The 40,907-nt window shown below is 62.3% G+C and carries 42 protein-coding genes (1 of these 42 only partly in view); 17 read left to right on the forward strand and 25 right to left on the reverse strand.

Annotated features, from left to right (window positions below; translation table 11 throughout):
• Positions 1-261, reverse strand: partial view of an Lrp/AsnC family transcriptional regulator gene (locus tag ABX74_RS21860; protein WP_003939810.1) — the 5' portion only. Its footprint begins 252 nt before the window's first position; the window shows 261 of its 513 coding nt (coding positions 1-261); it begins with the start codon at positions 259-261; its stop codon lies off the left edge, out of view.
• Positions 262-456: 195 nt separating this feature from the next.
• On the opposite strand from ABX74_RS21860, the gene hppD reads away from it, so the two are divergent.
• On the forward strand, positions 457-1,662 hold the full coding sequence (gene hppD, locus ABX74_RS21865) for a 4-hydroxyphenylpyruvate dioxygenase (protein WP_042952926.1): 1,206 nt from the start codon (positions 457-459) through the stop codon (positions 1,660-1,662).
• A gap of 6 nt (positions 1,663-1,668) precedes the next feature.
• Here the strand turns inward: hppD and ABX74_RS21870 are convergent, their stop codons facing one another.
• The 5 genes from ABX74_RS21870 to ABX74_RS21890 all read right to left on the reverse strand — a co-directional run bounded on the left by ABX74_RS21870 (position 1,669) and on the right by ABX74_RS21890 (position 6,622).
• On the reverse strand, positions 1,669-2,319 hold the full coding sequence (locus ABX74_RS21870) for an NUDIX domain-containing protein (RefSeq protein WP_020909123.1): 651 nt from the start codon (positions 2,317-2,319) through the stop codon (positions 1,669-1,671).
• Entirely contained in the window at positions 2,316-3,605 is a 1,290-nt protein-coding gene (locus tag ABX74_RS21875; protein ID WP_047889690.1) for an adenylosuccinate synthetase, read from the reverse strand. Before ABX74_RS21875 ends, ABX74_RS21870 begins: the two co-directional genes overlap by 4 nt.
• Before the next feature lie 9 nt (positions 3,606-3,614).
• A complete protein-coding gene (locus tag ABX74_RS21880; RefSeq protein WP_047889709.1) occupies positions 3,615-4,601 on the reverse strand; it encodes a hypothetical protein in 987 nt (328 codons plus the stop codon).
• A gap of 5 nt (positions 4,602-4,606) precedes the next feature.
• A complete protein-coding gene (locus ABX74_RS21885; protein WP_047889691.1) occupies positions 4,607-5,638 on the reverse strand; it encodes a hypothetical protein in 1,032 nt (343 codons plus the stop codon).
• 84 nt (positions 5,639-5,722) lie between these two features.
• Positions 5,723-6,622: a LysR family transcriptional regulator gene (locus tag ABX74_RS21890; protein WP_019745291.1), complete on the reverse strand. Its 900-nt coding sequence runs from the start codon at positions 6,620-6,622 to the stop codon at positions 5,723-5,725.
• 188 nt (positions 6,623-6,810) lie between these two features.
• On the opposite strand from ABX74_RS21890, the gene ABX74_RS21895 reads away from it, so the two are divergent.
• A complete protein-coding gene (locus tag ABX74_RS21895; protein WP_021345538.1) occupies positions 6,811-7,449 on the forward strand; it encodes a hypothetical protein in 639 nt (212 codons plus the stop codon).
• On the forward strand, positions 7,446-8,222 hold the full coding sequence (locus tag ABX74_RS21900) for an SDR family NAD(P)-dependent oxidoreductase (protein WP_046379285.1): 777 nt from the start codon (positions 7,446-7,448) through the stop codon (positions 8,220-8,222). The genes ABX74_RS21895 and ABX74_RS21900 overlap by 4 nt, the downstream gene beginning before the upstream one ends.
• Positions 8,223-8,237: 15 nt before the next feature.
• Here ABX74_RS21900 and ABX74_RS21905 read toward each other — a convergent pair whose 3' ends face one another.
• Positions 8,238-8,999, reverse strand: coding sequence for an SDR family NAD(P)-dependent oxidoreductase (locus ABX74_RS21905; RefSeq protein ID WP_019745295.1), 762 nt, complete (start codon positions 8,997-8,999; stop codon positions 8,238-8,240).
• A 198-nt stretch (positions 9,000-9,197) separates the two neighbouring features.
• On the opposite strand from ABX74_RS21905, the gene ABX74_RS21910 reads away from it, so the two are divergent.
• A complete protein-coding gene (locus tag ABX74_RS21910; protein ID WP_003940546.1) occupies positions 9,198-9,974 on the forward strand; it encodes an SDR family oxidoreductase in 777 nt (258 codons plus the stop codon).
• Between the two features lie 111 nt (positions 9,975-10,085).
• On the opposite strand, the gene ABX74_RS21915 is transcribed toward ABX74_RS21910, so the two are convergent.
• The 6 genes from ABX74_RS21915 to ABX74_RS21940 are packed head-to-tail and all read right to left on the reverse strand — an operon-like array spanning position 10,086 to position 15,750.
• Positions 10,086-10,907, reverse strand: coding sequence for a MaoC/PaaZ C-terminal domain-containing protein (locus tag ABX74_RS21915; protein ID WP_029537016.1), 822 nt, complete (start codon positions 10,905-10,907; stop codon positions 10,086-10,088).
• A 14-nt stretch (positions 10,908-10,921) separates the two neighbouring features.
• A complete protein-coding gene (locus ABX74_RS21920; protein WP_019745298.1) occupies positions 10,922-12,100 on the reverse strand; it encodes a lipid-transfer protein in 1,179 nt (392 codons plus the stop codon).
• Positions 12,100-12,528 (reverse strand): MaoC family dehydratase, encoded by a 429-nt coding sequence (locus ABX74_RS21925; RefSeq protein WP_003940399.1) that lies wholly within the window; start codon positions 12,526-12,528, stop codon positions 12,100-12,102. The genes ABX74_RS21920 and ABX74_RS21925 overlap by 1 nt, the downstream gene beginning before the upstream one ends.
• On the reverse strand, positions 12,525-13,640 hold the full coding sequence (locus ABX74_RS21930; protein ID WP_019745299.1) for an acyl-CoA dehydrogenase family protein: 1,116 nt from the start codon (positions 13,638-13,640) through the stop codon (positions 12,525-12,527). The genes ABX74_RS21925 and ABX74_RS21930 overlap by 4 nt, the downstream gene beginning before the upstream one ends.
• Positions 13,640-14,587, reverse strand: coding sequence for a bifunctional MaoC family dehydratase N-terminal/OB-fold nucleic acid binding domain-containing protein (locus tag ABX74_RS21935; RefSeq protein ID WP_019745300.1), 948 nt, complete (start codon positions 14,585-14,587; stop codon positions 13,640-13,642). The genes ABX74_RS21930 and ABX74_RS21935 overlap by 1 nt, the downstream gene beginning before the upstream one ends.
• On the reverse strand, positions 14,584-15,750 hold the full coding sequence (locus ABX74_RS21940) for an acyl-CoA dehydrogenase family protein (protein ID WP_020970792.1): 1,167 nt from the start codon (positions 15,748-15,750) through the stop codon (positions 14,584-14,586). Before ABX74_RS21940 ends, ABX74_RS21935 begins: the two co-directional genes overlap by 4 nt.
• A gap of 130 nt (positions 15,751-15,880) precedes the next feature.
• Between ABX74_RS21940 and ABX74_RS21945 the strand changes: the two genes are divergently transcribed.
• The 4 genes from ABX74_RS21945 to ABX74_RS21960 all read left to right on the forward strand — a co-directional run bounded on the left by ABX74_RS21945 (position 15,881) and on the right by ABX74_RS21960 (position 18,991).
• Entirely contained in the window at positions 15,881-16,339 is a 459-nt protein-coding gene (locus tag ABX74_RS21945) for a nuclear transport factor 2 family protein (RefSeq protein ID WP_019745302.1), read from the forward strand.
• 115 nt (positions 16,340-16,454) lie between these two features.
• Positions 16,455-17,312, forward strand: a complete 858-nt coding sequence (locus tag ABX74_RS21950) for a MetQ/NlpA family ABC transporter substrate-binding protein (protein ID WP_029256255.1) — start codon at positions 16,455-16,457, stop codon at positions 17,310-17,312.
• 12 nt (positions 17,313-17,324) lie between these two features.
• Positions 17,325-18,326: a methionine ABC transporter ATP-binding protein gene (locus ABX74_RS21955; protein ID WP_020909138.1), complete on the forward strand. Its 1,002-nt coding sequence runs from the start codon at positions 17,325-17,327 to the stop codon at positions 18,324-18,326.
• The gene (locus ABX74_RS21960) at positions 18,323-18,991 is read left to right on the forward strand and encodes a methionine ABC transporter permease (protein ID WP_007732650.1); all 669 of its coding nucleotides are present in this window, start codon (positions 18,323-18,325) and stop codon (positions 18,989-18,991) included. Before ABX74_RS21955 ends, ABX74_RS21960 begins: the two co-directional genes overlap by 4 nt.
• A 4-nt stretch (positions 18,992-18,995) precedes the next feature.
• On the opposite strand, the gene ABX74_RS21965 is transcribed toward ABX74_RS21960, so the two are convergent.
• Entirely contained in the window at positions 18,996-20,216 is a 1,221-nt protein-coding gene (locus tag ABX74_RS21965) for a fatty acid desaturase family protein (RefSeq protein WP_003939858.1), read from the reverse strand.
• 133 nt (positions 20,217-20,349) lie between these two features.
• Between ABX74_RS21965 and ABX74_RS21970 the strand changes: the two genes are divergently transcribed.
• Both ABX74_RS21970 and ABX74_RS21975 read left to right on the forward strand, forming a co-directional pair.
• Entirely contained in the window at positions 20,350-21,555 is a 1,206-nt protein-coding gene (locus ABX74_RS21970) for an enhanced intracellular survival protein Eis (RefSeq protein ID WP_029537021.1), read from the forward strand.
• 65 nt (positions 21,556-21,620) lie between these two features.
• The gene (locus tag ABX74_RS21975) at positions 21,621-22,184 is read left to right on the forward strand and encodes a GtrA family protein (RefSeq protein WP_029256256.1); all 564 of its coding nucleotides are present in this window, start codon (positions 21,621-21,623) and stop codon (positions 22,182-22,184) included.
• A gap of 37 nt (positions 22,185-22,221) precedes the next feature.
• On the opposite strand, the gene ABX74_RS21980 is transcribed toward ABX74_RS21975, so the two are convergent.
• Entirely contained in the window at positions 22,222-22,461 is a 240-nt protein-coding gene (locus ABX74_RS21980) for a LuxR C-terminal-related transcriptional regulator (RefSeq protein ID WP_020909141.1), read from the reverse strand.
• A gap of 210 nt (positions 22,462-22,671) precedes the next feature.
• Between ABX74_RS21980 and ABX74_RS21985 the strand changes: the two genes are divergently transcribed.
• Entirely contained in the window at positions 22,672-23,934 is a 1,263-nt protein-coding gene (locus tag ABX74_RS21985; RefSeq protein ID WP_047889692.1) for a TetR/AcrR family transcriptional regulator, read from the forward strand.
• A 12-nt stretch (positions 23,935-23,946) separates the two neighbouring features.
• Here ABX74_RS21985 and ABX74_RS21990 read toward each other — a convergent pair whose 3' ends face one another.
• From ABX74_RS21990 to ABX74_RS22000, 3 genes are read right to left on the reverse strand one after another with little or no spacing between them, the layout of a single operon-like run.
• Positions 23,947-24,828 carry an LLM class F420-dependent oxidoreductase gene (locus ABX74_RS21990; protein ID WP_046379290.1) on the reverse strand — a complete coding sequence of 294 codons (882 nt, stop codon included), beginning with the start codon at positions 24,826-24,828 and terminating at the stop codon, positions 23,947-23,949.
• The gene (locus ABX74_RS21995; RefSeq protein WP_020909144.1) at positions 24,825-25,655 is read right to left on the reverse strand and encodes an SDR family NAD(P)-dependent oxidoreductase; all 831 of its coding nucleotides are present in this window, start codon (positions 25,653-25,655) and stop codon (positions 24,825-24,827) included. The genes ABX74_RS21990 and ABX74_RS21995 overlap by 4 nt, the downstream gene beginning before the upstream one ends.
• Positions 25,652-27,283 (reverse strand): AMP-binding protein, encoded by a 1,632-nt coding sequence (locus tag ABX74_RS22000; protein WP_370627632.1) that lies wholly within the window; start codon positions 27,281-27,283, stop codon positions 25,652-25,654. Before ABX74_RS22000 ends, ABX74_RS21995 begins: the two co-directional genes overlap by 4 nt.
• Before the next feature lie 254 nt (positions 27,284-27,537).
• Here ABX74_RS22000 and ABX74_RS22005 point away from each other — a divergent pair, with 254 nt between their 5' ends.
• The 5 genes from ABX74_RS22005 to ABX74_RS22025 all read left to right on the forward strand — a co-directional run bounded on the left by ABX74_RS22005 (position 27,538) and on the right by ABX74_RS22025 (position 32,665).
• Complete coding sequence (locus ABX74_RS22005; RefSeq protein WP_003940339.1) at positions 27,538-29,199, forward strand: class I adenylate-forming enzyme family protein; 1,662 nt, start codon at positions 27,538-27,540, stop codon at positions 29,197-29,199.
• On the forward strand, positions 29,196-29,666 hold the full coding sequence (locus tag ABX74_RS22010) for a nuclear transport factor 2 family protein (protein ID WP_047889694.1): 471 nt from the start codon (positions 29,196-29,198) through the stop codon (positions 29,664-29,666). The genes ABX74_RS22005 and ABX74_RS22010 overlap by 4 nt, the downstream gene beginning before the upstream one ends.
• A gap of 10 nt (positions 29,667-29,676) precedes the next feature.
• Positions 29,677-30,573 (forward strand): TIGR03619 family F420-dependent LLM class oxidoreductase, encoded by an 897-nt coding sequence (locus ABX74_RS22015; RefSeq protein ID WP_047889695.1) that lies wholly within the window; start codon positions 29,677-29,679, stop codon positions 30,571-30,573.
• 1 nt (position 30,574) lies between these two features.
• Positions 30,575-31,090, forward strand: coding sequence for a nuclear transport factor 2 family protein (locus ABX74_RS22020; RefSeq protein ID WP_042952939.1), 516 nt, complete (start codon positions 30,575-30,577; stop codon positions 31,088-31,090).
• 78 nt (positions 31,091-31,168) lie between these two features.
• On the forward strand, positions 31,169-32,665 hold the full coding sequence (locus ABX74_RS22025; protein ID WP_047889696.1) for a DUF222 domain-containing protein: 1,497 nt from the start codon (positions 31,169-31,171) through the stop codon (positions 32,663-32,665).
• Between the two features lie 40 nt (positions 32,666-32,705).
• Here ABX74_RS22025 and ABX74_RS22030 read toward each other — a convergent pair whose 3' ends face one another.
• Positions 32,706-32,888: a hypothetical protein gene (locus ABX74_RS22030; RefSeq protein ID WP_020909150.1), complete on the reverse strand. Its 183-nt coding sequence runs from the start codon at positions 32,886-32,888 to the stop codon at positions 32,706-32,708.
• 135 nt (positions 32,889-33,023) lie between these two features.
• Here ABX74_RS22030 and ABX74_RS22035 point away from each other — a divergent pair, with 135 nt between their 5' ends.
• Positions 33,024-33,848, forward strand: coding sequence for a mycofactocin-coupled SDR family oxidoreductase (locus tag ABX74_RS22035; RefSeq protein ID WP_047889697.1), 825 nt, complete (start codon positions 33,024-33,026; stop codon positions 33,846-33,848).
• Positions 33,849-33,879: 31 nt separating this feature from the next.
• Here ABX74_RS22035 and ABX74_RS22040 read toward each other — a convergent pair whose 3' ends face one another.
• From ABX74_RS22040 to ABX74_RS22065, 6 genes are read right to left on the reverse strand one after another with little or no spacing between them, the layout of a single operon-like run.
• The gene (locus ABX74_RS22040) at positions 33,880-34,668 is read right to left on the reverse strand and encodes an SDR family NAD(P)-dependent oxidoreductase (protein WP_029256266.1); all 789 of its coding nucleotides are present in this window, start codon (positions 34,666-34,668) and stop codon (positions 33,880-33,882) included.
• A gap of 23 nt (positions 34,669-34,691) precedes the next feature.
• On the reverse strand, positions 34,692-35,342 hold the full coding sequence (locus ABX74_RS22045) for a PaaI family thioesterase (protein WP_021331979.1): 651 nt from the start codon (positions 35,340-35,342) through the stop codon (positions 34,692-34,694).
• Positions 35,342-36,211, reverse strand: coding sequence for a MaoC/PaaZ C-terminal domain-containing protein (locus ABX74_RS22050; RefSeq protein ID WP_021331978.1), 870 nt, complete (start codon positions 36,209-36,211; stop codon positions 35,342-35,344). The genes ABX74_RS22045 and ABX74_RS22050 overlap by 1 nt, the downstream gene beginning before the upstream one ends.
• Positions 36,211-37,413 carry a lipid-transfer protein gene (locus ABX74_RS22055; RefSeq protein ID WP_047889698.1) on the reverse strand — a complete coding sequence of 401 codons (1,203 nt, stop codon included), beginning with the start codon at positions 37,411-37,413 and terminating at the stop codon, positions 36,211-36,213. The genes ABX74_RS22050 and ABX74_RS22055 overlap by 1 nt, the downstream gene beginning before the upstream one ends.
• A gap of 7 nt (positions 37,414-37,420) precedes the next feature.
• Positions 37,421-39,601, reverse strand: coding sequence for an acyl-CoA dehydrogenase (locus ABX74_RS22060; RefSeq protein ID WP_047889699.1), 2,181 nt, complete (start codon positions 39,599-39,601; stop codon positions 37,421-37,423).
• A 34-nt stretch (positions 39,602-39,635) separates the two neighbouring features.
• On the reverse strand, positions 39,636-40,799 hold the full coding sequence (locus tag ABX74_RS22065) for a steroid 3-ketoacyl-CoA thiolase (RefSeq protein WP_047889710.1): 1,164 nt from the start codon (positions 40,797-40,799) through the stop codon (positions 39,636-39,638).
• Positions 40,800-40,907 lie beyond the last annotated feature (108 nt).

Here is a 40,907-nt window from a genome sequence, read left to right on the forward strand (position 1 = left end):
TGCCTCGAGTTCCGCTGTGACGGTGTCGAGCGCCCCCTGGGCGATCTGCAAAGTCACGAATGCTTGTACTCCGAAACCCGCTGCAGCCAAATTGATGTGCGGCGCGTATCCGGCGATGACGCCCGCATCTTCCATCCTTTTCAATCTCGCCTGCACTGTCGCCCGCGCCACCTTGACCTGACGCGAAAGCTCCAACGCACCGGCCCTCGGGTGCTTGTTCATCGCGTCCAACAGAGCCAGATCCACTGCGTCGAGATTCACGTCTGCTCCACTCGTCGTTCAACTATGCAAATTGACTACAAAACAGTGCCACCATCTTCGCATTCCGGCGCTGTGTCTACTTTCAACTACCTCCGTTGACTACCCAACCTCTGAAGGACTTATCTGTTTGTACTGGCAGTGCCGAACATAACTCGAGCACCGCGCTGTGTACATCGCACTCAGAGGGGACTCATCATGACCGTCGAACAGACTCTCACCGACGACGAACAGCTGGCCGGCCTGGATCTGGAGCAATTGCGCCAGTTGGTCGGCTTGGTCGAGTACGACAGCGATCACGATCCCTTCCCCGTGAGCGGTTGGGACGGCCTCGAATGGATCGTCGGAAATGCCACGCAGACTTCACATTTCTTCCAGTCCGCGTTCGGCATGGAATTGGTGGCCTATTCAGGCCCGTCGACGGGAAACCGCGACCACCACGCGTTTGTACTCAAAAGCGGGGCCGTGCGGTTTGTCGTCAAGGGCGCTGTGGATCCGGCAAGTCCGCTGATCGAACATCACAGCCGTCACGGCGACGGTATCCGGGACATCGCGCTCAGCGTCCCTGACGTGGACAAGTGCATCGCACACGCCATCACCCAAGGCGCGACGGTGTTGAGCGAACCGCACGACATCACCGACGAGCACGGCACCGTTCGCCTGGCCAGCATCGCGACGTACGGCGAGACTCGGCACACCCTCGTCGACCGTTCCCGCTACAACGGCCCTTACCTTCCCGGATACGTTGAACGGACGTCGTCGTACCGCAAGCGTGACGGCGCGCCCAAGCGAATCTTCCAGGCCCTCGACCACGTCGTAGGCAATGTCGAACTCGGCAAGATGGACCAGTGGGTCGACTTCTACAACCGGGTCATGGGATTCACCAACATGGCCGAGTTCGTGGGCGGCGACATAGCCACCGACTACTCCGCGCTGATGAGCAAGGTCGTCTCGAGCGGCAATCACCGAGTCAAGTTCCCACTCAACGAACCTGCCATCGCGAAGAAGCGGTCACAGATCGACGAGTACCTCGAGTTCTACCAAGGTCCCGGCGCTCAGCATCTCGCACTTGCGACCAACGACATCCTCGGAGCAGTCGACGCTCTGGTCGACGAAGGAATCGAGTTTCTCTCTACTCCTGCTTCGTATTACGAGGATCCCGAACTGCGCGCGCGTATCGGAGAGGTTCGAGTTCCGATCGAGGAATTGCAGAAGCGAGGCATCCTCGTCGACCGCGACGAAGACGGCTATCTTCTTCAGATCTTCACCAAGCCGATCGGAGATCGTCCCACCGTGTTCTTCGAGATCATCGAACGCCACGGCTCACTGGGATTCGGACTGGGAAACTTCAAAGCCCTGTTCGAAGCGATCGAGCGTGAGCAGGCCGCGCGGGGCAACTTCTGAGGTAGGTCAGCTGTTTTCGGTCCACGCCCAGACCACCGCGGGTCGCCCGGTGGCACTGACCCGGACTCGTTCGTCCGTACGTTCCAGCCCTGGCAACGCTTTGAGCGTCCGGTTCAAATTGCCCGGGTCCGGACGCACACCGGAAAGCTCCTCCGCCACGGCCAGCGCGTACGACGCCGGAAACGACGGACCCAGTAATGCCCGCGTGAATGCCTGATCTCGCCACAACAGGGTGTCAGCAAGGATCGGGCGGGTATCGGCGACTATCCGATTGTGGTCGAACGCAAGGTCCCCCGGGTTGTCCCAGCTCACCCATTCGGCCGAACCCGGCACCTCGTCCGACGAGATCACTGCCCACATGGTCACCGAGAGCGTCGGACCGCGGGGGTCTCGATTGGGTTCGTCGAACACGGTCAATTGACCGCTGACGAGGATCTTCTCGTCGGGAATTCCGAGCTTGGTGGTCACGGCTCGCCTGGCGGCGTCCTGCAACCGCTCACCGGCGCCCAGCAGTACACCGGGCAGCGCCAACTGCCCGGTGTACGGCTCCGCTTGCCGCGGAGTGACGGCAAATCGCAACATCCCGGGTTCCGGATTGCCGAACCGGAGCGCGATGACATCGATCGAGACAAGTGACTGGTCCACACCGTCCATCATGCAGGCACTGGGCATCGCACCTGACGATCGACCCGGTCGGCACCGTTCGCGGTCAGCACTACCGGCGCACCCATTTCCTCGCTCAGATACCGGGCGAAATCCTCCGGGTCGGCCGGAAGTTCCTTCGGCACGACCCCTACGGCTTTCAGGGAATCTGTCAGCGCCTGCTGGTGATCGAGATCCTTCCACTCTCCGACGGGAACGAACGGCAATCCTTCGTACGCGTGCACCCCGTGGATCGGGATGCCTGCAGCCCGCGCGCGATCCATCGCGTCGAGATGAGTAAGCGCTAAGCCGTCGACGCCACCGCTCACCTCGATTGCGTAGTGCAACAACAACTCGTCGAGGTGGCCCGTCCGGAATCCGCCTTGATACTCACCCGTCCCGTTGTGCAGCTCGGGCAACACCTTCGCCAGCTCCGGATCCTCCGTCGGGAACGGCCCAGCTCCGTGTCGTGTCATGTAGGTGCGGGTGACGCCGAGTACGTAACTGTCCCGGCCCAACTCGTCGATCATCGCTCGCGCGTTGGACGGCTCGACCGTCGACCACGTGGTGTGTGGGTGAAACCCCCGCCACTCGTCGAGAAGGACACCTTGTGCCCCCTCGAACACCAGACGACCACCGGCACCCAACGCGCCCAGCGCATCCGGGTCGGAGATGTCCACGACGGCACCGAATTCGGCGTACATGTCGACCATGTCGTCGATCGGCGGAAACCCGTGGCGACTCTCCGCGATCAACGGTCCGTAGAATGTGGCCAACGCCGACAACTTACGACGCAAGGAATCAGGTCGCCGGCAGTCTCCCACCGTAGGCGCACTCGCAACTTCGAGCGCATACGCCGCGGTCTCACCGATCCCCTTGCCACACGAGCCGTGTCGGTTACCGCCGCGAGCATCCTCGCGGGCCCTGTTGGCGGCCACGTGGATCGGTGTCGTCAACAATGCGCGCGCGTCGATCCGTATCAGATCGAACGGATTTCGAACTCCGAGCGCTTCCAGTGCACGCGCTTCCCGTGCGAGCGCGATGGGTTCGACCAACACGAATCTCGAGAGAAACGTCGGGACGCCGGACAGCGTTCCCGAGCCGAACTGCGAAAACGTGTGGTGGCGCTCGCCGACCGTCACGTTGTGCGCTGCCTGTGCCCCACCGTTGAAGCGGACCACTGCGGCCACATTCAGATCGGCTCGATCGGAGCAAAGCCAATCGACGGTTGCCCCCTTCCCTGCATCTCCGAACCCGAGGTCTACGACGACGATATCGCGGTCTTCGAACGGCTCCATCATGTTCTCCTTCTAGGCGAAATCGACATCGTCCGTGCCGGTTCCGAGATCGCGAGGCAACCCGGCCACCGTCGCGGTGCTGCGCCCTGGAATCAGGGCGAGAGCCTTTCCGACAGTCTCGGCTTCAGCTCTTGAACCGATGTCGCGGAGATCCGCCAGTCCGTCACGCAGGTCGATGCGGTCCTCGCCGATTCCGACCGTCAGCGCGATCAGTTCGCACACCGCGGCGGGATCGTCGAGTTTGACGAAGCGTTCACCGAGCAACGTCTTCCAGTGATCCGCGATTTCCGGATCGTTGAAGTACGACGACTGATCCGGCAGAACGAAGTAGACGTTCCATCTTTCTTCGAGTTCACGGTAGATCGACGGCACCGACACGTCCTGACGTACCTTGTCCCCGATCACCGAACGGATGTGACGAGCCGAGAGCCGCGGCTTGTTCAGCTCGTCGCCGATGATGAAGAGGTAGCCTTTCCTTCCGCGCTTCTCCCAGGCATCCGTACTGGTGTGACGTGCCACGAAATATGCGGCCAATTCATAGCTTTCCGACTTCTGACCACCACCGTTGCCCTCGAGGAAGATCGTCCGAAGCTGCTCGTCCATCGCGTTACCCGACTCGAACTGGCCGACTTGTAGTGGCACCTGATCGGAATCGGCGTCGCCGATACCACCGAACAGAATCTGCGGATCATCCGCATATCCCTTGCGTTGCAGCAGCCCGTGCAGCTTTCCGAGCTTGTCCTGCATGATTCGAGGAACAGCGCCCATCGAGCCGGTGACATCGAAAAGCACTGCTATCGGGAGAGAATCGGGGTGCCCGTCCGAGTCTCGGCATTCACGCTTGTCGACGCCGAAGGGGTCGAGGGTCGGGTCCGCTTTCCAACTGCTTCGCGGACGCGACCGAAGCGAATCGGTGTAACCGAAATCGTCGACACCGCGTGCGGCACGAAAAGTCTTGCCCGCCAAATAGGTGTTGTCGTCCCAGTATCCGTAGCCCATGACAATCACTGTCCTTTCGTGGATGGAACGGCGAACGGACGAAATGTCCGCTGGCCATAGAGAAGATCGAGGAGTTCGTCGAACTCGCCAAGTAGGTCGACCGCGTCGGGACGCAATCTCGGGTTGTCCTGCATGCAGCCGTCGGCAAACGCCGTCATCCGTTCGTGGGTCTGCTCGCCCAGCATTCGGAGCATCAATTGATGAGCCATGTAGACGTCCCAGGCCGGAGACGCTCCTTCGCCGAGTTCCGGTGGGTACGAATCACGATCGGAACCGATCGTCGCCACCGGGCGGCTGCCCGTACGGGTGGCAAAGGACCAGCCGGCCAGCACCACCCCGTGCCGATCAGGCTCGATCAGCACGTTCTCCGCGGTAATCGCGGTGTGCACCCAACCAGTCGCATGCGCTGCTGCCAGAGCCCGAAGTAGCCGTCGGTGCATCCACGCCCAGTCCCGTGGATCGAGGCCACCTGGATACGCCTCACGGACGTCGGCGAGACTCACAAAACCTTCGGTCAGATCGTCCAACACATCGATCTGACGTCTCGTGCCGCTGCCCACATGGGTGATTCGATCGATCAATCGCGGGAAGTACGAGACTGCCCAACCGGCTTCGCACGAATTCTCGATGTCCGTCAACACATTCCGTTCGGCCTCGATCATCGAGTTCGCCCGAGGGTTTCGCGGAATCTTCAGTACGACACCGGCATCGGACCGGTACAGGTTAGCGACCGAGCCGCGCGCTACCAGTCCACCCAACGTGTACTCGCCCCGCTCGCCGACATAAACGGGTCGAGAATCTGCCGGTTCGAACTCCGCTGCCCAACTGCGGTAAAGCTCGTTCAACCGAGATGTTGCGGCCGAGTATCGCACCCGATCTTCGGGCTTCGCCCGGTCCGGATGGATGGCGGAGGCGAGCCGATGAAAACGACGCTTTGCAGCGCGACGGGTGTCGAGATCGCTGGAGTCTCCCCCGAACACATCGGCCGAAACTCGTGCCGCCTCGACGATTTCAAGTGCCGTGCTGATCGTTTTCATGGTTTTAGTCTAACTGACTAAAACGAAGACGGCAAGAATGCGTATTTAATCCGAGTACATGCGCATCACATCAGGACACGGCAATCACCTGCCGGCACCGAGGGCCGCAACAGCTTTGCGTAGCTCGATCACTGCCGGACTGCTGTCGCCCTCGCGGGTACACAGATCAATCGAACACTGCTCGATGTCGGAAATGCGCACGAAACTGATATCCGAGCGGGTGTAGTACTCGGCAATGGTTGCTGCCGTTATCACCACCGCCCGACCGTTGGCGACAACCTCGAGCGCTTCGTCCATCGTGCGGACCGAGGGACCGTACCGGACGGGTACACCACTCGGGCGCGGGTCCACCGACCACCATTTCACCCATTCGGGTGGTGCGCCGTCACTCGAAACCTGCACAGTCCCATCTATTTCAGAAATCTCGATGCTCGCGCGACCCGCCAGTTGGTGCCCTCGAGGCAGAGCCACCACCCGCGGTTCGACGCCTATCCGTTCGAGCACCACACCGTCGAGCACCGGCAGTGGCGGTCGCACGAATGCCGCGTCGACGGTCGCGCTCGCCACCGCCGAAACCTGTTGGGACCAATCCAACTGGACGAGCTCCACCTCCGCATGCAACGAATCGATCACCGCACGCCCCAAACTCCCGGCAGCCCCGTTGATGAATCCGATCCGCAACCGCCTGGCCCGCCGACGCTCGAGTGCGTCGAGACCGTTCATCGCGCGAACGGCAAACTCGAGAGCGGGCCGCGCATCCGCGACGAACACCTCACCCGCGGCGGTGAGCACCACCGGATGCGAACTGCGATCGACCAACTCGACTCCCACCTGCTCCTCGAGTCGACGAATCTGCTGACTGAGGGCGGGCGCGGTGACGAACAGCCGGTCTGCCGCTCGCCCGAAGTGCCCTTCCGCCACGACGACGAGCAACGAGGACACCAAACGCAGATTCAGATCTTCGCCTCTTCTCGCCTTCTTCATTACCGTCCATTCGGTTGTTTTCGGCCCGCCGCTCGACTTAAAGTGACGACCATCACGGTATCTGAACAGCGGAGTTAAGCAAACTGGCAATTCTCGAACGAAGATCTACATGTACAGCGAATGCCTCGCCAGGTCACAGTTGTCGCAGATCCGGACAGCCCGCCGAATCTGCGAAACCAGGAGATGTGATGAGCAAGTACGAGCACGAATTCGTCCACATGATGGATGGCGTCGAAAAGCAATTGGAAACCATCGACAATCCGCGGCACCAGAAGATCCTCCGTAACTACCGACGCCACGCCTTGCTCGAGGTCTCCGGTCGCTACAAGGAAATCCTCTCGCCGGACATGACCGTCGAAGAACCCGTCTACCGGTTGTTCGAAGACGGTCAGTCGATTGTCCTCGACGGCATGGACGCCGTCACCAACTTCTACCAGTCACTCGCCGAGACGGACACCCTTGTCATGTGGACCGGGAAGTCCGACTTCGCGGTATCGGACAGCGGGTTCTCGGGTGAGACACTCTTCAGTCAATTCGTTCCTGGATCGATCCTCGGAGACGGGGTGTTCGGCGCGGTGCACGAATCGGGCGGATCCACGTCCGCAGCCCCTGAACAGTCGTCGGGCATCGACTCCGACGGTTGGTATCTCGTGCGTCGGACCTTGGCATTCGTCTGGCCGTACGACGAGCAGGGTCGACTCATCGGTGAGCACGTCTACGAAGATTCTGCTTCGAAAGTCGTCACCAAGGTGGATCCGAGCGAGGTCATCACGGCAGCGCGCGCAGCCGAACTGCTTGCCCCACTGCTCGAAACGCACCTGCCGTGAGCGCGCCCGTAGCCATTGTCACCGGCGCAGCGGCCGGGTTGGGCGCCGCTATTGCCGAGCGGCTTGCCGAGGACTTCGGCACCCTGCTTCTACTCGACATCGAAGAGGCTGCACTCGCCGACACCGCAGCACGCCTGGAAAGCCTTGGCGTAGCAGTCCACACGGCACGATGCGACGTTCGACGTGAAGGCGACGTCAAGAACGCGTTCGACGTGGCTGCGTCGGTCGGAAGTCCGACTGCGCTCGTCAACGGTGCCGGCATCGGCGTCTTCACGCCGTTCCTCGAGATCACCGAAGACCAGTGGGACAACACCTTTGCAGTGAACACCAAGGGCAGCTTCCTGATGTGCCGCGAATTCGTCAGTAGAACCGAAGGTCCGGCAGCGATCGTCAACATTGCGTCGATCGGTGCCCGCTTGGGCGGTGACATGCTCGCGCACTACGGGCCGTCGAAGGCCGCCGTGATCGAGATGAGTCACAGCGTCGCCCGGATCGGCGCGACTCGAGGGCTCCGTTCGAACACGGTCATGCCCGGGCTGATCCTCACCGACATGTGGCTGCGAACCATCAAGGAACTGCGTCGGCGCGATGCTGCACTAGCGGGCGTTTCCGATGCTGATGTCTTCGATTCTTTTGTTGCCCAAATGGTTCCGATGGGTCGAGCCCAGACGCCCGGAGACATCGCCGAGATGGTCGCGTTCTTGCTCAGCGACAAGGCTCGCAACGTCACCGGGCAGACGATTGCCGTCGACGGCGGCGCCGTGATGACCTGATCGGGTCGATGGCGGTCAGCCCCAGCGCGACTGACCGCCGTCGAGCGGGATCGTGGCACCCGTCAGGTAACCGGCGTCTTCACTGACGAGGAAGACGACGGCACGACCGATGTCGGTCTCGGGATCTCCGACGCGTCCCAGCGGGATACCCGCGACAAAAGCCGCCGCCTCTTCCGGATTCTTGTCCATCCACCACTGCAACGCGGGGGTCTTGGCGTGCGGGGCGACGTTGAGAACGCGGATGTTGTCCTTGCCCCATTCGCAGGCGGCAGCGCGGGTCAACGAGCGCATGCCTTCCTTGATGGAACCGTAAGCGCCGTAGTTACTCGCATCCCAGCGCACGGCTGCCGAGGTGACCATGTTGATGATGACGCCACCGCCACGACTGTTCATGTGCGGGTACGACGCCTGCATCATGCGCAGGGTGGCGAGTGGGCCCGTCGCGAAAGAACGCTCGAAGTCTTCGTCCAGCACGCTCAAGAGCGGGCCGGGCTTGCAGTCGTTGGCGTTGTTGACCAGGATGTCGATTCCGCCGAACAGTTCGACGGTTCGGTCCACGGCCGCCGTGATGTCGTCCTTCTTGCTGACGTCACAAACCACGGCCTCACCGCGCGCACCGATGTCAGCGAGTAGTCCGCAGGTGGTGTGCAACTTGGATTCGGTGCGACCGGCAACGGCGATCACGGCGCCCTCTTTGGCAAAGGCCAGGGCAATCCCCTGCCCGATTCCCTGACCCGCACCCGTGATGAGTGCAACTTTGCCTTCGAGCTTGCCCATGTGACTACTCCAATGTCTGTCGACGCAGAGGTCCCTTTGCGGGAAGGACCGGTCGATTCTGGTGACTGCCGCCGTTTGTCGTCTACACTCGACCTACAAAACAACCAAGCACTTGCTTGACCCTAAGGTGTGCGACCACGTCGCGTCAATCACATTGGGCGGCAATTCAGCTCGGCACCGCACCAGGAAGGCTCCACCGTGACACTGCCCAACCCCGTCGATTTCAGCGGACGCTCGGTGATCGTCACCGGCGGCACCAAAGGCATCGGCTACGTCATCGCCGAAACCTTCCTCGCCGCGGGTGCGAACGTGCTGGTCTGTGGCCGTAACGAGCCCGAAAACCTACCCACCGCCGACGGCCGTAGCGCAGCCTTTCGCGCCACGGACGTCCGCGATCCCGCCGACGCCGCAGCCCTCGTCCAGGATGCCGTCGAGCGCTTCGGCCGTCTGGACGTCCTGGTCAACAACGCCGGCGGCTCCCCCGATGCCGATGCTGCGACGGTGTCACCCCGCTTCGTCGAGAAGATCGTGGCCCTGAACCTGTTGGCACCCTTCAACGTTGCCCAGGCCGCCAACGCAGTGATGCAGACTCAGGACGACGGCGGTGCCATCATCAACATCGGCAGTGTCTCGGCAATCGATCCGCAGCCCGGAACCGCGGCGTACAGCGCAGCCAAGGCCGGCCTCCTCGTTCTGACCAAGGCATTGGCCCTCGAATGGGCGCCGAAGGTCCGGATCAACCACATCACCACCGGCCTGATCCGTACCGAGGCTGCCGCCGAGGTCTACGGCGCCGACGGCGGCGCGGCGGTCACCAGGACCATTCCGATGGAGCGCATGGCCGTCCCGGCCGATATCGCCAACTCCTGCCTGTTCCTGGCAAGCCCGCTCTCCTCGTACGTCAACGGCGCCGACATCGCCGTTCACGGCGGCGGTGAATACCCGGCTCGCTACATGGCGACCCATCAGGACTGAATACAAGCACAGAGCAGCCCCTGAGCGAATTCGCTCAGGGGCTGTTTCTTCGTGCGAACAACTGCGGGGCGCGACAAGGGGTCAAGCACCCCGCAGTTGAGTCTGGAGGGACTAGTGAGCGGAGAAGCTCACTCGTGCACCGGAAATCGCTACCTGATCACCCTTGGTGACCTGGAAGGCCAGGTCGTCGGGAGTTCCCCACGCAACGATGGACGGCGACTCACCCGGATGGATCGCCGCAGCGAATCGACCTTCGAGACTGACAAGATCAGCCGGATGCACTCCGGCGACCCGAGCAAGCTCGAGTGTGCTGGCTGCCAACGTGCACAGCCCGTGCATGATCGGACGCGGCTGGTTGATCCGCGCCGCAGCCTCGGGATCGATGTGAATGTGGTGCTTGTCGCCCAGGAGCCGGTACATCGCCGTCTGGTTCTCCGCTGTGGTCAGCACACCGGTCAGCGAAGGCTCACCGGTCGGCTCCGCCGGACGTGAGGGTCCACGTTCTCCGCCGAATCCGCCGGCACCGGGAGCAAAAAGTGACCAGGTCGCGACGAAGTATTCGCATTCCACCTTCACTTCGAACACCGCTGCTGCGCCCTTGTCCCACACCTCGCCGACCGAAGCCTTCAACGTCACCTCACCGCTACGCGGAAGCGGAGCAAGCACTTTCAACTCTTGCGAGCCGTGCAGTGCCGTCGAGGTGTCGAAGGCGCCCGCTGACCCCAGAGCGTCGGGAGCCCACTGTGCCAGCGTCAGAGCAAAAGTCGGCAGTACCCGAAGCTGATCCTCGAAGACGAGGTCCAGTTCGGTTGCCTTGGCGCCCACGGCGAGTGCGTACAAGATCGCGTCGCGCTCGGTGTACGCCACGGTGCGGGTGCCGAGATCGGCTCCGCGCCAATCGCCGGCGGTCTTCGCAGCTTCCGAAGTTGTCACTGTCATTTCCTCTCTTAAACAGCGCCTAGAACGAGACCGCTGGTGGGCACTGCCGTTCCGGCTGTGACCAAGACGTTTTCGACGCCATCGGGCTGATTGGTCGACGTTCCTCGGACCAGTCGCACACCTTCGGCAATTCCGTTGACGCCGTGCAGGTATGCCTCGCCGACCTGACCACCGTGAGTGTTGGACGGCAAGCGTCCACCGATCTCGAGGTTGCCTTCGCGAATGAAGTCCTTGGCTTCGCCTGGCTTGCAGAAGCCCAGTTCTTCGAGCTGCGGAAGCACCAACGGGGTGAAGTGGTCGTACAGAATCGCGGCGTTGATGTCATCAGGGGTCAGGCCGCTCTGGCCGTACAACTGACGAGCAACCAGGCCCATCTCCGGGATACCCGAGATGTCAGGACGGTAGTAGCTGGTCATCATGTGCTGATCCTTGCTACTGCCCTGAGCGGCGCCCTTGATGATGACGGGCTTGTTGGCCAGATCCTTTGCGCGCTCGGCAGAGACGATGACCAATGCCTGGCCGCCGTCGGTTTCCTGGCAGCAGTCGAGCAGATGCAGAGGCTCGGCGATCCAGCGCGAGTTCTGATGGTCCTCGAGTGTGATCGGACGCTCGTAGAACCAGGCAGCCGGGTTGTTGGCGGCATGCTTGCGCGCCACCACTGCAACTCGTCCGAAGTCCTCACTCGTCGCACCGTACTGGTGCATGTAGCGGCGGGCGAACATGGCGACCCACTGAGCGGGAGTCGACAATCCCTGCGGAGTCATCCACGCATATGCCGCGCGATCCGCGGTGCTGTCCATGGGGCGATCGTGCTGGCCAAGGCCGTAGCGCACACCGGAGCGCTCGTTGAAGGCGCGGTAACAAACCACGACGTCGGCAACACCCGTCGCAACTGCCATAGCGGCCTGCTGCACGGTGGCACACGCGGCGCCGCCACCGTAGTGAATGCGCGAGAAGAACTTCAGCTCGCCGAGGCCACAGTTGCGAGCCACAATGGCTTCGCCGTTCGTCTCCGACGTGTAGGTGGACAGACCGTCGACCTCGGACGGGTCGATACCGGCGTCAGCGAGTGCCGCGACGATGGCCTCACACGCCAACTGCAGTTCGGTGCGGCCGGAGTTCTTGGAGAACTCGGTGGATCCGATGCCTACGATGGCGGCGGTTCCCGAGAGTGGGCTGATCGCCATCAGGGCCTCTCCTCTTCCTTGAAAGCGACTGCGACGGTGCCGGATGCATGATTGCCGAGGCTGTTTGCACCCTGCACCTTGACCACGACCACTCCGTCTTCCTTGGACACGACCTCACCGGTCATCGTCATGGTGTCACCCGGGTAGTTGGGCGCCCCGAGACGAATGGCGATGCGGCGCAGGGTCGATGCAGATCCGGCCCAGTCCGTGACGTATCGACCGACAAGACCGTTGCTCGTGAGGATGTTCATGAAGACATCCTTGGAGCCGCGCTCCTGGGCCAGGCTCGGATCGTGGTGCACGTCCTGGAAATCGCGGGTGGCGATTGCGGTGGCGACGATCAACGTACGGGTCAACGGGATCGCCAACTCGGGCAATGCCTCTCCGACAACGACGTCTGCGTAACTACGACCGGCAAGAACGGTCATGCGAGCACCTCCACACCGGATGCGAGCTGCGCACCCAGACGCGCGAGATCGGAGCTGGAACCGCCGAGGGTGGCAGCAATCTGCTTGCCCCACAAGAGGTGACGGTGAACCGGGTAGTCGGTGTCGACGCCCATACCGCCGTGAACATGCGTGGTGCGATGCACGACGCGCTGTCCGCCGTCGGTTGCCCACCACTTGGCGACGAGTACCGAGGTGCCGAGATCCAGTCCCTCGGAGATACGCCAGGCGGCCTGCCACAGTGTCACCCTCATCGCTTCGAGATCGATGTAGCAGTCAGCGAGTTGATGATTGACGGCCTGGAAGGTCGCCAGCGGACGGCCGAACTGCTTGCGGCCGTTCAGGTACGTGACAGCCTGCGCGACTGCACCCGAGCCGACACCCCATTGAATTGCGGCCAACGCCAGTTCAACTCGGTCGATCAGCCACGGAACCGTCTTACCATCGGCCGCACCGATCAGCTGCGCGGGGGCACCGGCAAAGGTGACGTTGGCACAGATCTCCCAGTTGGTGGACTGCGTCTGCTCGAGCGTCACTCCTTCGGCGCTCAGGTCCACCAGCAGCAGTGCCGTACCGGTGGAAGCGGTTGCCGAAACGAGAGCAAGGTTCGCGACGTGAGTCATCGGCACTACTGCCTTCTCACCCGTCACGGTCCAGTTGCCGTCGGCGTCCTGCTCGGCCGTGGTCAGCGGGTCGCCGCCCGTGTACGGCCCGAATTCCTCGAGCCCGACGGTCAGGAATCGACTGCCGTCGGCAACACTCGGAAGGAGCTCGGCACGAAGGGAATCGGAACCGAACTCGTTGACAGCCAATGCCGCAAGGGTCGTTTCCCAGATCGGCACGGCCGCAACGTGACGGCCCTGCTCCTCCAGCAGTGCGTACAGCTCGGACAAGCCGAGTCCGCCGCCGCCGAACTCCTCGGGCAGTGCGATACCGAGCAGGCCGGTACTCGCGAGTTCTCGCCACAGTTCGCGGTCGACACGCTCGGCGGAGAGTTCGATCTCCTTGGTGCGCTCGATCGTTGCCTTGCTGGTGAAGACCTCGTCGGCCAGTGAGCGAATCGCGTCCTGCTCTTCGCTGAAATTGAAGTCCATCAGTGCTCCTCGCGTACGGCCGGCCGGAACGCGGGAAGCGTCAGATCCGGGTCGGCGTCGATCCAGTCAAGTTCCACGGGCATGTCGACCACGACATCTTCGGGCGCGATACCCACCATGTTGGCGATCAATCGGGTTCCCTCTTCGAGTTCGATTACCGCAACGATGAGCGGGTAGTCGAACGCGTCGATCTTGGGGTGATGATTGACCACGAAGCTGTACACCGTGCCACGCCCCGACGCGTCGATCGTGTCCCACTCGAGTGACTGGCACTCGCCGCACATCGGGCCGGTGGGATGACGCAACGTCTTGCAGGACGTGCAGCGCTGGATCACCAGACGGTGCTCTTTGGCCGCTTCGAACCAGAAAGCGTTGTCCGCGTTGAGAGCCGGACGCGGACGCAGTGCGCGCGGAGCCTCCGGAGCCTTGGCTTCCTGCGGCTTGAACCGCAGTGTCCGCCACCGCTGCGTGCCGACAACTTCGTCGTCGCCGTTGCGGTACGTCTTGAGCGTCGTCACGAAGTGTCCGACGCCGAGTCCGGTCTTCTTTTCAGGGGAAATCGACTCGATGACCTCGGTGTAGTTCACGCGATCGCCTGGGCGCAGTTCGGCGAAGAACTCCTGATCGGAATCGGTGGCGACGACGGAACTGTAGCCCGCAGCGTCGAGGGTGGCGATCAGATCGGTCCACACCTGTGACGGGTCGTTGCCCGCCATCTTGTCGGTGAACGTCCGCATGATCCAGACCTGGAGCATCTGAGCGGGAGCGACGACGCCGTCACGGCCGGTGGCGCGGGCAGCTTCGTCATCGAGGTAGACGGGGTTGGTATCGCCCATGGTCTCGGCCCAATGCCGGATCATGGGGATGTTGACCTCGTCGGGTCCCCAGGTGGTGGGAACAAGCGTCTGGCCGACAAAAGCGTCGAGTTGCGCCGAAATGTCGCTCACTTGACCCTCTTTTCGCGAACGAGTCCCAAGCCGATGGTGCCGACCATGTCACGCAGAACTTCGTTGACGCCGCCGCCGAAGGTATTGACAACACCCTGACGGGAGATCTGCTCGATCTGACCGGCAAGCAAAGCGCCCGGAGACTCGGGGCGGATGCGTCCGGCGGAGCCGAGAATTCCGAGCAGGGTGCGGTAGACGTCGACGTGAGTCTCGGTCCCGTACGTCTTGGTAGCGCCGGCGTCGGCTCCGGAGAGCGTGTCCTGTGCGACGGCTGCCGTCATCTTCCAGTTCAGCAGTCGCATGGCCTCGAGCTTGGCGTGTGTACGAGCGAAGTCCTGCTGCACCCACGGGATGTTGATGGCGCCGTTTTCCTTGGCCCAGTCCAGAACCAGGTTCCACAGACCGTACGTGCGACCACCGATGGCCGCCAAGCCGATTCGTTCGTGATTGAGCTGAGCGGTGATGAGCTGCCAGCCGCCGTTGACCTCGCCGACAACGTCCTTCGACGGAACACGAATGCCGGAGTAGTACGTGGACGTCACCATCAAACCGCCGACGGTGTTGATCGGTGACCACTCGAAGCCTGCGTCCTCCGTGGGGACGATCAGGATCGAGATGCCCTTGTGCTTGGGGGCGTCCGCGTCGGTGCGGCAGGCCAGCCACACGTAGTCGGCGGTGTTTGCGCCACTGGTGAAGATCTTGTTGCCGTCGACGATCCACTCGTCACCGTCGAGAACCGCACGAGTCTTGAGTGATGCGAGGTCGGTGCCGGCCTCGGGCTCGGTGTAGCCGATGGCGAAGACGATGTCGCCGGCAAGAATGCCGGGCAGGAATCGTTCCTTCTGCTCTTCGGTGCCGTACTTCATCAACGTCGGTCCGACGGTATTGACCGTCACGAAGGGGAACGGCAGTCCCGCGCGCTGAACCTCGTCGAAGAACACGAACTGTTCTTCGATGGAGCGGCCCTGTCCACCGAATTCCTTGGGCCAACCGATGCCGAGCCAGCCGTCCTTACCCAGCAACTTCACGATCTCGCGGAAGTACTCGCCGCCCACACCTTGCTCGCCGGCCGCGCGACGCTTCTCTTCCGGCAGCAGCGCCGCGAAGTACGCGCGCAACTCCTTGCGGAGCTCCTGCTGCTCGGGCGATTCCCTCAGATCCATCGCTGTTTCTCCTATGGCATTCATGGCTGGCAACTCTTGGTCTGGACGCTAACCAGATGCCCAGGTGGGCGCTGTGAATGTCTCGTTGAGCGGGAAGCCGAAACATGAGCGGCGTCACATAGGGTGAGATATGCGCATGGACTCCTCGGATCGCGTCGCTCTCACCGACTTGGCCGCCAGGTATGCACAGGCCGTCGACCGCCGAAACACCACCGCGCTTGCGGCTCTCTTCACTGACGACGTGGCATTCGTCTTGCCGCCGGCATTGAACGGAACGGATGCGCCGACGGAGATACGTGGGAACACCGTCGTCAGCAGTTCGGTGGTCGATGCCGTCTCACATCTGCACTCGACCCGGCACATCGTCGAGCAGCAGATCCTCGACCTCGACAGCCCCACCACCGCGCACGGTGAGGCCTACTGCTCCGCTCACCACATCTATCCGCGGGGCGAGGGCCACCGGGACAACCGGATCGAGATTCGTTATCAGGACAGCTTCGAAAAGGTCGACGGCACCTGGCTGTTCTCGCGTCGCGAATTGGTAGTCGATTTTGCCGAGGACGTTCCGGTCATCCTGCTCGGACAATAGGTACAGGAAAAAATCGCGGTGATTCTGTATCTCCTCACGGGAGGTTTACCGGGCTAGCGTTCAGCAACTGTCACGCCATCTCGGCGTGACGTTCGGCTATGTCTTGGAGATTCACATGTCACGCTCGCGCACCAGAAGATTCCTCGCTGCCTTCGCAGTGGCCGCCGTCGCAGTCGGAACCGTCGCAGCGTGCTCGAGCGACAACTCTTCCGATGAGAACGCGCCCCTTCGCATCGTCGCTTCTTCGGTTCCGCACGCCGAGATCTTGAAGTTCGTCGAAGAAAAGGGCCTGCTCGGCGACACCAAGATCGAGGTCAGCGAGATCACCGGCGACCTCGACGCCAACGAGGTGCTCGAAGCGGGCGACACCGACGCCAACTTCTTCCAGCACGTGCCGTACCAGGAATCGTGGTCGAAGGAAAAGGGTGTCGACGACCTGGTCGCCGTGGCGAAGGTCCACGTCGAGCCCCTCGGTGCATATTCCAAGAAGGTCACCAACCTGGCCGACCTGCGCCAGGGCGCAACGGTCGCTTTGTCCAACAACGTGACGAACTTCGCCCGTGGGCTGTACCTGCTGCAGCAGGCCGGTTTGATCAAGCTCGATCAGCAGTTGGGCGCCCCCGGCACCGACATCACGCAGATCAGCGAGAAGAACATCATCGACAACCCCAAGGGACTCACGTTCACCCAGGTCGATCCCCCGCAGCTTCCGCGCACTCTCGACGACGGAAATGTCGATCTCGCAATCATCAACGGCAACTACGCAATCGAAGGCGGCCTCAATCCCGCCAAGGACGCACTGGTGCTCGAGAAGGCCGAGGGCAACCCGTACGCCAACGTCCTCACGGTTCGTACCTCCCTCGAAAACGATGCGCGAGTGCAGAAGTTGGCCGAGGCATTGACGTCCACCGACGTCGCGACGTTCATCGAGCAGACCTACCAGGGCTCGGTCATTCCGGCCAGCGCTACCTGATCGAGACCCGTCATGGTCTTCTCGATCGAATCGGTCTCCAAGGAATACCGCAGCGGCACAAAAGTTCTGCATGCACTCGATTCCGTGTCCCTGAAAATCGAAGACGGCGAGATCTTCGGCATCATCGGCAAGAGCGGCGCCGGCAAATCGACTCTGCTGCGCTGCCTCAACCTGCTCGAACGCCCGACCAGTGGCCGGATTCTGTTGGGCGACACCGATCTGACCGCGTTGAGCCCTGCGCAGTTGCGCGACACACGCAAGCGGATCGGTGTCGTGTTCCAGCATTTCAACTTGCTGCACTCCCGCTCGGTCGCCGCCAACATCGCCTTTCCTCTCGAAGTGGCGGGGTACTCGCGGGCAGATCGCCGTGCCCGCGTCGACGAGCTGATCGAGTTGGTCGGCCTGGAAGACCGACGTGACGCCTTCCCTTCGCAACTGTCCGGCGGACAGAAACAACGGGTCGGGATCGCGAGGGCCTTGGCGGCTTCTCCCGATGTCCTCCTGTGCGACGAAGCCACGAGCGCCCTCGACTCGGATACGACCGATTCGATCCTCGACCTGCTCGCCGACCTCAATCGACGTCTGGGTGTGACCATTGTTCTGATCACCCACGAGCTCAACGTGGTTCGACGGATCTGTCACCGCGCCGCCCTGATCGACCAGGGACGCATCGTCGACGAGGGAACGCTCACCGAACTGGTTGCGGACCCGGACTCACCCCTCGGCGAGGCGCTACTGCCGGCCGGAACGGTGCGAACGTCCCCGACCGGAATTCCGGCACTCCTCACCTTTGTCGATTCGCTGTCGACCTCGCCTGTGATTTCCCAACTCTCGCGTGATCTCGATGTCGACGTCACCGTGATCTCCGGCGGTATCGAGGACATCGGAGCCCATCAGGTCGGCCGCCTTCGCGTGGAGTTCGCCTCGCACACCGGACTCGCCAACGACGAAGAGACAAGAAAGTCTGTCGAAGAACATCTTTCGCAGCGCGGAGTGAAGGTGACGTTCTCATGAACAAGACGTCCTGGCAGGATTCCCTGGGCGAAGCATGGGAAGCCCTACTCGACACGCTCTACATGGTCGGCGTCTCGTTCGTGCTCACCGTGATCATCGGTATCGCCCTCGGCGTTCTGTTGCACGCGAGCGCGCCCGACGGAATCCGTCCGAACCGCGTTCTCAATTCGGTACTGGGCACCGTGGTGAACATCGGCCGTTCGCTGCCGTTCGTCATTCTGTTGGTCCTCCTCATCCCGGCGACGCGGGCGATCGTCGGAACAGCGCTCGGGGCGACGGCAGCGATCGTCCCGCTGACCATCGGCTCGGTGCCCTTCTTCGCTCGCGTCGTCGAGAACGCACTGCGTGAGGTCGATTCCGGACGCGTCGAAGCAGCACGATCCATGGGCGCCACCGACAAGGACATCATCACCAAGGTCCTACTGCCCGAATCAGTTCCGGGATTGGTAGCCGGAGCAACCCTGACGGCGGTGATGCTGATCGGTTTCTCAGCCATGGCAGGCGCCATCGGCGCCGGCGGTCTCGGCGACTTCGCGATCAAGTACGGCTACCAACGATTCAACACCCCGGTGCTGTTCGTCGCTGTCGTGATCTTGATCGTGTTGGTTCAGGCGATCCAGTCGACCGGCGATCTCGTAGTTCGTTCGATGGCCCACAAGCGGTAACCGATCAGCTCGACACCATCGCGATCGCAGTTCGCAGGCCTCGCCGCTTACCGGTCTGCGGATCGACGCCGAAGACTTCCTTGATTCCGCCGCGGATGCGGAACTTCAACTCCGAGTGCGTCTCCGGAGCATCGTCCTGGGACGCGGAGAGAAACCTGTTGGGCAGCGACAACTTCCAGATGGTCCGCAACGTCAATCCGTACTGCTTCCACAGCGGCCCGGTGGTGTACGGGAGGTCGTACTTGTCACACAAGTCCCGCAGCGGCACCGCGATTTCCGAGTACCGATTGCTCGGCAGGTCAGGGAAGCAGTGATGCTCGATCTGGTAGCAGAGGTTGCCGCTCATAAAGGCCATGACGGGGCCGGCATGAAAGTTGGCGGACCCCAGCATCTGTCGTAAGTACCACTGAGCGCGGGATTCGTTCTCGAATTCCTCGAGCGTGAACTTCTCGGCACCGTCGGGGAAGTGCCCGCAGAAGATGACGGCGTAACTCCAATAGTTGCGGATGAGATTTGCAACGGCGTTGGCCGTCAACGTGGTCTTCCACGCCGGGCCGGTCAGGGCGGGGAACAGGATGTAATCCTTCGCCACCTGACGCGCGATCTTCTTTCCGACGTCCTTGGCCATCTCCGATTTCTCGGACCACTTCACCTCGCCCTTGCGAAGCTTGTCGGTCTCGAGGTGATGCAGTGCGACGCCCCACTCGAAGAGGGTCGCCAGCACGAAATTCGTGATCGGTTGGAAGAGATAGTCGGCGTGCCACTTCTGATCGCGCGTGACGCGCATGATGCCGTAGCCGACATCGTTGTCGAGGCCGACGATGTTGGTGAACTTGTGATGAGTGAAGTTGTGCGAGTGCTTCCATCCCGAGGACGGGCAGGTGTTGTCCCACTCCCAGTTGCTCGAGTGAATCTCGGGATCGTTCATCCAGTCCCACTGACCGTGGATGATGTTGTGGCCGAGTTCCATGTTCTCGATGATCTTGCCGACCCCCAGCAGCGCAGTCCCCAGAATCCAGGCAGGCTTCTTCTTGCTGGCGAACAAGACGATGCGGCCGGCCACCATCAGAGAGCGTTGAAACGCGATCGTCCGCTGGATATATCGAGCATCGTGCGCGCCGCGCTTCTCCTCGATGTCGAGCCGAATGGCGTCCAACTCGCGCCCGAGCGCTTCGACGTCTTCCTCGGTGAGATGGGCATATTCCTTGATGTCGGTGATCGCCACAGTGTTTCTCCGTATCGGTTTTCTCCGTGCCGCAGGACTGGTCCGTCGGGCGGTACCCCTGGGAGCCGGTGCGGAAACGTCAGCCCCGATATTCATGTGCGTCTTCACGCAATCTATGCCAAAGTCGATATACGTGAGCCCCGAAAACAAGATCACCATCCGCACCGCTACCGAGAGCGACTGGCCGGCTCTCCAACTACTCGACTCGGTGGGGTTCGGTTTTCACCCGTCTCCCGCGGTCAGCGAACTGACGAAGGCTCTCTACAAGCCCGAGGACATCATCCTCGCCGTCGACGGTGACCTACCCGTCGGCGTGGCCATCGAAATCGACATGGAATTCACCGTGCCCGGCGGACGCCAACTCCCCACGCGCGGAATCACCTGGGTATCCGTCGCACCGACTCACCGTCGCCGTGGCGTCCTACGCTCGATGTTCACTGCACTTCACGCCCACATCGAGTCGACCGGAGCACCACTTGCCGCCCTGACGGCCAGCGAGGCCGGCATCTACAACCGCTTCGGATACGGCCCGGCCACCTTCAGCGAGGGCATCACCCTCGATCGCCGCTTCGCGCGGTTCCGCCCCGAGGTGCCCGACAACGGTGGCGTGTCGATCGTCGACGTCAAAGCTGCCTCGACGCTTCTACCCGAGATCTACGATCGCTGGCGACTGCTGACACCCGGCGCTCAATTGCGTCCGCAACCGCTCTGGGACCATATGTTCGCCGACCCGTCCGAGGATCGTGACGGCGCCTCCGGACTGTTCTTTCTGACACACGCGGACGGATACATCGCTTACCGGCACACGAGCGAGGGCCGCGACAGCATCGCCCGGATCGACGAATTCGTGACGATCACCGAAGACGCGCACGCGGCGCTGTGGCGCACGATCTGCGGCCTCGACCTCGTCACCCGGATCGAGACACGCCAACATCCTGCCGATCCACTCCGGCTGATGCTGACGGACTACCGCCTTGCCCGAACGACGACGCGCTCCGATCGACTGTGGCTGCGCATCATGGACGTGCCCGCGGCTCTCGAGGCTCGTGAATATGCTGCTGACCTGGACACCGTCATCAAGGTCGAAGATCCGTTCCTGAAGGCCGGCGGAACTTTTGCACTTCAGGTCAAGGGTGGCAAGGCCACCTGTACGGCCACTGACGCGGAGCCCGCGATCACGATGCCCTCTGATGTCCTGAGCAGCTTGTACCTGGGCGAGCACCAGGCCAAGACCTTCGCGGCGGCGCACCGACTCCACGCGTCCGATCCGCGGGAGATCCGGAATTTCGACTTCGCTTTCAACGCAGAGAAGCCCGCAATTCTCGGGTACGGATTCTGATGATCTTGCCGACACGGGCATCGACGATTTGTGCCGTCGGTCGTATTCAGGGTTAGCCTCGAACAATGGCGTTTGTCGAAAAGATGGTCAATAGGCTTCCTGAGCGGATTCTCGTGCGCGTCCTGCCGCACGCAGAAATGCTCAAGTTCCTGGTGGTCGGCGGCATCGCCTTCATCGTCACCACGGTGCTGTTCTTCGGCATCAAGTGGACGGTTCTGCCTCAGCACCCGGTGACGGCCAACATCCTTGCGGTCCTGATCGCGACGGTTCTGTCCTACGTCCTCAACCGCGAATGGTCGTTTGCTCAGCGCGGTGGTCGACAGCGCCATCACGAGGCCGCTCTGTTCTTCATCGTCGCGGGTATCGGTTTGGCCATCAACCAGGTACCTCTCTGGACCTCCAGGTACGTGTTCCACCTGCGTCAACCCGAGGTGTCGGTGTTGATGGAGAACTTCGCGGACTTCATCAGCGGATCGATCATCGGGACCCTGCTGGCGACGGCCTTCCGCTGGTGGGCCATGCGTCGGTACGTCTTCCCCGAAGAAGCCACCGACAGCCAGGTCGTTCTCGACATCGAAGCGACTCCCGGCACCAAGACGCCGACAACCGACGCCACCGCCCTCGACTGACGTCCCGGATCGACGCACCCGATCGCTCGCGCTTCGATCAGAGTTCGTCGATACCGATCAGCCCGTCCTGAAGGGCCCGTGCAAGCAGCGCCATCTTCGTCGGGGCTGTCCGGCCCACTTCGTCGTACTTCCCTCGAATACGCGCGAGATGCGTATTCACCGTCCCCTCCGCGATGTACAACTCACGGGAGACTTCGGCTTTCGAGTCGCAGCGAATCCAGGTCAACAGCACCTGTACTTCACGTCTACTGAGGCTGGGTGAGTCAGCAGTCTTCATCGGTGGTGTCCCTAACTTCCAGGCTTTTCGCGCGGTCGAACTCCCATGGAAACGGAGCATGGTCGCAGGGTCACTCCGTTTGTTGACTGGGATAACTCTCGAGCGAGAGTGAACACTCTCAGAACACCACTCGAGCAGGCCTTGACCTCGGTAGAGTCTCGTTTGCCCGTTATGTGCGGGAGAGACTGTCGAACGACCGAAGGACCGGCGATGACTGACCGCGACGCCTCCACCATGCAATTCGTCGATGCCGGCGTGACGTCTCTCGTCGATGCTCCTCAGGACGTTCTCGAACGCGGACTTCGGAGCGAACAGGTCGTCAACCAAGCCGGTGCGTCGCAGGCCACGTTCTTTCGCAAGTTCCGAACCAAATCCGAATTCATCGAGGCCGTGATCACCAGCCTCACCGAATCGACCTTGCACAGCGCAGACAAAGTGAAGCAGACCGTGCGCGCACAGCTGGCCGCAAACGACGACGCGCTTCGTCCGACGGTCACCACTCTCGTCAAAGAGGCATTCGACGCAATCGTCAACGACGCGTCGACTGCAAGAAGCCTTCTCTCACACATTTTTGCGGGCTCACACCGGCGAACCTCCACCGCTCTGGAAAACGAATATCGTCGACGCGACGAGCTCGTATCCGCGGCCTACGAGGCCCTTTTCGAGAAAACCGACGCAACACTCCGAAGGCCGTTCACCACCAAGACCTTCGCTGTCACGGTCAACGCGGTGATCGACGGCTTCCGCATTCGTAGCCGCATCGATTCCCGCTCCGTCTCACCCGACATCATGTCCGACGCACTGCTCGCGATACTGGGCGCCGTCGTCGACACGTCCGGCCTTCACCAACACCTCGATGACGTTGTCGGTCCCATCGACCAGCCCGCTGAGCCGCGTCCGCTGCCGCGTGATCCGCGAGCGGCGTTTCTCGCCGCTGCGCGTAGCGAATTCGGCAAGCGCGGATACTTCATGACGCAGATCAACGACATCGCCGACACGGCGGCAGTTCCCCGCGCCGCCGCCAACAAACTGTTTCCCACCAAGCCCCACATCTTGGTGGCAGCCCTTCAGAGCCGCGTGGACTCACTGCGAGAGACCGTTGCCGACGACATCCTGATCGGTCTCGGTGACGTCGCGATCATCGAGAACTTCCTACTCCGCTGCGCACAACTAGCCTCTGACGAAACAGAGTTCATGGATGCACTGCTGGTTGCCGTTGCCCACGACACCTACGGCGAGCCCGAGAGCCTGCTCTCGCTCAAAGAGAAACTCAACATTCCCTCGATCATCGCGCCGATTGTGCAGCGCGGCCAGGACAACGGAGCGATGTCGACCATCAGTGCTCCGATGGACATCGCCGCAGGCATCACCAACACCCTCCTACTGAGGTGCTTCACCCGCCGATCGGACAGCCCAGCCGACAACGCTGCCTTCGTCGGCGCGATGGTCCTGAACGGGCTGGCGCATCCCTGATCAGAGAAAGGACTACGCGCCGAGCCCCAGCCGCTTCGAGCATTCAGCCATTTCGTCGATGATCAATTCCAACGACGTGCCACGACGGCTCGCGGACAACACGATTCGATCGGCTCCCAACCCGCGTGCCCAGTCGAGTTTCGCTTCGTCGAGCCTGGGCAGTGTCGCACCGAGTACCAGCGATACGTCGGCAGGATCTCGATCTGCCTTCACCGCAGCCGCTTTCATCGCTGCTACGGCCTTGTCGAGATCTTCACCGGCCAGTCCCAGCGGCTGGAAACCATCACCCAACCGGCCTGCTCGCCGAGCAGCAGCGAGACTGTGTCCACCGATGTAGAGCGGAACTCCGGATTCGCGGTGCGGCTTCGGCCAGCTGTACGCACCCTTGAACGAGAAGTAATCGCCGTCGAAATCGACTGCTTCCTTGCCCTCCCAGAGTGAACGCATCACCGCGATGGCCTCATCGGCTACCTTGCCGCGGCGCTCGAAGTCACCGCCGCACGCTTCGATCTCTTCCTTCATCCAGCCCAGACCGAGACAGATGCGCAATCGCCCACCCGAAAGTCGATCCAGCGTCGCCAAGCGCTTGGCAAGCACTACCGGATTGTGGTTGGGAAGCACCAGAACTCCGGTGGACAGACCCAAAGTCGTTGTGGCGCCGGCAACAAATGACAGTAGTTCCAGTGGATCCGGGATGTCACAGTCATCGGGTAGGTGAGATTTTCCGGTCGGAGAGTACGGGTATTCGCTCGCCGTATCCGCGATGACAACCGAGTGTTCCACGGCCGAGATCTCGTCGAAACCCAACGATTCGGCGGCACGGGCGAATTGCAGAATCCAGTCGGGATCTCCACTTCGACCCAATTCGACCGGAACAACTACGCCGAGCTTCATACCGTTTCCTCCAGTGTCGCCATCAATTTCGGACCGTCCACGACGCGACCGAGGAACCGGTCCGCATCCGGATCTGTTGCAAGCCACACCGCAGCAGCGGCGGGCACGGATGCCGGTGTGGCCGCAAATCCGGCTTCCACTATCGCGTCCGCGCCACCACGGGCTTTCCCTGATTCCGTGATGACAAATCCTGGACTCAGGTTGAACGCTTTGATTCCGGCGCCTCGATACTCCGAGTTGATCGCTCCGGCGATACGTCCGAACGACGCCTTCGACGCGGCGTACGACAAACCCCAACCACCCTCGCCGGGAGGCGCAGGCGGATCCAGGGTCGCCGAACCAGATGCGAGGTTGACGACAACCCCGTTGCCGCTCTTGATCATCGACGGCAGTATCACCTGAATCAACGCAAGCTGGTGCAGATAGTTGCCGATCGCCATCGCCTGGGCGTCGTCGATCTCGATGTCGAGCACCCGGTCCATGTTTCCGACCGTCTGTGCGTAGGCGTTGTTCACCAACACGTCGACATGTCCCCACTCCGCCAGCACCCGTTCACCGGCGCCGCGGACGGAGGCCAGATCGAGCAGATTCATCGGAACGGCCAATGCGCGGACACCGAAGGATTCGATCTCGGCAACCGTCGTCTCCAGACTGCCGGGTACCGGAATGACCTGCTCCCCCTGCCTCGTTCGCGGGGCCGCCCGCCCTTCGCCTTCACGAACGGTGCGAGCAGTGATTGCAACGTCGAATCCGGCGCGCGCGAATGCCAGCGCGCACTCACGGCCGATCCCCCGGGAAGCGCCGGTAACCAGCGCAACACCACTCACAGGAACCGCGTGCGGCCGTGAGTCTCGAACTCCTTCTCCAGGTTCACCACGTCAGCTTCGGTCATCAACGTGTATTCGGGAGTGCCGCGGCCCACCCAGTGGAACACTGGTTCGTCGGTCCGCCAGCGGTCGGCTTGAAGTTCACGTTTGAGTACCTTGTTGGAGCCCGTGACGGGCAGATCAGTCGAAACACGAACAAATCGCGGCGCTGCCTTGGTACCCAAATCCGCCTGCGCGGCAAGGTAGGCGGCGAACTCGGCCGGATCGAAATCGGCAAAGTCGGCGACCTCGACAGCTGCCATCACCTGATCGCCCGAACGCGGATCCGGTACCGCGAAGACACCCGTGGCAATCACTTTGGGGTGCCGACGCAGGATGTGCTCGATCATCAAAGCCGAGGTGTTCTCACCGTCGACGCGGATCCAGTCACCCTTACGTCCGGCGAAGTAGATGAACCCGGCCTCGTCGACGTAGCCGAGATCGCCTGTCCAGTACCAACCGTGGCGAATCTTCTCGGCAATTGCGTCTTCGTTCTTGTAGTACCCCTCGAATTTCTTCGATCCGGCCTTGTCGACCATCTCGCCGATGGATTCGTCGGGGTTCAGCACGTGACCGTGCTCGTCGAGAATTGCGCGGGGTCGCTCTTCGCGGGTATCGGGATCGACGATGACGATGTTCTCGCTCGCGGGACGGCCAAGCGCGCCGGCAGGTTGGTTCGGATCGAGCACGACCGAACCGGCACCTTCACTCGAACCGTATCCCTCGAAAAGCTGCGCACCGAAACGGCGGATGAACTCTGCCTTGTCCCCCGGCGACGCCTCGGTCCCGAAGCCGTGCGTGAGGGTGTTCTCGATGTCGTCGGGCAGTTCCGGCGTCGCCATGAGATACCCCAAGGCCTTACCGACGTAGGTGAAATATGTTGCGCCGTAGAACCGAACGTCCGGCATGAATCCCGAGGCGGTGAACTTACGAACGAGGCAGACCGTAGCTCCCTGCGAAAGGGCCGGCGCCCACAGAGCCATCAACGCGTTGCCGTGGAAGAGCGGCATGCAGCAGTAGCAGACGTCGTCGCGGTCGATGTCGTACTTGGCGCAGTTCGCGTAGGCCAACCGCGTCAGACGCCCCTGGCTGCACCGCACTGCCTTGGACATTCCGGTGGTGCCCGAGGTGAAGAGAAGCAAGAACAGCGTCGACGCGTCGACGCCGAGGTCGATCTGAGGCGACTCGACCTGGTGAGCGGAAATCTTGTCCGGGTATGACGCGTCGTCGACCAGAACAAAACGATCTTCGGTCAGTCCGAGGTCAAGGCCGGACAACTTCTCGTAGCCCGCTTTGTCGGTGACGATCAGCTGGCAGTCGACGTACCGAACCTCAGCCTCGAGTTCAGCTCCACGCCTGGTCGGATTGATGCCGACGATCGTGGCCCCGGTCAGGGCCGCGCCGCCGAGCCAGAACAGGAACTCGGGATCGTTCTCCAGAAGTACTCCGACGTGAAACGGTCCAGGCGCGCGAAGCGACTTCGCAAGCGAGCCGCGCGCCGCGCTCTCGCGCACCACCTCGTCCCAGCTCCAGTCCTGCGTCCGCGTCCGCAGACCCAGGTGCTGATCACCGAGACGGTCGATCAACATCTGCGCGACGTCCTCGCGCTGAGGAGCTGCAAGAGCTGCATTCGAAGATGCTTCGGTGGCGGTGTTCGTCATCGTGTCCTGTGTCCTAGTCGATATCGGAATGTCGATTACTCCAACTGCGATACGACTCGAACGTATCGACGCCTCAAAGCCGGAACCGCCCCAGTCTCGCTCAGTGGTAACCGCCGCCACAGATATGATTTTCTCGTGAGATTTTGTGACGTGAAAAGCGCCACAATACGAAAGGCCATTCCATGACTGCCCCCGCAGATCCGCAGTTGCTTCTGGACCAGGCGGTCTCACGCCTCACCGGTCCAGGTGGGCCATTCGAGATCGTCGAAGAAGAGGTTCTCGGCACCATAATGCCCGTGATGAAGAACCGTGGTCACGCCATCGGTGAACTCATCTCGGCATCTCGCGCCTGGGGCGACGGCGACTATCTCGTCACCAGCGATCGTCGAATCTCGTTCACCGAGCACGCCGATTCCGTCGCCGCGCTGGCAACTGCTCTGCGGGACAAGTACGGAGTCCGCAAGGGCGACCGTGTGGGCATCCTCGCTGCCAACACTCCCGAATGGGTCATGACGTTCTTCGCGACGCAGGCGCTCGGCGCGATCGCTGTCGGTCTCAACGGTTGGTGGGTTCCGCGCGAGGTCACCCACGGGATCGAGCTCTCACGCCCGAAGGTTCTGGTCGTGGACGCCAAGCGCGGCGCCGCCCTCCCCGAACTGCCGGCAGACATCACGGTCCTCACCATGGAAGAGGATCTGCCCGCGCTCATCGCGGAATATGCAGGCTCCGACGTGCCGAGCACCGACATCGACGAGGACGACCCCGCCGTAATCCTGTTCACCAGCGGTACCAGTGGCCGCCCCAAGGGCGCACTCCACTCGCACCGCAACGTGATGGCCGTCGTCGACTACCACAAATACAGCGACGCGATCGGCGCTGCATTCACCGGCCGTGAGTACGACGCTTCCAAGCCGAGCCCATTGCGTTATCTACTCACCTCCCCGCTCTTCCACATCGCCAGCCTGCACAATCTGGTGGTCCCCCGTCTCGCGACAGGCAGCGCCGTCATCCTGACCGAGGGCGGCTTCGACGTCGACAAGGTGCTCGGGTTGGTCGAACGCGAGCGCGTCACCAACTGGGGTGCTGTCCCCACGATGGCATCGCGGCTACTCGAACACGGCAACATCGCCAAGTACGACGTCTCTTCGTTGACTGCATTCTCGCTGGCGTCCGCGCCGTCGTCGCCCGCGTTCAAGGAACGCCTCAAGGAGCAGGTGCCGTTCGCACGCAACGCTCTGGTCGACAGTTACGGCCTCACCGAATGCAGCACCGCAATTGCGGTCGCCGTCGGCGCCGAACTCGAAGAGTTCCCAGGTACTCTCGGACGTCCGATCATCACCGTCTCGATGGAGATTCGCGATCCCTTCGGCGAGTGGCTGCCGGACGGCATCGAAGGTGAAGTGTGCGTGCGCAGCCCGTTCGTCATGCTCGGATACTGGGAGAACGACGAGGCGACCGAGTCTGCAATTGCACCGGGACGCTGGCTCCGCACCGGCGATTTCGGCGTCATCGAGAACGGACGTCTCCGTCTCACCGGTCGTCGTTCCGACCTGATCCTGCGTGGTGGCGAGAACGTCTACCCCACCGAGATCGAGCAGACGCTCGACGAGCACCCCGACGTGATCGAGTGCGCTGTCATCGGCATGCCGCACCCCGACCTCGGCCAGGAAGTGTCCGCCGTGGTTGTACTGCGTCCCGGGGCTGCCACCACGGAGGCGGAGCTGCGCGACTACGCCGCCGAGCGACTTTCCTACTTCAAGGTGCCGTCGAAGTGGCGCATCACCAGTGATCTGTTGCCTCGCAACGCAACCGGCAAGATGGTTCGGCGCGAGATCACCGTATGACCGCGGAGCTGTCACGGATCGTCGCCGAGTCTGCGATCCGTGACCTGCTCTGTGAGTACACGCATCTGATCGATCAGGGCAGATTGGGTGAAGTCGCTGCATTGTTCGCCCAGTCCGACTACGGGCAGTGCGGACCGGACGGGGTTGCCACCACTCTCATTTCGTCCGACGCCGACGCAGTGTTCGCAGCCTGCAGCGGCTTCATTCGGATGTACGGAGATCCGCCGGTTCCACGCACCAAACATCTGCTGACCAACACGCGAATCTCGGTCGACGGTGAATCAGCGACGGCGCTCTCGTACGTCACGGTCATACAAGGTACCGAAGATCTTGCCCTGCAACCTATTTTGTCGGGACGCTACTTCGATCGCTTCTCGTGCATCGACGGGTCCTGGCAGTTCAGCTCGAGGCTCTTCTGTTTGGACAACATGGGCGACATGTCCGCTCATGCCAAGCGGGCACTGTAGAGGAACGACTGTGGAAATCGGTGTCAACGTTTTGGGTCTCGAGGCCCTGTTCGACGGCAAGGTCCGCCCGGTCTTGGACTTCGCCGCGGGTGCTGACAGTGCCGGGATCGATCTGATCTGCACCGGCGACCACCTCGGGTTCAATGCCGACGCTCACGCCCAGCGGGTAGTCGAACACAACTTCCTGTTCCCGTTGGATCACCCTTGGTACGAACCGATTTCATTTCTGTCTTCGATCGCCGCGGTGACGGAACGAGCTCGCCTCGGAGTATCGGTTCTGATCGCCACTGTTCGCCCGGCGGCCCTGCTCGCAAAACAGGTTGCCACTCTCGACTCATTGTCCGAAGGTCGAACTGTCATGGGTTTCGGCGTTGGATGGCAAGAAGCTGAATACACCGCCACCAACATGCCTTTCGACGCGCGATTCGGGCGCATGGAGGAGACCGTCGCAGCCTGCCGCGAACTGTGGACCAATGCACCGGCCACCTTCCAGGGACGCGACTTCGCTTTCGAGAACTACCACAGCCTCCCGCTGCCGATCCAACCCCGAATACCGGTGCTCTTCGGTTTCGGACCAAGCCGGCGGAACTTCGACCGCATCGCACGCGTCGCAGACGGCTGGACCGTGAACCCGACCGATCTGGGAACGTTCACCGACAGTGTTGCACTGTTGCGCAACACGTTCGAAGCCCACCAACGTGACCCGGAGTCGGCGCGCGTGCAAGTGTCTGCGGCGCCGGTTCGACGCGACAACGGGTCCGTCGACCTCTCGGCAACCGCAGACAAGGCCCGGGACTGGTTCGCCCGCGGCGCGTCCGTCGTCGTTCTCCGACCCGCCGTATTCGATTGCGCTGCCGAAGAACTACCAGAACTACTCGACTGGATGACCAGCATCAAGGAGGCGTGACATGGACCGGGCACTGCAAGATCTCATCGACAAGCAGGCAATCCGTGAGGTGGTTCTGACGTACTGCCGTGGCATCGACCGCCTCGACTTCGATCTCGTCCGCAGCGCCTACCACCCGGATGCGATCGACCATCACACCGGATTCGACGGCAACATCGACGAGTACATCGCCTGGGTGACACCAAAACTCTCGGCGATCGGCGGCACGATGCATCACATCGGCAACCATCTGGTCGAACTGCACGGCGACCACGCGATCAGCGAGGCGTATTCGATGTCCACACACTGGGGTGGGCCCGAAGGCATCGGGATGATCAACTTCACCAGCGGTGCGCGATTCATCGACCACATGGAGCGTCGCAACGGTCGCTGGGCGATCAAGGAGCGATGGGCCGTACGAGAGTGGACTCGCTCGGACGAGGGCCGCTTCGTCAACCCCGAAGGGCCTGGTCCGCGTGGGCGTCGTGACGCCTCGGATCCTCTGAGCGCACTACGACAGGCCTTGGAAATTCGCTGAGAATCAGAAAACTCGGACTATTCCGACTGATTTGAGAATTCAGTTCATATCGAACACACATTCGAATAGAATGGATGCATGTTCAACCCGACAACAGAGCTCTTCGGTATCTCAGCGCAGCTGACCGGTACCGAAACTGATTGTGCGCTGGTTGATCTCATGACAGATCTGCACGCATGTGAGGCGATGCTGGTCGAACGCAAGCTCGCTGTGATTGCCGAGTTCTTTTCGCGGCGAAGCTCAGAGCATGCCGCCAGTGGTGCGTGGTCGTCGACCGCACACGAGTTGGCTGAATCAGAAGTCGGTGCGTCACTGACGATGGGCCGCGCGGCTGCCGGCAAGCTGATCGGGTTGGGGTTCTCGTTGAAGACTCGTTTGCATCGCACTCGAGCGGCGATGGCGCGTGGCGAGTTGGATCTGTACCGAGTTGGTTTGATCGATTCCGCGACCGCGAACGTGAAAGACGAATTGATCGACGAGGTGGAACGACTACTGCTCGAGCAGGTTCTCGCCCCACCAGTAGCCGGCGGAACGGGCTTGACGGGAAGGCGACTGACAGCGGCGATCGATCGGATCGTGGCGATGGTGGACCCGGAAGGTATGCGAGAACGTCGACGCCGTGCTCTCACCGATCGGTTCGTCGGGGTCAGCGCTGCCGAGGACGGGATGGCAAAGATCTTGGGAAGCATTCCGGCAGAGCAAGCTCGGGCATTCGACGGCCGACTACGCGAGTTGGCAATGTCGGTATGCCGAAACGACTCTCGAACATACGAGCAGCGACGAGCCGACGCGCTCTTCGAGTTGACCAACGGATCACCGTTCTTGCCGTGCAACTGTGGCCGAGCTGATTGCCCGCAGGATCGTAGCGGTGGTGTTGTCGTTCGTCGGCCCGTGGTTCACGTCGTGATGACTGATTCCACTCTGCGCGGAGGCGGCGAGCCCGCTCACCTCGACGGGTACGGGGTGATCAGCGCTGAGCATGCTCGCGACATCGCCCAAGACGCCGTAATTCGAAACGTCCGAGTACCCGCTGATACCGCCACCGAATCGGTGCCCGGTTCGGCGTACGTCTACCGGCCTGGTTCAGTTCTCGATACCTGGTTGCGGATCATCGCGGGCAGCTGCCAATGGCTGCATTGTGATGTCCCGGCCTGGAATTCCGATCTGGACCACAATGAACCGTTCCATCATGGCGACCCCGAACGCGGCGGCAAGACAGTCGAATCGAATATGAGTGCGTTCTGCCGCAACCACCATCGCCTCAAGCATTCCGACCGGTGGCGATTCGCGTCGAACGAGGATCGGACCATGTCGCTGACTTCGCCGACCGGGCATTGCTACCGAACACGCCCCGCAGGGTTGATAGCCGGGCCGCACGGCCCGATGCCGCCGCAGTGCGGTCGAGATCGGCGGACCCAGGCGGAGAACAAGGCCGCCCGTATCCAGTCCGAACGCAATCGTCAACGCCGACGGATTCAAAGGCAGCTAGAACAACGCGCTCAACGTAAGCGGCGGAAATCACCGCGAGCCCACCGAGAACCCATCGACTACGGGGACGACCCGCCACCGTTCTGAGATACCGAGCGGCGTCGAGGCGCGTCGACGTGTCGCAGGGTCAGTCTGAGGCCGGCTTGGTGTCGTCATCTCCCGCTGACGGATCGTCTCCAGCAACCGGGTCCGGATCGTCTTCACCAAACGGATCGATGGTGTCGACACCTTCGAGGACGGTCAGCTCTTCTTCAACCTCTGCCAGGAGGCCCTTGGCTTCAGCTTCGAACTTCTTCTCCCAATCGGACATACCGAGCCTCTTCTCTTCCGAAGCGAGTTCCCGCTGTATCTGAACTCAGACTACGTCGCCGGCGACGAGTTTCGCCGTCCCCTCGAGTCAGTACTCATGACCGAGTACTCATGATTCACGACGAACGGAGCACCCATGCCCGGACAGTTGGAAGGCAAAACCGCGCTGATCACCGGAGCCGCCCGAGGTCAGGGCCGAAGCCATGCCGTGCGATTGGCGCAGGAGGGCGCCGACATCATTGCACTCGACATCTGCCGCCAGATCGAATCGGTGGCCTACCCGATGGGTACCGCCGAGGATTTGAGGCAGACAACGGCAATGATCGACGCCCTCGGGCGAAATGTCGTCGCGCGAGAAGTCGACGTTCGCGATTTACCCGCGCTGGGAGCTGCGATATCCGAAGGTATCGCAGTGTTGGGCAGCCTCGACATCGTCCTGGCCAACGCCGGTATCGGCATGATGTCCCCGGACATCGACGATGCCCGCGCCTTCCGCGACCAGATGGAGGTCAATCTTTTCGGCGTCTGGAATACCGTCCAGGCCGCAGCGCCCGCGATGATCGAGCAAGGGAGAGGCGGCGCAATAGTCCTGACCGGATCAACACTGGGACTTGTCGGCCGCGGAGGTGATGGAACCGGCGGATCCGACGGCTACTGCGCGAGTAAACACGCCATCGTCGGGTTGGGGCGCACGTGGGCGCACTGGCTTGCTCCCCACAACATTCGTGTCAACTCCGTGCATCCGGCGGGAGCGAATACACCGATGGTCGTCAACGATGCCGTCGCGAAACTGTTCGCAGACTCTCCCGCATCGAGCGGAGCCGATGTCGGCAATCTCTTGGACGTCGGGCTGATCGAAGCTTCCGACGTCAGCAACGCGATAGCCTGGTTGGTCTCGGATCAGGCTCGATACGTCACAGGTATCGCGTTGCCGGTCGATGCGGGATTCACGGCCAAATAGACGCCGGATTCTCGAGCCGAATTACTGCCGATCAGTCGACGGTCGGCGCCCACTGCACACCGTTGATGTGCCCACCACCGTCGACGAAGAGAGTGTTGCCGGTGACGTAACGGCTGTCGTCGCTCGCCAGGAAGGCCGCAACGGGGCCGATGTCGTCGAGGGGATCGCCGATCCGCCCCATCGGGTTCTGTGCGGCCATCACTGCCGCGTTTTCCGGATTGGCTTCGGCGACACGCTTGTACGCCGCACTCTGCGCACCGGGACAGATGACGTTGCAGTTCACGTGCTTGGGAGCCCACTCGCGGGCAGCAGTGCGAGTCAGCGTTCGCAATGCTTCCTTGGCCGCGTTGTACTGGACCGAGTACATGTGAGCATTCACGCCGTTGAGGCTGCACATGTTGATCACGCGGCCGGTGCCGTGACGCTCGAGTTCCGGCAATGCAGCCTGCATGGCCCAGAAAGCGGCCATCACTGCCATGTCGAAACCGCCGCGCAATTGCTCGTCGGTCATCTTCTCGAGCCGAGCGAAACCGAAAGTCCGCCAAGCATTGTTGACCAGGATGTCGAGGCGTCCGAACCGCTCGACGGACTTGTCGACCATGGCAACAACCTGAGCTTTGTCGGTGACGTCGGTCCGGACGAATTCCGCCTCCGCGCCCCATTCGTCCCGCAACCACTGGGTCGTTTCGAGGCCCGCTGCCTCGTCGATCTCGGCAACCAACACCGACGCGCCTTCACGCGCGAACGCGCCTGCCACTCCGCGCCCGATGCCCATACCGGCACCGGTGACCACTGCTACACGTCCGTCGAGCTTGCCCACTGGGCCCTCCTTCATCAGAACCCCTACCTGGGGCGCGGCACGGTCTTGTCGATGAACAATCCCTCTACCGACACACACAATTCGCCGTCCGCAGTCTTGATCTCACCGACGGTGTGAATCTTGCGGCCGTCCTTGGAAAGGAATTTGCCGCTGATCGTGAGGGGCTCGAACAGTGGAGTCGGGCGATGGTACCGAGTGCTCAATTGTGCTGTCATGCCGGAAGTTCCACCCCAGGCGTTCGCGACGCCAAGAACGTGATCGAGCAGCAGCGCCGAAACACCGCCGTGTACATGGCCGGGAGGGCCCTGGTACGGCAGCGTCAACGTGACCACTCCCTGCACCGACCCGTCAGCGAGCCCTTCAAGAACCAGCGGCGGCGCAATGGCATTCTCGGGACCGGTCACCGGATCGTGACGAGTCACGCCCTCACCGTTCCACATGTCGATCAAGCGCTCGGCCACCTCGGGCGAGTGCTGCTCGAGGTGCTCGGCAATGCTGTTGAGCTCCTCCGCAACCCGATCCAGATTGGCGTTTCCGCGGTCGGTGCGCAGCATCGCGTCGACAACGCGACGCGCTGCTGCCGTGGCCCGGTCGACCGGGGCGTCCTGCGGCGGCGACGTCAAAACCGTGCCGCCCGGGTGTGTGGCTGCCGTGGGGTGCGTGCCGAGGTCCATCAGTTGATCTCCATTGTTGCGTGTGTGAGAACCGGGGAGTTCTCGCGCTCGGGGCACGTCGCCGCCAAGGTCAGTGTGTTGCCGTCCTGCCATACCGAGGTGGTGATGGATTCGCCGGGGAACAGCGAACCGGCGAACCGCACCGAGTAGTTCTTCACCCGCGTCGGATCTCCGTCGAGAATTCCGTCGACCACCGCCTTGCAGACGATGCCGTACGACGCCAGACCGTGCAGAATCGGAGCGTCGAATCCCGCCATCTTCGCGAAGGAGGGATCAGCGTGCAGCGGGTTCATGTCTCCACTGAGTCGGTACACCAGAGCTTGTGAGGTACTCGTGCTCGACGTCAGTACCTTGTCGGGCGCCCGGTCAGGCACCCCGGCAACAACTTCGGGACCGGCGCTGCCGCCGAAGCCACCTTCGCCGCGGGCCCAGATCTGCATTCCGGTGGTCCACAACGGATTCCCGTCAAGGTCCTCGGCCGCCGTCTCGAGCACGATGACGGCAGCCTTGCCCTTGTCCCACACGTCAGCGATGCGAGTGGAAATACGAGCAGCACCCGTCGACGGGATCGGCGCGTGAAGTGTCAGCGACTGCCCACCGTGCAAAATCTTGCGCAGGTCGATGTCGATTCCCGGCATACTCATCGACGCTGCGGGCAGTACACCCGCCGAAACTCCCTGGCCTGCAACCATTGCAAAGGTCGGGAGCACTTTCAGACCATTTTCGTACACCCAGGTGAGCTCGGCGGGATCCAGAGCGTTCACGCCGGCGCCGAGCCCCAACTGGTAGAGCATGACGTCGCGGTCCGTCCACGACGCTTCGCGCACAGTCGGTTCGGCGGACAATGCCACCTCGAGATCGATAGCCATCAGTTCTCCAAAGTTCCGGCTCGGTAGACGGTCACGACGCACGCGCCGCCCAGTCCGAGGTTGTGCTGCAATCCGATTCGTGCGCCTTCGACCTGGCGAGCGTCTGCGGTCCCGCGAAGCTGCCACGTCAGTTCGGCGCACTGTGCCAGCCCGGTGGCACCCAGCGGGTGGCCCTTCGAGATCAGACCGCCAGACGGGTTGACGACCCACTGGCCGCCGTACGTAGTGGCACCGGATTCGACGAGGTTTCCGCCTTCACCGGCGCCACACATTCCGAGACCTTCGTAGGTGATGATCTCGTTGATCGCGAAGCAGTCGTGCAGTTCGATGACATCGACGTCGTCGATGCTGATGCCGGCTTCGGCAAAGACCTGCTCGGCGGCCGCAGCCGTCATCGGCGCGCCGACTACGTCGATCATCGACTTCTCGGCAAACGCTGCCGAGGTGTCGGTGGTCATGGCCTGAGCGACGATCTCGATCGCACGGTCCTCGAGTCCGTGCTCACGGACGAACTTCTCACTCACGACGACGGCAGCACCGGCACCGTCCGAAGTCGGTGAACACTGCGAGCGCGTCAGCGGCTCGTGAATCATCTTGTCGCCGAGCACCTGTTCGAGGGTGTACTCGTCACGGAACTGCGCATACGGATTGTTGACCGAGTGCTTGTGGTTCTTGACCGCCACGGCTGCAATCTGCTCGACCGTAGTGCCGTACTTCTTCATGTGCTCGACGGCGGCATTACCGAACAACTGAGCGGTCATGGGCGATCGGGCGAAGCCGTAGTCCTCGACCATGATCTTCAGCTGCGAATCCAAAGTGGTGACCTTGGGCATCTCACCGGTTCCGGTCAGCGCCGTTTTGGTCATCTTTTCGAAGCCGACGGCCAGTGCGCAGTCCGCTTGTCCGGCCTGTACCCACTCGCGCGCCATCATCAGTGCCGTCGAGCCGGTGGCGCAGTTATTGTTGACGTTGAAGATCGGGATACCGGACAGACCCGTTTCGTACAGGGCACGCTGGCCTGCTGTCGACGCGTTGAACACGTAACCGACTGCAGCACGCTGGATCTGGTCGTAGCTGATCCCGGCATCGGTGAGCGCATTCGAGACGGCTTCGGTCACCATGTCCGGGTATTCCCAGTCGCGGGTCTCGATCTTCTCGAACTTGGTCATGCCCACGCCGATGACGAAGGTGCGATTGCTCATGTGCAGGTCACTTTCCCGGTTCGGGGTCGCGAGGCAGACCCAGGATTCGCTCACCGATGATGTTGAGCTGAACATTGGTTGTACCACCCGCGATGGACATGCACTGCGAGTTCAAGAACATCTGGGTTGCAGACATCCGATGCTGGTCGCCCAGAAGTGAACTCGGCCCGGCCCACTCCATTGCCACATCCCAGACCTGCTGGATGTGCTCGACACCGATCAACTTCGCCACCGAGGATTCGGCCCCCGGCTGCGCGCCGGTGAGCGAGCGCAGCGTGGTGCGCAGACCGAGCAGACCGCCGGATTGCGCGTCGCACAGCACCTTTCCGAGCACCGTCAGCTGCTCGTCGTCGATGCCACCGGGTAGTCCGTCGACCAGGCTCAGAAGAGCCTCACCACCCGATCCGAGAGACGAGTCGTTGGACAGCGAGACACGCTCGTTGGCCAGTGTGGTGCGAGCGAGCTTCCAGCCGTCGCCCGGCTCGCCGACCAGGCACTCGTCGGGGACGAAGACGTCGTCGAAGAAGACTTCGTTGAACAGCGCTTCGCCGGTGATCTCGCGAAGCGGGCGAATGTCGAGGCCGCTGTTCTTGATGTCGATCAGGAAGTAGGACAGGCCCTTGTGCTTGGGGGCGTCGGCGTCGGTGCGCGCGAGGCAGATTCCCCAGTGCGCGTCGCGTGCCATCGACGTCCACACCTTCTGGCCCTGCAACTTCCAGCCACCGTCGACCTTGGTGGCCTTGGTGCTCAGAGCCGCGAGGTCGGAACCTGCGCCGGGCTCGGAGAAGAGCTGACACCAGACGATGTCGCCGCGCAATGACGGCGGGACGAACTTGGCAAGCTGCTCTTCGTTGCCGTGCGCGATGAGCGTCGGGATGACCCAGTTGCCGATGATCATGTCGTGCGGCTTGATCTTCGCAGCGCGCAGTTCTTCGGCGATGACCAGCTGGCTGACGGCGTCGGCGGACTTGCCCCACGGAGCCGTGAAGTGCGGTGCGGTGTAGCCCTTTTCCGCGAGATACGTCTTCTGCGCGGCACCTTCGAGTTCGAGTGCAGGAGCGAGCTCGGCGCGGACGTCGGCGCGGATCGCCTCGGCCTCGGGCGGCAACTCGATGCTGAGCACGCGACGGGTGCCGGCAATGGTCAGCTCGGCAACGCGACGACGCCAGGATGCCGTGGAACCCAGCAGAATTCGCAGGGACTGCGCGCGGCGCAGGTACAGGTGCGCGTCGTGCTCCCACGTGTAGCCGATTCCGCCGAGCACCTGGATGCAGTCACGCGTGACGGAGAAGCCGGCTTCGAGGGCCGTGGCTCCAGCGACGGCTGCTGCGAGAGAAGCCTCTTCGGCACCGACGCCGTTGGCGGGCGTCAGTGCGCGCGCAGCGTCCCACGCGCAGACGCGCGCCTGCTCGGCAAGAGCGAGCATCCGAGCGGCCTTGTGCTTGACGCCCTGGAACTGGCCGATCGGGCGACCGAACTGCTGACGCACCTTCGCGTAGTCGGCCGAGGTCGTGACGGCCCAGTCGGCCAAACCTGATGCCTCGGCCGCGAACAGTGTTGCGGCAATGTCGAGCACACGCTGCGTATCGATGGTGAGGATCTCGGAATCGGCGAGGATCAGACCGTCGACGGTGACCTCGGAGTTACGACGTACGACGTCGTAACTGGCCAAGTCCGTGACCTCGAGGCGGTCACGTCCGAGCAGAACGAATCCGCTGTCCGTCGCGAGGAGGAACACGTCGCCGACATGGCCACCGAGAATCTGGCTGGACGTTCCGCTGAGGGTGGCGGTGTCGCCGTCGCGGGCGATCTTCAGCGAACCCGGCTGCAGTGCAACGGCTCCGAGCGTGCTGCCGTCGACCAGTCCGGCCAGCGGAGCGGTGACTCCGGCGTCGCTGAGAACGGCGCTGACCACGACTGTCGGCAGGAACGTGCCGGGAACCATGGAGCGCCCGAGTTCCTCGACGACGATCGCGAGCTCGACCAATCCGTATCCAGCGCCACCGAATTCCTCGGCCACGTGTAGTCCGAGAAGTCCCTGCTCGGCAAGCCCGCTCCAGAGTTGGGGGCGAGTTTCGACCTTCGCCTCGACCGCTTCACGGATAGCGGTGGGTGTTGCGTGACGTGCCGCCCAGCCCCGTACGGAGTCGCGGAGGTCACGATCTTCTTCACTCAATCCAATGGTCATGTCTACCTCGTCAATTCGACAGTTTGAGTACGGGTCAGATGCGTTCGATGATGGTGGCGGTAGAGAGAGCGCCACCGGCGCACATCGTGACCAGCCCCGTGGACTTGTTCGAGCGCTCGAGTTCGTGCAGCGCGGTCGTGATCAGACGAGCGCCGGTCGAACCGACGGGATGCCCGAGTGCGATCGCACCGCCGTTGACGTTGACCTTGGACAGATCTGCGTCGTGAACCTGCGCCCAGGAGAGCACTACCGAGGCGAACGCTTCGTTGATTTCGACGAGATCGATGTCGTTCAGAGTCATTCCGGCCTTGTCGAGCACCATCTGAGTGGACTCGATCGGTCCGTCCAGGTGATAGAAGGGATCAGATCCGACCATGCCGGACGCGACGATCCGCGCGCGGGGCTTCAATCCCAACTCCTGCGCGCGCTCTTCGCTCATCAGCAGTACCGCAGCCGCGCCGTCACTGATCTGCGACGAGTTGCCGGCGGTGTGGATATGGCCTTCGATGACCGGCTTGAGTCCGCCCAGCGCCTCGGCTGTCGTCTCGCGCAGGCCACCGTCGCGCGTGACAGTGGCGATCTCACCGGTCGGCACACCTTCCTTGGTGACGACAGGAGCCTTGACGGGCACGATCTCACGGTCGAAGCGTCCTTCTGCCCAAGCCTGGGCTGCGCGGCGCTGCGATTCCAGGCCGAAGGCGTCGACGTCGGCGCGTGTGATGCCACGCTTCTCGGCGATACGCTGCGCAGAGGTGAACTGGTCGCCCATGTCGATGGTCCAGTCGTCCGGGTACGGGTTTCCCGTACCGGGCGCGTTTGCCTGGCCCAGGAACACACGGCTCATCGCCTCGACGCCACAGCCGATACCGGCCGAGATCTGACCTGAGGAAATCAGGCCGGAGATCAAATGCACTGCCTGCTGGGCAGATCCACAGGCGCAGTCGATGGTGGTTGCCGCTGTGCTGTACGGCAATCCGGCGTGCAGCCACGCTTGCCGCGTGACGTTGTTGGACTGCTCACCTGCCTGGGTGACACAGCCACCGATGATCTGCCCGATGTCTTCCGGTGCGACGCCTGCTCGTTCGAGAACGCCGAGTTGCGCTGCTCCCAGAATCTCGGCGGGGTGCAGCCCCGCCAGGGCGCCGCGACGACGGCCGATCGGTGTCCGAGCGGCCTCGACGATGACTGCATGACCCATGATGTGCGCTCCTTCGTGGAGTTTTCGGTCGGTGAGCTGACTCACCGTCAACTTTTCTGTAATGTATTCTATTGTTGATGTCAGGGCAATGCCGGAATGAACGTCATC

Source organism: Rhodococcus sp. ARP2 (assembly GCF_001029585.1).
Classification (GTDB): Bacteria; Actinomycetota; Actinomycetes; order Mycobacteriales; family Mycobacteriaceae; genus Rhodococcus_F; species Rhodococcus_F erythropolis.

Coding starts and splice junctions, on each gene's coding strand:
- hppD (WP_042952926.1), top strand. CDS start 457: ATGACCGTCGAACAGACTCTCACCGACGACGAACAGCTGGCCGGCCTG.
- ABX74_RS21870 (WP_020909123.1), bottom strand. CDS start 2,319: ATGATGGACGGTGTGGACCAGTCACTTGTCTCGATCGATGTCATCGCG.
- ABX74_RS21875 (WP_047889690.1), bottom strand. CDS start 3,605: ATGATGGAGCCGTTCGAAGACCGCGATATCGTCGTCGTAGACCTCGGG.
- ABX74_RS21880 (WP_047889709.1), bottom strand. CDS start 4,601: ATGGGCTACGGATACTGGGACGACAACACCTATTTGGCGGGCAAGACT.
- ABX74_RS21885 (WP_047889691.1), bottom strand. CDS start 5,638: ATGAAAACGATCAGCACGGCACTTGAAATCGTCGAGGCGGCACGAGTT.
- ABX74_RS21890 (WP_019745291.1), bottom strand. CDS start 6,622: ATGAAGAAGGCGAGAAGAGGCGAAGATCTGAATCTGCGTTTGGTGTCC.
- ABX74_RS21895 (WP_021345538.1), top strand. CDS start 6,811: ATGAGCAAGTACGAGCACGAATTCGTCCACATGATGGATGGCGTCGAA.
- ABX74_RS21905 (WP_019745295.1), bottom strand. CDS start 8,999: ATGGGCAAGCTCGAAGGCAAAGTTGCACTCATCACGGGTGCGGGTCAG.
- ABX74_RS21920 (WP_019745298.1), bottom strand. CDS start 12,100: ATGGCGATCAGCCCACTCTCGGGAACCGCCGCCATCGTAGGCATCGGA.
- ABX74_RS21925 (WP_003940399.1), bottom strand. CDS start 12,528: ATGACCGTTCTTGCCGGTCGTAGTTACGCAGACGTCGTTGTCGGAGAG.
- ABX74_RS21930 (WP_019745299.1), bottom strand. CDS start 13,640: ATGGACTTCAATTTCAGCGAAGAGCAGGACGCGATTCGCTCACTGGCC.
- ABX74_RS21940 (WP_020970792.1), bottom strand. CDS start 15,750: ATGGATCTGAGGGAATCGCCCGAGCAGCAGGAGCTCCGCAAGGAGTTG.
- ABX74_RS21945 (WP_019745302.1), top strand. CDS start 15,881: ATGCGCATGGACTCCTCGGATCGCGTCGCTCTCACCGACTTGGCCGCC.
- ABX74_RS21950 (WP_029256255.1), top strand. CDS start 16,455: ATGTCACGCTCGCGCACCAGAAGATTCCTCGCTGCCTTCGCAGTGGCC.
- ABX74_RS21955 (WP_020909138.1), top strand. CDS start 17,325: ATGGTCTTCTCGATCGAATCGGTCTCCAAGGAATACCGCAGCGGCACA.
- ABX74_RS21960 (WP_007732650.1), top strand. CDS start 18,323: ATGAACAAGACGTCCTGGCAGGATTCCCTGGGCGAAGCATGGGAAGCC.
- ABX74_RS21975 (WP_029256256.1), top strand. CDS start 21,621: ATGGCGTTTGTCGAAAAGATGGTCAATAGGCTTCCTGAGCGGATTCTC.
- ABX74_RS21980 (WP_020909141.1), bottom strand. CDS start 22,461: ATGAAGACTGCTGACTCACCCAGCCTCAGTAGACGTGAAGTACAGGTG.
- ABX74_RS21985 (WP_047889692.1), top strand. CDS start 22,672: ATGACTGACCGCGACGCCTCCACCATGCAATTCGTCGATGCCGGCGTG.
- ABX74_RS21990 (WP_046379290.1), bottom strand. CDS start 24,828: ATGAAGCTCGGCGTAGTTGTTCCGGTCGAATTGGGTCGAAGTGGAGAT.
- ABX74_RS22000 (WP_370627632.1), bottom strand. CDS start 27,283: ATGTTGATCGACCGTCTCGGTGATCAGCACCTGGGTCTGCGGACGCGG.
- ABX74_RS22005 (WP_003940339.1), top strand. CDS start 27,538: ATGACTGCCCCCGCAGATCCGCAGTTGCTTCTGGACCAGGCGGTCTCA.
- ABX74_RS22010 (WP_047889694.1), top strand. CDS start 29,196: ATGACCGCGGAGCTGTCACGGATCGTCGCCGAGTCTGCGATCCGTGAC.
- ABX74_RS22020 (WP_042952939.1), top strand. CDS start 30,575: ATGGACCGGGCACTGCAAGATCTCATCGACAAGCAGGCAATCCGTGAG.
- ABX74_RS22025 (WP_047889696.1), top strand. CDS start 31,169: ATGTTCAACCCGACAACAGAGCTCTTCGGTATCTCAGCGCAGCTGACC.
- ABX74_RS22030 (WP_020909150.1), bottom strand. CDS start 32,888: ATGTCCGATTGGGAGAAGAAGTTCGAAGCTGAAGCCAAGGGCCTCCTG.
- ABX74_RS22035 (WP_047889697.1), top strand. CDS start 33,024: ATGCCCGGACAGTTGGAAGGCAAAACCGCGCTGATCACCGGAGCCGCC.
- ABX74_RS22045 (WP_021331979.1), bottom strand. CDS start 35,342: ATGGACCTCGGCACGCACCCCACGGCAGCCACACACCCGGGCGGCACG.
- ABX74_RS22050 (WP_021331978.1), bottom strand. CDS start 36,211: ATGGCTATCGATCTCGAGGTGGCATTGTCCGCCGAACCGACTGTGCGC.
- ABX74_RS22055 (WP_047889698.1), bottom strand. CDS start 37,413: ATGAGCAATCGCACCTTCGTCATCGGCGTGGGCATGACCAAGTTCGAG.
- ABX74_RS22060 (WP_047889699.1), bottom strand. CDS start 39,601: ATGACCATTGGATTGAGTGAAGAAGATCGTGACCTCCGCGACTCCGTA.
- ABX74_RS22065 (WP_047889710.1), bottom strand. CDS start 40,799: ATGGGTCATGCAGTCATCGTCGAGGCCGCTCGGACACCGATCGGCCGT.